Genomic DNA, 56,306 nt, shown 5'->3' on the forward strand with positions numbered 1-56,306 from the left:
CACGTGCCGCACGTCCGAGGCTTCCAGCCAGCCGCACAGCTCCTTGCCAATGCCGCGCCGGGGCGGGTTGACGATCACCAGGTCTGGCGACTGCTCGGCGGCAAGGGCAAACGCGGTGGCGTCGCCGGACTGGAACGCCATGCCTTCCAGTCCTGCCTCCGCGCTGCTGAGCCGGGCGGACACAATTGCTTCGCCGCTGGTTTCAATGCCGGTGACCGTCCGGCCCGGGGCGGCGCTGTGCAGGGCGAACCCGCCCACGCCGCAGTAGAGGTCCCAGACGGAGGCAGGCGCGAGCTCGTTGACCCACTCGCGGCCCTGCCGGTACAGCGCCGCGGCCATCTCGCTGTTGGTCTGGAAGAAGCTTTGCGGGCGCAGGTGCAGGTTGACGTCGTTGACCCGCATGTTCAAGGTGGCCTGCCCGGTTAACAGGATTTCCCGGTCACCTTCCAGGACGGCCTTGTGCTCCGGGTGCAGGTTGACCGAGAGCACCTTCACCTGCGGCAGCGCGGCCAGCAGTTCCGGCAGATGCTTGCGGATGCGGGGCACCACCTGTTCGGAGCGCAGGACCAAGCGGAGCATGATCTCGCCGTCGGGGGATTCGGTGATGATGACGTGCTTGAGTTCGCCGGTGCGGCGTGGCACGTCGTAGGGCGTTAGGCGGATCCGGCGGATGAAGTTCGCCAGCACCGGGAAGCAGGCCAGCAGGCCGGGGGAGCAGACGCCGCACCGGCGCAGGTCCACGCCGTGGCCGTCGGCGTCGAGGATCCCGATGGTGGGGTTCCGTGCCGTTCCGCCGATCACCATCTTGGCCTTGTTGCGGAAGCCCGATTCCCGGCTTGCCACCGGGGGCAGCCATTCGAGCTCCGGATGTCCGGACAGGAGGCCTTGGCAGTGGCGTTGCTTGCCGGCCAGCTGGTCGCCGTAGGGCATGCCCATGTGGGTGCAGGAACGGCAGGTGCCGGCATCGAAGTAGGAGCAGTCCATGACCGGACAAGTTTACCCGGTCGCCTTGGCAGCCTCGAAGTGAACGGGCGACGGCGTCACGTGGCGGAGTGCCGCCGTCGCCTTCTTCAGGGGCTGGGAAGCGGCATCGCCTGTGCCTTGCGGCCAGGAGTTCTTTCGCGGCCCAGGACCGCAGGGAGCACTGCGGCCGGTGAGGCCGCAGGCTGCCGTGCGGCTTTGGAGCGGCTGGTGCCGACGTATCATCTCTGTGTGCTTTCATTCTGGAGCCGGGCCGACTCGTGTCTGCTGTTGGGAATTCATACGGTGAAGGGTGGACATGGACCGGGCTAGTCTTGATCGGATCGATCAGAGCATCCTGGCGGAGCTGACGCGCAATGCCCGGGTCAGTCATGCGGAGCTGGCAGCGAAGGTGATGCTCTCCCGCAACGCCGTCCGGCAACGTATCGACCGGATGGAACGGCAGGGGTATATCCAGGGCTATACCGTGGTGGCCGGCGCTCCGGGTCAAGGCACAGTTTCGGCCTTCCTGATGGTCTACCGGAAGGACAGGGTTCGCGGGGCGGACGTTATTGCCGTGCTGCAATCGATCCCGGAGGTGGTTCTGTGCGATGTGGTCAGTGGCGACTTCGATCTCCTGGTGCGGGTGGAAGCCCGTTCGCTTGAACGGATCCAGGAGATCTGGGAACAAATTGCGGCCACACCCGGTGTAACGGACACGGTAACGGCGATGACCCTGTCCAACTATGTCCGGCGGAGCGCGGGAGTCCTGCCCACTTAGGCAGGGGAACCCGGCACTCCGGCCGGACCGCGGGGACCTGATCCTTATTGGCGCCTGATGCAGACAACCTTTGGCTGGGTCATTTCCTCGTAGGCGAAACGCACGCCTTCGCGGCCCATGCTGCCGTACTTGGATCCACCGAAAGGCATGCCGTCGAAGCGGTAATCCGATGAGTCGTTAACCATGACTCCACCTGCCTCGATGCGGGACGCAGCCTGCAGCGCCGTGTCCAGCGAACGCGTGAAGATCCCGGCATGAAGGCTGAAGTCGACGGCGTTCGCCATCTGCACGGCGTCGTCAAAGGTTGAAAACGGCTGAAGCATCACGACTGGTCCAAAAACCTCCTCCATCCAGAGCCTGCTGGCGGGACTGACCTTCTCCAGGACCGTGGGCTGGAGGACGTTGCCGTCCCTGGTGTTGCCGGCGAGTACATTAGCCCCGGCGGCGACCGCCGCGTCTATTTTTGCTGTGAGCTGGTCCACGGCGGCGGCAGTGATCATCGGGCCCATGTCGGTGGCTTCATCATCGGGGTTGCCGGACACAAGCTGCGCCGTCTCGTGCAGGAAGAGCCGGCGGAACTCCCGGTACAGGGGCTCGGCCACGAGGATGCGCTGCACTCCCACGCAGTTCTGGCCTGCCGCCCAAAAAGCTCCGGAGACGCAGGCCTTCACGGCAGCGTAAATGTCCGCGTCGTCCATGATGATCACGGGGGCATTTCCACCCAGATCCATGGACAGCTTCTTTAGTCCTGCCGTCCTTGCGATGGCTTCCCCGGTGGAAAACCCGCCCGTGAAGGACACCAGCCGGATCCCGCGGTTCGCGACGATCGCCTCCGCAACTTCCCTGTCCCCGTGGACCACCGTAAGCACCCCCGGCGGCAGCCCGGCTTCGGTGAGGACCTCTGCCAGCAGTTCCGCGCACAGCGGTGTCAGGGCGGATGGCTTGAGGATGACGGCGTTTCCTCCTGCGATGGCGGGGCCCACTTTGTGCGCCACCAGGTTCAGGGGATCGTTGTAGGGCGTTATCGCCGCGATGATCCCCAGCGGTTCGCGGGAGTACCATCCGATGCGGTCTTCCGAGCCCTCATAGGAGTCGAAGGGAATTGTCTCGCCGGCGTTGCGGCGCGCCTCTGCCGCGGACAGGCGCAGGGTGTTAACTGCCCGCAGCACCTCCTTGCGTGCCTGGCGGATCGTTTTTCCGCTCTCCGCTGTGATGGTGCGGGCAAATTGCATTCGCCGTTCCTCAATCTTCGAGGCGGCACTGTCCAGGATCTTTCCCCGGGCATGGCGGGACAACGCCCGTGCCTGCTGCGCCCCGGCCCGGGCCGCAGCAACAATGGCGTCGACGGATTCCGGTTGCGCCAGGGCGACCGCGCCCACCACCCGGCCATCGTAGGGGCTCACCACGTCGCGGAAAACGGCCAGTTCAGGATCAAGGGGTGCAAGCATCGATTCACGCATCTGCAGCCACCTGGTTCCGGGCACCGTGCATGGCAATAATGTCCGACAGGAGGGCATACGCCGTCTCCACCCGCCCCGCCCCGGGCCCCGAAACGGTAACCGGTCCGAGGAGATCGGTGTTGAATGCGACGGCGTTGTTGGCACCGGACACTCCCGCGAGGCCGTGGTCCAGGGGGAGCGCCGCGGGTGCCACGGAGGCGCTGATGGTTCCGTCCGGGTTCCGGCGTGCTGATCCCACCAGTTTCCATCGGCGCCCCTCGCTCTTTGCGCTGCTGAGATCACCGGGGGTCAAGGCCGAGATGCCTTGGCGCTGAACGTCCGCCAGCGTTAGGTCCGCGCCGAGGAGTTCGTTTGCAAGGATCAGGACTTTGAGCTGGACGTCGTAGCCGTCGATGTCGGCTGTGGGGTCTGCCTCGGCATATCCCCGCCGCTGGGCTTCCTGGATTGACTCCTCAAGACCGAGGCCTTCTTCCATCCGGCCCAGGACATAGTTGCTGGTGCCGTTGAGGATGCCCTCGAACCCGTTGAGGGCCAGCCCGGGGAACAATTGCCTGGCGAATCGGATGACGGGGGTTCCACTCATCACGGCGCCCTCGAATTCGAAGTGCAGCCCGTTCAGCTGTGCAAGTCCGGTGAGCTCCGCACCATGCAGGGCTACGGGGCCCTTGTTGGTGGTGCAGACGCTCTTCCCCGCTTCGAGGGCCCAGCGTACATGCGAAGCAGCCGGCTCCCCGGTTGCGGGGTTGGTGAAGGTCGCCTCGCAAATGATATCGGCGGAGCACGTCCTGATGACGCGCTCGTTGTCCGGGTCCGCGGAACCTCCGTGAGCTGCGAACGTCTCGTCAGCGGGGTTTATCCGCAAGGCCATGTCCATGTCGATTCCCCCGTTCCGGACCAGGGAACCGAGCCGAAGGTCCGTAATGGCGACCACCCGCAGGCCGAAGCCCAACTCGCGGCTGAGCTCATCACCCCGGGTTGCGATCAGCTCGGCGAGGGTGCGGTTGACGCCGCCGAACCCGATCAGCGCAATGTCGTAGGTGGTCATGGTGCTCCTTTGATGTGGTGGTTTGGTGCTCCCATCGTGGCCCCGGCTGCTGTCCGTAGGGACATGTCCAAACGCACTATCGGGCGGTCACATCGACCATTGGAGGACCACATCGACATGCGGCGTAATGGCCATAGGCGTGCAACATTCGCAATTTCATATGATTTTGATGACTAAAACTTCATTTTCGTGTTACTTTCGTCACTGTCGACGCGCTAACAGCTCCTCTTGGACAGGCAAACGAACCGCGGCCGTCCTTCCCACCATTCCCCCACTGGAGGCATCTCTTGGAATCTTCGACCCCCCTTACCCTCAAGCCGGAGCCGGGTGCACCACCGGCCACGGAGTCGGGCCTGCGCCGCTCCATGGGACCCCGGCACCTTGTCATGATCGCCATGGGCGGCGTGATTGGTTCCGGCCTGTTCCTCAGCTCGGGTTACACCATTTCCCAGGCGGGCCCGCTGGGCGCCGTCCTTGCCTACCTGGTGGGCGCCTTCGTGGTTTATCTGGTGATGGCCTGCCTGGGTGAGCTCGCCATTGCGTATCCCGTGTCCGGGGCATTCCATATCTATGCTGCGCGGTCCATCGGTCCCGCCACCGGATTCGCCACAGCGTGGCTTTACTGGCTGTGCTGGGCCGTCGCCATCGGATCCGAGTTCACAGCCTCGGGCCTGCTGATGCAGCGGTGGTTCCCCGGCGTTGATGTGTGGGTCTGGTGCCTCGTGTTTGCCGCTACGCTGTTCGGCCTCAACGCGGTGTCGTCCAGGTTCTTCGGTGAGTCGGAATTCTGGTTCGCCATCATCAAGGTGGGCGCCATCATTGCGCTCATCGTCCTGGGCGGGGCGGCCCTCCTGGGCTTCCACCCGCTGAGCGGATCCGGCGCCCATCCTTTCCTGTTCGAGAATTTCAACACCGATGGCGGGCTCTTTCCCAACGGATTCACCGGGGTCCTCGTGACCGCGCTCGCGGTCTTTTACGCCTTCTCGGGCTCCGAACTCATTGGCGTAGCCGCGGGCGAGACGAAGGACCCCGCCACGAGCATCCCCAAGGCGATGCGCAGCACGGTAATCCGCCTCCTGGTGTTCTTCGTAGGTGCTATCGCTGTCATTGCGGCAACCATTCCTTACACGGAAGTTGGGCTCGACGAGAGCCCGTTCGTGACTGTGTTCACGGCTACCGGTGTTCCTTTCGCCGCCGACCTGATGAACTTCGTCATCATCACTGCGCTGCTGTCGGCCGGGAACAGTGGCTTGTTCTCATGCGCCAGGATGCTCTACTCCCTCGCCGACGAAGGCCAGGCGCCCCAGGCACTCAAGAAGTTGACGGGGCGCGGCATTCCCATGATCGCGCTCTCGGTGAGCATGCTCGGCGGCCTGGCCTCGCTCATCAGCAGCGTGGTCGCCCCGGAGACTGTTTACCTGGCGCTCGTTTCGGTGGCCGGCTTCGCTGTGGTGGGAGTGTGGATGTCCATCACTGCCTCGCATTTCTTCCATCGGCGGTCTTTTGTCCGGAACGGCGGGGACGTTTCCGCTTTGCCGTACCGTGCCCCGCTCTTCCCGCTGGTTCCGGTCCTGGCGTTTTCCCTCTGCGTCGTTTCCCTCGTAGGCATAGCCTTTGACCCGGCCCAGGTCGCGGCCCTGTACTTTGGCGTGCCTTTCGTTGCGGCCTGCTACGGCTACTTTCACCTCAGGTACGGGCGGAAGTCCCGGGCCGGTCTGGCGAACTAGGGCAAGACGACTTTCCGGGGCCTGGTGCAGACGGCGGAACCGCCTGCGCCGGGCCCCGGCCTTTGGGCGGGTCCCGGTGTTGCTTTTGGGCCGTCAAAGCTTTGCCCGTGTGAGGATAGGCTGGTTGCCGGTCGGAAGGAGCAGTGAGCGTGGAGAACTCCCCGGAGGCGTCATCGCTGGCGCAGGGGCTGCGGATCATGCGTTTGGTGGTGGACCGGGAAAAGGCCGGCAAGCAGCTCTTAGGCGTCTCGCAGCTGGCTGCCGAGCTGGATATGGACCAAAGCCGTGTCTCCCGCCTGACGCAGGAGCTTTGCGAGCTTGGCCTCCTGGAACGCCGAGAGCGGGGTCCGTTCCGGGTGGGAAGCGGCTTCTTTGGCCTGGCCGCCACACTTAACACCGGCTGGATACGGGACGCAGGAGCGGAACTCGAAACACTGGTGGCCGCAACGGGGCTGCGTGCCCGGGTATCCGTCCGTGACGGTTACCGGGTCATCCTGCTGCTGGCGTCCAGCAACGATTCACAGGCCGGCAGCTTCGTCCAGCCCGGCATGGTCACCCCCGTCTGGTGTACGGGATCGGGGCGGGCCCTGATGTGGGACCACAGGCGGCGCGGTTTTGAGGCTTTGCTCTCCGACGTGAATTTCGTCGGGGTCGGGGGCCCTGGCGCTCCGCATTCCAGCGCGGAGGCCTGGGACTTGATGGCCAGGGACAAGCCCCGGGGCTATGTTGTTGCTGCTGAGGAGTTTGAGCACGGCATCACTGAAGTGGCCGTACCCATCCGCGATGCGGAGGGCGGCATCCTGGCTTCGCTCAGTGCGCTGGGCAGCCGGGTCGATGTTGATGTTCGGACCGGGGAAGTGGCGGATATTCTCGCCGGGGCCGCAGCCAGGCTCGGATCAGGTCGTCTCGCGGTGCATCAATAACGGCCGGCCGCGGCGACTATGGACGATTGTGCTGCGAATGCCCTCCGAGCATGGCCTCGAGCCATTCACCTTCTTCGCGGAGCGCTTTCGCGTGGTCGGCCTGCCTGGGCTCGATGCGGCTCTTCAGGCCAACCACTTGCAGCGCGGCCACTACTTCACCCCTGAAGTCCCTGATGGGCACGGCCAGCGAGTAAAGCCCCGGTTCCGCTTCCTCGTCCACGATTGAATAACCGCGTAAGCGTGCCTCCTTGAGGCGCGCCAGGAAGTCCTCAACGTTGGCTGGCGTGTTAGGGCCGTGCTGCTGGAATGGCACGGACGCGAAAGTTTTGCGAACCTCTTCATCGGAGGTTTCCCAAAAAAGCGCCTGCCCGGCGTCGCTGCAGTAGGCAGGGTAGGGCCGGCCCAGCCAGGAGCCCACCATTCTGCTGCTGGCGGGGATGCTTTCACCTACCGTAACGGTGCTGTTGCCGCTGAGAACGCCCAGGAAGCACCCCTCGTCGGTCTGGCCCGAAAGGTGCTCCAAGGCGGCTGCCCCGTCGGAATGCAGCCGACGGCGGGTCAGCAGCTGCGCGTCCGTCAAGACGCTCCAGTCCAGGGCAAAGGTGCGCTGGGGCGTCCGCTGCAGGAACCCCTCCTGCTCCGCTGTCCGCAAGCTCCTGGAGACCTGGCTGCGGTCCTTGCCGAGGTCCGCGGCGATCTCGGCCACGGTGCCGCCGGAGAGGCCGCGGGCGTGGCGCTCCCCGGCAGCCAGGACTGCCATGATTCCCCGCCCCATGCTTGTTGTCCTCAACATGGTCCGAGTCTAGATGACCCTTCGCGGCGGTCAGGAGATGGCGAAGACGCGGGCGGGAAAGCCGCTTCCTTCACGTGGCTTTGCCCAGCTGGCTATTATCACGGCACCGGACTCCGGAAGGCCGGTCAGGTCCGCCAACAGCTCTATCTGCCAGCGGTCCTGGGCGAGGATGTAGGTTTCCAGGCTGAAGTCGCCCTGCGACGTTGCCAGCCCGGGATCCGTGTCCGTTTGCTCGTGCCCTACAGCCGAGATCGAACGTTCCTCGACAAGGAAGGAGAGCACCTCCGGGGACCAGCCGGGAGTGTGGCTTACGCCGTCGGCGTCTTTGTTGGCCATGGCCTCACCATCCGGCCACCGCCGGCTCCACCCGGTCCTCAGTGCGACGAAGGATCCTGCGGGAATCGTTCCGTTCCGGTCCTCCCAGTCCCGCACGTCCTGCATGACAGGGGTGGCATCAGGATCATTCTCGACGCGCCGGGTGATGTCCAGCACCACAAGGGGAAGGATCATGTCCTGGACCGGAATCCGGTCCAGGGTGCGGCCGCCGCGGATGAAGTGCGACGGCGGGTCCACATGCGTTCCCCACTGCCCGACGATCGAATATCGGTGGGCCGTGAATCCGTCGCCTTTTTCAAGATCGAAAAGCGCCTCCCGGCTTTCGTCCGGAAAGGCGGAGAAACGGGGCTGGCCCGGGTGGAAGGTGTGGGTGAGATCCGTGAATGTCCTGCCTGCCAGCGCGGACTGAAGCGCGGGCCAGGCGGCGGTGGTGGTGAGGGTCATGATGCTGCCGCCGTCGAAGGAGTCTTACGTCGCAGGCCGCCGGCAACGCTGAGTGGGCCGGTCACCTCGATGACGGGCAGTTCCCACGGGTGGATGGCCACCAGTTCCTGCATGGCCCGCTCCAGGACGGCGTCGTCCAGGGAAGCATCAAAGTAGGTGGTGAACACGAACGTGGGCGACAGGGTCTGTTCGCCCACCCTGCCGAGGGTGGGCGTTGCCCCTTCGCCGCAGGAGAATCCCTCGAACCCGATTCCGGATTCGAAGACGTGCTTGTAGTTCCCGAAATCACCAAGGTCCGGGAACTTCTTAACGGCGTGCAGGAGTCCCGCCAGCCCAGGATCCTGCTGGACCGCGCCAGCATCTCCGGCGGCTATACGGCCGAAGGTTTCTGCGCTGATCGGCCAATGGACCCGTAGCTTGCGGACGCTGTTCAGGTGCACACTCACGAAATTTCCTCCTGTGGTGGTCGTCGATGCTGTCATGGTGGCACAGAGTGATATTCATTACAAGCATGAAAACTTGTCTATAATGAGTAAAAACGCCAACAATCGACCGGAGTTGCGATGTCCCACCGCCTTTCCCTGTCCACCTCGCTTGGAGAGAATGCCGGCTTGATCTCCGATGGCGCCCTTGCCACCGAACTCGAGGCACGCGGCTGCGATCTGAACGATCCGCTGTGGTCCGCCAAGGTCCTCCTGGAACAGCCCGGACTGATCAGGGACGTGCACCGGGACTACTTCGCCGCCGGTGCGAACATCGCCACCACCGCCAGCTACCAGGCAACGCCCCAGGGCTTTGCCGCCCGTGGGATCGGTGGGCAGGAGGCTCTGGACCTTGTCGACTTGTCAGTCCGGCTGGCGGACGAGGCGCGGCGGGAGCACCTGGCAGACCACCCGGACGCGGGTCCGCTGCTGGTCGCGGGCTCCGTGGGACCGTATGGCGCCTACCTCGCCGACGGTTCCGAATACCGGGGCGATTACCTCCTCAGCCCGGCGGAGTTCCGGGCTTTCCACCGGCCCCGCATCGCTGCCCTGGTGCAGGCCGGCGTCGACGTCCTGGCCTGTGAAACGCTGCCCTCTTCCGCCGAGACGGAGGCGCTGCTGGCACTTACAGCAGAAGCCGGCGTCGACTCCTGGTTCTCCTTTACCCTGCGCGATGAAGCCCATATCAGCGACGGCACACCCCTGGAGGAGGTTGCCAACCTCCTCGATGCGCACCCGCACGTGGCCGCGGTCGGAGTCAACTGCGTTCCCCTGCACCTGGTGACCCCGGCGCTCTCAGTTCTGCGGCAGCACACGGACAAGCCCCTGCTGGCCTACCCGAACTCCGGTGAGACCTACCATCCGGAAACCAAGACCTGGGGCGCACCCGGGACCGGCGGAACGGCGGATGCGGCACCCCTGGACCTCGCCGGTGGATTCCCTGCCTGGCGGAAGATGGGCGCCCGCATCATCGGCGGCTGCTGCCGGACCACCCCCGGCGACATCGCCGCCGTCGCAGCCGCCCGCTAAGGCACTGACCGCACCCTCGGGAACACGGCACTCTCCACAGGTGTTAAACCCTGTGGAGAGACCAATCATGGACAGCAGAACTTACACAGCACTCGTTGTACCGGCCAACAACGCCGAGCCCATCCGCATAGCGCAGGTGGCCGCGGACCTGCCGGCCCTGGAAGCCCTGGTGGACGGGCCGCTTGAATCCGTGATCCGCGGCGACTGGCACGTCTACCTGAACGCCGAAAGCGTTGCCCTGCTGTTGCCCGTGAACTTCCGTGCCGGCCAGCTCATGCACGAATGCGGCCTCGACCTGGACGGGATCCGCGGCACCGCCGTCTTCCTCGGCCGCGGCGAACACGGGGCCGAGGCGGATATCCCGGACCACCTGCCCCGGCTCGCCGAGGAGCTTTTCGGGGCGCCGCTGGCGGCGTGACCTACTCGGCCCGCACCCCATAAGTGCTGAGCACGTTGCCTTTGCTGGTCCGGGACTGCTCCTGCAGCACCAGGCGGGTCAACGGGTCGCCGTCCTCGAACAGGCGGCGGCCGGTGCCTGCGATGACCGGATGGGTCATCAGTTGAAGCGAATCCAGCAGCCCGGCAAACAGCAGCTGCCGCACCACGGAGATGCTGCCGCACACGGCGATTTCGCCGCCGTCGCGCTCCTTCAGGCCGGCCACGAATTCCTCAAGCGGCGCATCCATCAGCTGCGAGTTCTCCCACTCCAGCGGCCCCGTCAGGGTCCGCGACGCCACGTACTTCTCCACGGGGTTGATGAAGGCGGCAAAGTCCTGGTCGGCGGAGGCATTGGGCCAATAGCCAGCCCACTCCTGATAGCTGACACGGCCCAGCACCACGGTGTCCACGGTGTTCATCATCCTGGTCAGCCCCTGGCCGAGTTCCTCATCGAAGCTGTCGAACTGGAACTTGAACGGTTCTGACACCACCCCGTCGACTGAGTGGAACAGGCCGGCAGTGACTTTGCGCATGGATCCTCCATTGTTCGAGCGGTCAGCCTTACGCTATGTGCCGACGGGCGTTGGGCGGAAGGGCCCGGCACCGCATTTTCGAACCCGGAATCCGTACGACGCCGGGCGCCCGGGTTAGTTTGGTCACTCGCCGTGGCGTCTTGCGCAGTTTCGCGCGGGCCGGGCCCCATACTTGTCTTGAACGGCCTTCGCCGTCTCCCGGCCAGGCAGGAGGAAGTGCATGGAAACCCTGAAAAAAATCGTGACCAACCAGTATTTCCCTGCCGGATCCGTGCTGACGGCCGTCCTGCTCTTCTGGGTGGTGGGCTTGCTCGGAGGCCTGTCGCTGCTGAACAACAACCAGCCGCCGCTGACCACGCTGACCTGGCTGCTGTTCGTCTACTCGGCGGCGGTCCTCAGCCCCGTCGCGGGACTGCTGGCCGGCATCGACCTGGTCCGCCGCTGGCGCCGCAACCGTGCCGCCGCTCCGGAAACCCGTTCCGAACCCGATGCTCAAGACTTCGGTGACCCGGCGGCGTCGGACTCCAGCGCTGCAGCCGCACCCGCACCTGCCGGCCCCGCCGAAGCAGGGCCCGCCACATCCTCTCCCGCCGCCACACAAACGTCGCGGCCGCCACTGCCCGCGAAAAAGCCGCGGCAATCGGGCCGGGAAGCAGCCTAAGCATTCCTGCCCTAGCGACCCTTGAGCGCGTTGAGCGCCTCTTCGGCGTGACGCAGGGCCGGTATCAGCCTGTCGCCCGGCTCGGGCAGCGAGAACAGGTAGCCCTGCAACGAATCGCACTCGAGGGCTGTCAGGTAGTCTGCTTGCGCCGCCGTCTCGATGCCTTCCGCGGTGACGGTCAGGCCCAGGCTGTGGGCCATGTTGATCATGGAGCTGAGGATCGGTAACCGCTCGTTGCCGGTCCGCACCATGGACACGAAGGTCTTATCGATCTTGACCGTGTCCACGGGCAGCTCCTGCAGCCGGCCAAGCGAGGAGTAGCCGGTGCCGAAGTCGTCCAGCGCCACCCGGGCGCCGGCGTTCCGCAACGTCCCGAGCTGATCGATCAGGCCGCGGTCCGCGTCAAAAAAGACGCTCTCGGTCACTTCCAGGACCAGTTGATAGGGCGCCACGCCGCTGGCTTCCGCGAGCTTGAGGACCGTCTCGGCGAAGTCTGCCTCCTGCAACTGCACGCCGGAGACATTCACGGCCAGGGACCGCGATGGATCTTCGCTGAGCCAGCGTGCCAGCTGCACCATGCCGCTGGCCATCACCTCGGCCCCGATCTCGTTGATCAGGCCGGTGCGCTCGGCGAGCGGAATGAAGATCGACGGCGGGACCCGCTCGCCGCCGCGGTCCCACCGGGCCAGTGCCTCCAGCTGGACCACCTGCCCCATGCGGTGCGAGACGATCGGCTGGAAATCCACCGTGATCTCGCCGCGTGGAACGGCCAGTTGCAAGCCACTTTCCATGTGCGTCCGCTGCACCAGTGCCTCCATCATGTCCGGGTGGAAGCGCAGGAAGCGGTTCTTGCCGGCAGCCTTGGCCGCGTACATGGCGATATCCGCGTGCCTGAGCAGCTCGGAGGGACCCACGCTGTCCTGCCCCAGGGAGGCAAGCCCCAGGCTAAGGCTTGGGCGCAGAGCCGTGCCGCCGATGGTCACGGGAACATGCAGGCACCGCACGATGCACGCTGCGATCTCCTCGGGATCGGGGCAGGCTGTCAGGAGCACCACGAATTCGTCGCCACCCAACCGTGCCACCACGTCCGCCATGGGGGCGCAGCCGCGGAGCCGGCGTGCCACTTCCACCAGCATGTCATCGCCGGCCTGGTGGCCAAGGATGTCATTGACCTCCTTGAAGTCGTCCAGGTCAAGGAGCAGGACGTCAACCGTCTTCAGCCGTGGCTCCGCAAGGGAGTTCGTGAGGGCCTCGTTGAATACCGCCCGGTTCGCGAGGCCCGTCAGCGGGTCCTGGAAGGCCATGGCCCGCAACTTTTCGGCCTGTTCGGCGAGATCCTTCAATGCTTGGTGGGCCTGCTCCTGTGCCCTCCGCCGGGGCGTTGCGTCCCGGAAGCTCCACACCCGGCCCACGATTTTCTCACCCACCCGCTGGGGGCGGGAGTATCGCTCAAACGTGCGCCCGTCGAGCAGCTCAACGACGTCGTGACTTTCGCCGGACGGGTCCCCCTGGACTTCGTTCAGCCGGGCGGTGAAGGCAGCCGGATTGGATACTTGCCGCATGACCAGCCGCACCGCAGGCTCGTCACTGTCCGCTTCCATGAATTCGGGCGGGATGCCCCACATGGTGAGGAACTGTTCATTGAATCCTGCCACCTTGCCGTCGGTGCCCATCACCAGGATTCCGTCCGCAGTGGATTCAAGGGTGGCGGTGAGCAGGGACATGGCTTCGCGCAGGCCTTCGTTGGCTGCGTGGCGGTGTGCCGTCCCGCGGGCGGAGAGCAGAAGGTGTACACCGGCGGGTCCGGTTTGCCCGGAGGGGATGCCGGGAGGACCGGCCGGCGGTACAGCAGGGAGGAGGGCCACGGCAACCTCCACGGGGAACTCGGTTCCATCGCCGTGCAGGCCGGTGATTTCATGCGGCGGCAGAGGCTGCTGCGGTTGGGCCAGGAGTTGACGGAAGAGGTGCGCCACCTCATCGCGGAATCCTTCGGCGATCAGGGGACGGTGGTCCAGGCCGGGAAACGCCTCCTGCGGCAACCCGAACAGCCGTGCTGCAGCGGCGTTTGCGGACAGGATAATGCCGTCCGTATTCAGGGCCAGCAGTGCATCCGGGCTGGCGTTCATGACCACGCCAAAAATTTGTAATGCCACATCATTGCCACGGCCCGAAAAACCGGTCATAACACCACCCCTCCGCCATCATAAAGGGCAGATCCGCAAATTGGGCGGCCACCCCGTAAAGCAGTTGGGTCGACTCTCTGTTTTGCCCGGGCATTCATCGGACTTTTGGCCGTGCATTCATCGCGGACGTAAAAAGCGCCGTCTTCCTTGGGGGAGTCCGGCGCCTCTTACTGAAGTGGTGGGCGGTGCGGCTACACCCTGCGGCCGCTGCGGTTGGCGATTGCCCCGTAGACCAGCAGCACGATGATCGAGCCGAGGATCGCCAGCAGCCACGTCCTGATATCGAAGAATTCGGCAAGGCCGCCGCCAAAGATCAGTGATCCGATCCAGCCGCCCAAAATGGCCCCCACAACTCCGAGGACCAGGGTTACCACCCAGCCGCCGCCTTGGCGGCCCGGAAGGATGGCCTTGGCGATGGCGCCGGCGATCAGGCCCAAAATGAGAAATCCGAGAATGCCCATGTTGTCACTCCTTGTCAGTAAGTTGTGCCGGGCCCCCATTTCCGGTTCCCTTATTCAATCAGCAGGCTTATTAGTCTGCAAGGCTTTCATTATCACAGGATGGCTGTCAGTTTGGGGCCTGGAATGCGGTATCTGCGCCTGCCCGGGTGCCGGAGGGGTGGGGATAGGATTTGGATGTCCCGCAACCAACCAAGGAGCCCAGGCATGCCCAGCCAGACCGCCAGGCGGCGTGCCGTCTTCCTTGACATCGACGGAACCTATGCAGACCACGGCCTGGCCCCGGATGCACACGTGGCGGCGGTCCGGACCGCCCGCAGGCTGGGCCACCTGGTCTTCGTGTGCACCGGGCGTCCGCTGTCCATGGTGCCCGGCCACATCCTGGATGCCGGCTTCGACGGCACCATCACGGGAGCCGGCGCCAGGGTGGAAGTCAATGGCGTGGTCCTCAGCGACCAGCGCTTTGAGCCGGAACTGGCGGCGCTCATCGTGGAAACCCTCGATGCGCACGGGGCCGCCTACATCCTGGAAGCACCCGAGGCCCTGCACGGCCGCACCGGCGTGGACCAGCGGCTGAGGGAGGTCCTTGGCCCCATCTTCGCCGGCCGCCCCCAACACGAGGGAATCCTCAGCACCGACGTGGATCCGCTGGAGGACATCCTGGGGCCGATGCAATACAGCGACGACCTCCGGAGCACGTCCTACGCCAAGATCTCCGTCTTCGATTCGCCGGTCCCGCTAAAGGGGCTGATCGAAAAGCTCGGCCCGGACGTCGGACTGATCCCGAGTTCACTGTCAGCGCTGGGAGACCGTGCCGGGGAGATCTTCATGGCAGGCATGCATAAGGCGGTGGGCATCCAGGTGGTGGAAGCCCGGCTTGGCCTCCACCGCGCCGACATTGTGGCTATCGGTGACAGTGCCAACGATATTGAAATGCTGGAATACGCCGGGGTGGGCATTGCCGTGGAAGGCGGCCACCCGGGGGTCCTTGCCGTGGCCGACAGGACCACCGCCGGGCCGGCAGGCGCAGGAGTTGCATTGGCGTTCGCCGATCTGGGGCTCCTGGGCTGAACTCAGCGGACTGCAGCCGCGGCCGAGACAGCGACGGCGGAGGTTCCGAGTCCGCGAACCGTCCAGCCTTCCCCCTGCCACGCAGCAGCGTCCAGCACGTTCCGCGCGTCCAGGACCAGCCGTCGTCGGACCAGCTGCCCGGCGGCCACCGGGCAGAGCTGCCGGTACTCATCCCACTCGGTGAGCAGCAGCACCAGCTCGGCGTCCTGGAGTGCCCGCCCGGTGGACACTTCGAACCGGAGCCGGGGGTAGCGGCGCCACGCATGGTTCACCGCCTGGGGGTCGGTAACGGTGACGTGCGCCCCGGCGGCGGCCAGCCGGTCCGCCACGTCCAGGGCGGGGGAGTCGCGGATGTCGTCCGTGTCCGGCTTGAAGGACGCGCCAAGTACGGTGATGGAACGCCCTGCCAACGTGCCGCCGCACATCTTCAATGCGAGGTCAACCGTGCGCTGCCGCTGGCCCAGGTTCACCGAATCGACCAGGCCCATCCAGTCCCGCACCGCGGAGACTCCCAGCGCAGTGGCCTGGGTACGGAAACTGCGGATGTCCTTGGGGAGGCAGCCGCCGCCGAAACCCAGGCCCGCGTGCAGGTACCGGCTGCCGATCCTCGGGTCCAGCCCCATCGCCTCGCTGAGTTCGCTGACATCGGCGCCGGCGGCGTCGCACAATTCGGCGACGGCATTGATGAAGCTGACCTTGGTGGCAAGGTACGCGTTCGCGGCCGACTTGATGAGTTCCGCCGTGGCAAAGTTGCAGACAAGCCGGGGGATCCCGGCGCGGAGCAACGGTTCATAGACAGCGTCCAGTGCCGCCGTCACACCCAGCGGCGCCCCAGTAGCGGGGTTGAAGGCCGCGGCCCGGCCGCCCTCCACGCCGTACACCAGCCGGTCCGGCACCAGTGAGTCCTTGACGGCCGTGCCCTGCCGCAGGAACTCGGGGTTCCAGCCGAGCAGCACGTCAGGCCGCGGCGCCAGCACACCCCGGAGCATGTCCACGGTGCCCACGGGCACCGTGGATTTGCCAACGACGACGGCGCCCGCGGCCAGGTGCGGCAGCAAGGCTTCCGTCGCGGAGACCAGGAAGGTGAGGTCGGCGGCGTCGGACGTCTTGTCCTGCGGCGTCCCCACGCACAGGAAGTGCACCTGCGCTGCCCCGGCCTCGGCGGGGTCGGTGGAGAAGTGCAGCCGGCCGGTGGAGTGGCCGTCCCGGAGGAGCTCATCGAGTCCGGGCTCGTGGAACGGCGCCACGCCACGGGCCAGCTGCGCCACCTTGGCGGGATCGACGTCGATGCCCACCACGGTGTGGCCCATGGACGCCAGTGTTGCCGCATGGACGGCTCCGAGGTAACCGCAACCGATCACGGAGATTTTCACAGTTTCGCTCCTTTGCTGTTGACCGGCTCCGATGACACCGGCACGTCAGCGATGACGTCGGTGTAGTGCTGCACCAGCTCGGTGCAGAGGGCAGGCCAGGTTCTGTCCTGCACCGAGGCGTGGGCCGCGGCGGCGAACGCGCGGCGCTTGGCGTCGTCGCCCATCAGGTCCTGCACGCGGGCACGCAGGGCTGACAGGTCGCCCGGTTCGTACAGCCACCCGGTCCGCGAATTCTCCACCAGGTCCAAGGGGCCGCCCCGGCCCGTGGCCACCACCGGCACACCCGATGCCATGGCCTCCTGGATGGTTTGGCAAAAGGTTTCGAACTCGCCCGGATGGACGAACAAGTCGAACGACGCCACCGCGCGTGCCAGCTCGTCGCCGCCCAGGAATCCCGTGAATGCCGCACCGGGGAGTGCAGCCTCCAGGGCGGCCCGCTGCGGCCCGTCGCCTACGACCACCAACTTTGTGTTGGGGATCCCGGCCAGTGCGGCGAGGTCTTCCACCTGTTTTTCCACCGCGAGCCTGCCAACGTAGCCGATGATCCGCTCGCCCCCCGGCGAAACCGAAGCCCGCCACCCGTCGTCGCGCTTTTCCGGCGAGAACCGCGCGGTATCCACGCCGCGCCGCCACATCCGCACCCGGGGAATGCCGCGCCCGCGCAACTGGTTCAGCGCGAACGTTGACGGCACCAGGGTGCGCGTGGCCAGCAGGTGGATGTTCTCCACGCGGTTCCAGGCCCAGTTCTCCAGGAACGGCACCCCGTACCGGGCGGCGTAACTGGGAACCTCGGTCTGGTAGATGGCCACCGACGGGATGCCGAGCTGATGGGCCGCCTGGGCCGCCCGCCAGCCCAGCACGAACGGCGAGGCAAGGTGCACCACGTCAGGGGCGTACTCGGCAAGGATTCGCTTGACCCGGTACACACCCCCCAGCGCCACCCGCACATTCGTATACCCCGCCAGGGGAACCGCGGGAAGCCGGTGGACCTCCGCGCCTTTGACCTGGCCAGGCGCTTGCCCGTCATGGGCGGACGGCGCAATGACCAGGACGTCATCGCCCCGCTCCTGAAGGTGGTCCAGGACCCGCAGGATTGAATGGGTGACGCCATTCATCAGCGGCAAAAATGATTCGGCAACGATTGCGATCCTCACCCTTCAACCGTGGGTGCCAGCCTTGAAATGGCGGGGGAGGGGGCGTGACCCGCAGGGAAAGGTTGGGTGAACAGCTGCCCCTGGACCAGAAAGATACTAAGTAGCCTTGGCATTCGATGCTAAGCATGCTTACGTTATAGGGGAGCAACGCCAGCCTCAAGCAGCCGGGGCGGGGCCGGGTGCCGGGACGAAACCCGGTGCCCGGGCTGCAGGCTCGCAATCCCAGCACAAAGACAAACCAAGGAGACGTAATGCTCAACAGGGAAAACCTTGAAAGCCTGCTCGCCAAGGGCGGCAACGTCGTGGGCACCGACGGTGCGAAAATTGGTTCAATCGGCCAGTTGTACGCAGATGACGACACGGGTGAGCCCACCTGGGTTACGGTCAAGACCGGCCTCTTCGGCACCTCCGAGACCTTCGTGCCGGTCGAAGGCGCGCGCACCGAGGGCGAGGACCTGGTGGTTCCGTTCACCAAGGAGCACGTGAAGGACGCTCCCCGGGTAGAGGCCGACGGCCACCTCACCCCTGAGGAAGAGGACCGGCTGTATACGCACTACGATCGCGGTGCACGGACCTACACGGAAGCCCGCACCGGCACGGAATCCGACGCCGGTGACGTCGACCTGCAGGGCGATGCCGACCTGAACGCCGGCACCCCCACGGCCGGGATCGGCGCAGGCCGGGACACGTACGACGACAACAGAACCCGCGACGCGGTAGGCCACGATACCTCCGGCCCTACCACCGACGACGCCATGACCCGGTCAGAGGAACGGCTCAACATCGGCACGGAGCGCGAAGCAACCGGGCGCGTCCGGCTTCGGAAGTACGTCACCACCGAGAACGTCACCAAGACCGTTCCGGTGGAACGCGAGGAAGTCCGTGTTGAGCGCGAACCCATCACGGACGCCAACCGCGGTGCGGCCCTCGATGGTCCCTCGATCAGCGAAGAGGAGCACGAGGTGGTCTTGCACGAGGAACGTCCGGTGGTGGAGAAGGAAGCCGTTCCGGTTGAGCGAGTCCGGCTGGACAAGGACGTTGTCCGCGAGGATGTCACGGTGGATGAGGAAGTCCGCAAGGAGAACATCGAAACGGACGCCGACGGCCGCCGCTGACCCGTGCGGCGGTTTACTGCGGTATTCGGGCAGCTTGACTCAGCAGCGGCCCTGAAACGGTGAACGGCGCCGGGAGCCTTGGGGGTTCCCGGCGCCGCACCGTTAAGCGCTGGTGCAACCACGCTGTATGCCATGGGTGCACCAGCCAGTAGGACGAATATCTTCAGAACTTACGGTTCATCTCTCATTCGCGGCTCCTGTTTCCCGGTTTACGGATCCGGGCCCTTGGCTGGCGCGGGTCACGCCCGGCGCCCAGCAGAAATCGCACTGCGTCCGTTCGTCGGACGGGGGCGCTGGTTTCAGATACCAATTTTACGGCCCGGCCCCGGAAAAAGCGCCGGGCGGCGGGGCATTTGATTGTTCACTCAGTCCCTTCGCGGAGCCTGTCGTTCGCGGGCAGGATGCACTCGGCGTGACACGATGGAACACGATGAAACTGCGTGCTGATCAGACCGGAAACCGTGGCCTTCCCATGCCTTTGTGGCTGCAGGGCGCCGTCGAAACGGCGCAGGCGGCCATCATTTCCGCGCTGGTGGTGATAGCGCCCATCATCGCCGTCTGGGCCACGGCGGGGTTCCAAAACGGGCAGTTCGAGGTTTTGGCCCGATTGGCCGGCCAGTCCTGGCTTCTGGTCCACGGCGTGCCACTGGAACTCACGGGAGCGGGGCCGGCCCCGGCAGCGCACGGCGGATCCGACGTCCTCAGCCTGATTCCCCTTGGCCTGACCCTGATTCCTTTCCTGCTGGCCTGGCGTGCCGGCCGGCGCCTGGCCCGGGCCTCGTACACCGATCAACTGTGGCAGGCCCTGCTGGGCTCGTGGATGGTCTACGCAGCCTTCGGTGCGGCTACGGCTTTCGTGTGCCGCAGCACCGACGTCGTCATCAATCTTTGGTACGCCATGCTGGTTCCGCTGATTCCCTACGGACTGGGCATGGTTGTCGGCGCCCGCAGGGAAGCCGGTTCCTGGAGCCGGCTGATCGGCGTCGACGCGGTGGACTGGATTTCGCGCACCAGCCAGCATTCGCGCTGGGCGGGCTCGTACTTCGCGTCTGCGGCGAAGGCCGGATTCGTGGCCGTGGTCTCCGCCCTCACCCTGGCGGCGGTGCTGCTGGCCGTGGACCTCTTCATCCACTGGAACCTCGTCGTTTCCGTCTATGAGGCGCTCGACGCCGGCCCGGTGGGAGGTGCCGCCCTCACCATTGCGCAGCTCGGCTTCCTGCCAAACCTGGTGGTATTTGCCCTCGCCTGGACATCAGGTGCGGGGTTCGCCATGGGCGTGGGTTCCCAGGCAGGGCCGCTGGGCACCGCAGTGGGTCCGATGCCCTCCGTTCCGGTCCTGGCCGCCATCCCGTCTGGCAGCTTGGACTACGCCTTTGTGGCGTTGATCGTTCCGGTGTTGGCCGGCGTCGTGGCTGGCTGGTGGTTCCTTCGGGAGGGGGAGAACCACTTCGACGAATGGCTTGCCATCAAGATCCATGCACGCTGGTTTACAGCAACCGTCTCCACCCTGGTCCTCGGGGTTCTCGCCGGGCTCGCCGCCGGGGTGTTGACGATGTGCCTGGCCTGGGCGGCCCGGGGGTCCGCAGGGCTCGGCCGCCTGACCGATATCGGACCCAACCCGCTCTGGACCGGCCTGTGGGTGGCGGCCGAGGTTGGCGTGGGCGTCCTCATTGGCTACGCCGCAGGGCCCTGGCTGGAACGTGAGGAAAGCCGTACCGCGGAACGGGATGCCGAATTGGTCAGCTAGGCCCCCTGCCGGCCCGCGCTAACCCAACTTTGTGGGCAGGACATCCTGGAACGTCGTCACGCACGCGTGCGTCGCCCGGTCCGTCAGCGCCCGGCCCAAGCACGCCTGGTAGTCGCGCACCTGGTCGAAAAAGACCGCGGCGGTGATGAGCAGCGGCACCATCACGACGGCCACCACCAGGCCGGAGATGGTGCCAATAAGAACCAGTTTGGATTCCTTTAACCGGATGGCCCTGGCCAGCAGGAATATCCCCAGCACCAGGCTGGCTGCCGTGAGGACAGCAGACAGCCACAGGTAGTTGACGTCCAGCTGGTAGACGAACGGCGCGCCGAGGACCGAGACCAGGAACATCCGGAACAGGGTCAGGGTCTTGGTGAGGGAGGCTTTTGCCGCCTCGCTGAGCGGGGGTTTGGCCTGTTGCTGCGCGCCCCGGCCCGGTTGGCTGTTCATGTTTTCCAGCGTACGCGAGCGTGCACCTAAGCTGGACCAATGCGTATCGTCGTCCTCGTCTCCGGCACCGGGTCCAATCTCCAAGCAGTCATCGACGCCGTCAAGGCGGGGGAACTTGACGTGGAGATCGCTGCGGTGGGGGCCGACAGGGAGGGAACCTTCGGCGTCGAACGCTCCGCCGCGGCAGGCATCCCCACGTTCGTGGTGGACTTCAAGTCCCACCGGGACCGCGCAGACTGGAACGCCGCCCTGACCGACGCCGTAGCCGCCTTCAAACCTGACGTGGTGGTGTCCTCCGGCTTCATGCGCATCGTCAGCCCGGAATTCATCGACGCCTTCAACGGCAAGTACCTGAACACCCACCCTGCGCTGCTTCCGGCGTTTCCCGGCGCCCACGGCGTACGCGATGCCATGGCCTACGGCGTGAAGGTGACCGGCTGCACGGTGCACTGGGCCGATGCCGGCGTGGACACCGGGCCCATCATCGCCCAGGAGGCCGTGACCATCGAGGACTCGGACACCGAGGAGACCCTGCACGAGCGCATCAAAGTGGTGGAGCGCCGGCTGCTGGTGTCCACCCTGGCGGCCCTCGCCGCTGCCGGCGCCTGAGTCTCCGAAACCAGGCCGTACCGACGCACTTCTTCCCCCTCGACGCGCAAATTCCCTGACGCGCACCGGATGCAGGGGCGTCAGGGAATTTGAGCGTCGAATTCGAATCTGGGCGCGGCCGCCTTCCTGCTACTGGAGCCGCCGCTGCCGGGTTTCAGGGGAAAAGAAGGCCATCCACAGCACGGACACCAGCACCAGGGCACCGGCCAGCGCAAAGGACGTGGCAAGGCCCAGCTCCGGCCAGAGATAGTTGGCGAAAATCAGCGGCCCAAAGCCGGCGCCCAGCCGCGAGAACGTGGATGCCCAGCCAAATCCGCTCCCTCGCAGCTCGGTGGGGTACAGCTCTGAAACGTACGCGTACAGCACGGGGATGGCCACCTGGACCACGAACCCGAACACCAGCAGCCAGAACACCGCCGCCGTGGGAATATCAACCACGAACGCCACGATCACCAGGGTCAGGGCGGACAGCGGCCCGGTGATGGCGAGGATCCACTTGCGTCCCACCCGTTCCACGAGCGCCGCTGCCACCACCACGCCAAGGAAACCGACGGCGGCCATGGACGCCGTGGTGACGAACGCCTTGTACTCCGCGAACCCGGCACCGATCAGGATCCTCGGCATCCAGGTCAGGGACAGGTAGTAGACCAGGAGAATGCTGAAGAACAGGGCCCAGGCGGCTGTGGTGATCTTCCAGTTGAACTGCCAGACGGACCGCAACTGCGTCCAGGCGCTGCCGGCCGAAAGCCTCGGCGCATCCTTGGCATCGGGCAGGCTGTAGGCCCGGGTTTCGGCGCCTGTGGCCACCACCAGCCCGTCAATGATCCTGGCAGCTTCCTCCCGCCTGCCCTTGCGGATCAGGAACAACGGGGACTCGGGGACGCTCCGCCGCACCCAGAAGACCAGCAGTGCCGGCAGAACCATCACCAGCATGGTCAGGCGCCAGTCACCGTTCAGGGCCACCAGCCCGGCGGAGACGAACCCTGCCAGGGCGGCGCCGACGGGCCACCAGCCGTCCATGGCGGTCAGGACCTTGCCGCGCTGCTTCCTTGGGGTGAACTCACCCACCAGGGCATAATCCACCGGAATGCAGCCGCCCAGGCCGAAGCCTGCCAGGAACCGGAAGATGCAGAACCACATGAAGTCGGGGGAGAAGGCGCCCAGCACCGTGAAGATGGAAAACAGGAGCAACGTTGCCGTGAACGCCTTCTTGCGGCCTACCGTATCCGCGATGGTGCCCCAGGCGAACGCGCCCAGTGCCATTCCGATCAGATTGGCAGTACCCACCCAAGCGGCCTCGCCCGGTGTCAGTGCCCAGTGCGTGGAGAGAAGCGGGATGAGGATGCCGTTCAGGGTCACATCCCAGGCGTCAAACATGAAGCCAAGGCCCCCGATCAGGAAGATCCTGCCCTGGACTTTCCATCGCCAGGGCAGTTCCTGGACCACCTGTTCGCCGCTGGGCACAGTGGTGTAAGTATTCATCGCCGCCTCCTGCTGAAGACTCTATCCGGGCCTGCAGACGTTCACACTCCGGCGCACACAGGGGGTAACCGCTGCCTTCGCGATAAACTGGCCCTATCCCCACCAACCGCGGCGTTGTTCCGCGAGATAAGACGGAGACATTTGTGAGCTTCACGCAGCATGAACGCGTATCCATTGACCGTGTACCCATCCGCCGGGCCCTCATCTCGGTTTACGACAAAACCGGTCTGGAGGAGCTCGCCACAGGCCTGCACGCGGCAGGCGTGAAGCTCGTCTCCACCGGTTCCACGGCCAAGAAGATCGCCGCCGCGGGCATCCCCGTCCAGGAGGTGGAAGAAGTCACCGGCTCCCCGGAAATGCTGGACGGCCGCGTCAAGACGCTCCACCCGCGTGTCCACGGCGGCATCCTGGCCGACCGTCGGGTCCCGGCCCATATGGAAACGCTCGCCAGCATGGACATCGAAGCCTTCGACCTCGTGGTGGTGAACCTCTACCCGTTCGTGGAGACGGTGAAGTCCGGCGCCGCACAGGACGACGTCGTCGAGCAGATCGATATCGGAGGCCCGGCGATGGTTCGCTCGGCCGCGAAGAACCACGCCGCCGTCGCCATTGTTGTGGACCCGTCCTTCTACGGCCAGGTGGTGGCGGCCGCTGCCGCCGGCGGCTTCGACCTGAAGACGCGCCGACGCCTCGCCGCCAAGGCGTTCGCGCACACTGCGGCGTACGACAATGCCGTGGCCATTTGGACCGCCAGCCAGTTCCTGGATGAGGACGGCGACGGTGTCATCGACTGGCCCGCCTATGCCGGCCTGTCCCTGGAGCGCTCGGAGGTCCTGCGCTACGGCGAGAACCCGCACCAGCAGGCGGCACTCTATGTGGACAAGGCCGCTCCGGTTGGCATCGCCCAGGCGGACCAGCTGCACGGCAAGGCCATGAGCTACAACAACTTCGTCGACGCCGACGCCGCGCTGCGCGCCGCCTACGACTTCAGCGAACCCGCCGTCGCAATCATCAAGCACGCCAACCCGTGCGGTGTTGCCGTTGGCTCCGCGGACGCCGCAGACCCCATCGCCGACGCGCACGCCAAGGCCCACGCCTGCGACCCCGTCTCCGCATTCGGCGGCGTCATCGCTGCCAACCGCCCCGTCACCGCCGGCATGGCCAACACCGTCAAGGACATCTTCACTGAGGTTGTCATTGCCCCCGGCTTCGAACCCGAGGCCGTGGAAATCCTTTCCAAGAAGAAGAACATCCGTCTGCTTGCCCTCCCCGAAGGCTACGGCCGGTACCCCACGGAATTCCGCCAGGTTTCCGGCGGCATGCTGGTACAGGTCAGCGACAAGGTGGACGCCGACGGCGACAACCCCGCCAACTGGACCCTCGCGGCCGGTGAGGCCGCCGACGAAAAGACCCTCGCGGACCTCGCCTTCGCCTGGACCGCGTGCCGTGCAGCGAAGTCAAACGCCATCCTGATTGCCGACAACGGCGCCGCCGTGGGCATCGGCATGGGCCAGGTCAACAGGCTCGATTCGTGCCGCCTCGCCGTGGAGCGGGCCAACACCCTGGGCGTGAAGGTTGAGTCCGACGTCGAAGGTGCCGGCGGCGCCTCGAATGCGGACGCGAGCGGCGCACCGGAGCGGGCCCGCGGCGCCGTGGCGGCCTCGGATGCCTTCTTCCCATTCGCCGACGGCCTGCAGATCCTGGTCGACGCCGGTGTCCGCGCCGTGGTCCAGCCGGGCGGATCCGTCCGCGACGAGGAAGTCGTCGCGGCAGCCAATGCGGCCGGCATTACCATGTACTTCACCGGAGCCCGGCACTTCTTCCACTGAACGACCAGACAGACGACGGCGCCCGTCCCCTTCACAGGGATGGGCGCCGTCGTCGTTGTGCTGGCCTACTCCTCGTCACCAGGGCCGGGCTCCGGCTTGGGAAGCCGAATTTCCCTGGGCTTGGCTTCCGCCATCCGCTCCTCTGTCCAGTACCCAAGGACTTCCTCAGGCGACTGGTTCAGGTCGACATGGCTCACGGAACCCTCGTCAGGCTCGGGTTCAGGAGGCTGCTGCATCGGTGTACGTGGCCTCAATATCCGTGCCCCAGTACGGGCCGTACATCACAGCCGAGCCGTTGTAGCCGTAGCTGTTGATCGAGTTCTGCAGACCGTCCGAACCGATGCCGATGAACCATGGGCCGCCCGAGGAACCGCCCGTCATGTCGCAGGGAATGCCCTGGGTGCCGAACTTCGGGTTGTTGGGATCATTTTTCGCGGTGCCGGTGCAGCTCCACAGGGACGTGCCGTTGAACGGTGAGGCCTGCGGGTAGCCGTAGGCCGTGTAGGTCAGGCCGCGGGCCTGGTTGAAGGCAGTGCCCGAGCCGCCAACGACGTCCGTAAGCGCCTGGCCGTTACTGTCCTTGTTCACCACGACGAAGCCGGTGTCATAGGTCATGTCCCCGTTGGCAACCCATTGGGTGGGGGCATACAGGGCCTTGGCAGTCCACTTGCCGTATGGTGCGGCGCCGTTGTCGTAGGCGGGCACGAAGACGAAGTTGGTGGCGTACGCGCCACTCTCATTCACGCAGTGTCCGGCCGTTGCCACGGTGCTGCCGTTTGCGGAGGAGACGGCGTTGCCCGAGCACACGTAGTTGGTTGTGCCCATGGTGAAGAAGACCTTGCCGATGTGCGAGACGGGGTTCTCACTCTTGGCGATGGTGGGCTTGCCCTTGGTTCCCTTGGTGGTGGAGGGGTTGCCCTTCTCTACGACAGGGAGGCTCGAGCGGTTACCGCGCTCGAGCGCCTTGCCTGCCAGGGTGTCACCCGGAATGGCGCTTTGCATCCGCTCGGGGGTCCAGTAGTCAGCTGCGCCGCCGGCGTCGACACTGATGCTGGCAACCGAGGGATTGGCCTTCCCGTCGGACGGGGCGGGGGTGGCCGAAGCCCCGCCGGCAGAGGTGAGGGCCAGCACGGCGGCCGCGGAAAAGGTCAGGAGGCCGGATGCCAGGGACCTGGTACGTGTCATTGTTGTCCTGTCTGAACGGGGTTGGGCCCGGGATCGGTAGTGACTTAGCGAACTTATCGCCGCGGGCCGCGTTTGTACACACTCGTGACCAATCATCCGGCGGGCGCGCCCGGTACCAGCCCACCGGCGCCGACGGCGGCCGGGGCACCCTGGTGCGTGCCGTCGTCGGGCGTTCTCCATCGCTGTAATGCTGCTCTCACCGGGGTAATCCGGCAGGCCCGTTAAGGTTCAAACCGGCGTCCTCGGGTAAGTTGTACTTGGTGAAATAGACAAAGATTTCACAACCAAGCCGACCTTCAGGGAGACGCCCGCGCATGTCCAAGATTATCTACACCCACACCGACGAAGCGCCGATGCTGGCTACCTATTCGTTCCTGCCCATCATCGAGGCTTTCGCCTCGACTGCAAGTGTGGAGGTGGAGACCCGCGACATCTCGCTCGCCGGCCGCATCATTGCAGTGTTCGGTGACTACCTCACCCCGGAGCAGCAGATCGGTGACGCCCTTGCTGAACTCGGTGAGCTGGCGAAGACGCCGGAAGCCAACATCATCAAGCTGCCCAACATCAGCGCTTCCATCCCGCAGCTGAAGGCGGCCATCGCAGAGCTGCAGGGCCAGGGCTACGCACTGCCGGACTACCCGGACAACCCCACCTCGGATGAAGAGACCGCCGTCCGCTCGCGCTACGACAAGATCAAGGGCTCGGCAGTGAACCCGGTCCTGCGTGAAGGCAACTCTGACCGCCGTGCGCCGCTGTCGGTGAAGAACTACGCCCGGCAGAACCCGCACTCCATGGGCGCCTGGACTGCGGACTCCAAAACCAACGTGGCCACCATGGGCCAGGACGACTTCCGTTCCAACGAGAAGTCCGTTGTGATCGAGTCCGAGGGCACCATCGCCGTCCAGCTGGTCCGTGAGGACGGCTCGGTGAAAGTCCTGAAGAAGGCCTTCCCGGTGCTGGCCGGCGAGGTCATTGATGGCACCGTGATGCGTGCCGCCGCACTGGACGAGTTCCTGAAGGCCCAGGTTGCCCGTGCCAAGGAAGAGGGCGTGCTGTTCTCCGCACACCTGAAGGCCACCATGATGAAGGTTTCGGACCCGATCATCTTCGGCCACGTGGTGAAGGCATACTTCTCCGAGCTCTTCGAGACCTACGGCAAGCAGCTCAGTGCCGCCGGCATCAGCCCCAACAATGGCCTGGCCGCCATCCTGAGCAGCCTCGAGGACCTGCCGGCGGACGTCCGCGAGGGCGTCCAGAACCTGATCAAGAAGGGCCTGGAAGACGGCCCCGCGCTGGCCATGGTGGACTCCGACAAGGGCATCACCAGCCTGAACGTGCCCTCCGACATCATCGTCGACGCCTCCATGCCGGCCATGATCCGCACCTCCGGCCACATGTGGGGCCCGGACGGCAAGGAAGCTGACACCCTGGCGGTCCTGCCGGACAGCTCCTACGCAGGCATCTACCAGGTGGTCATCGATGACTGCCGTGCCAACGGAGCCTACGACCCCACCACCATGGGCACCGTCCCGAACGTGGGTCTGATGGCCCAGGCCGCCGAAGAGTACGGCAGCCACGACAAGACGTTCGAAATCCAGGAAGCCGGCAAGGTGCAGATCGCTGACGGCAACGGGAACGTCCTGATCGAACACGACGTCGTCCCCGGTGACATCTGGCGCGCATGCCAGACCAAGGACGCGCCCATCCGCGACTGGGTCAAGCTGGCCGTCACGCGCGCCCGCGCCTCGCAGATGCCTGCCGTGTTCTGGCTGGATGAAGAGCGGGCCCACGACGCCAACCTGATCGCCAAGGTCAACGAGTACCTGAAGGACCACGACACCGAGGGCCTGGACCTCCAGATCATGTCCCCGGTCAAGGCCACCGCCTTCACCCTGGAACGGATCCGCAAGGGCGAAGACACCATCTCCGTCACCGGCAACGTGCTCCGCGACTACCTCACGGACCTGTTCCCCATCCTGGAACTGGGCACCAGCGCCAAGATGCTCTCGGTTGTCCCGCTGATGAACGGCGGCGGACTCTTCGAGACCGGCGCCGGCGGATCCGCCCCGAAGCACGTCCAGCAGCTGCTGAAGGAAAACCACCTGCGCTGGGACAGCCTGGGCGAGTTCCTGGCACTTGCCGTCAGCTTCGAGCACCTGGCCACCACCACCGGCAACGCCCGCGCACAGGTATTGGCCGACACACTGGACCGCGCCACCGGCACGTTCCTGCTGGAGAACAAGTCGCCCAGCCGCCGTGCCGGCGAGCTGGATAACCGCGGCAGCCACTACTTCCTGGCCCGTTACTGGGCTGAGGAACTGGCCAAGCAGACGTCCGACGGCGACCTTGCCGCCGCGTTCAGCTCCGTCGCCAGTGAGCTGTCGTCCAAGGAAGAAACGATCGTTGGTGAGCTGGCTGAGGTTCAGGGTTCACCCGTGGACATCGGAGGCTACTACCGCCCGGAGGACGCCAAGGCTTCGGCTGTGATGCGTCCGTCCGCGACCCTTAACAAGTTCATCGCCAGCCTGGCCTAGCCTGGCCGCTGCTGCGGCAGCCACTAAGAGGCGGTGCTCCGGATGATTCCGGAGCACCCCCACTTTGAGGGGGAGGGGCTCTGGGCTGCTTGCCGGGCTGCTGTCCGCGCGTCCTCGGCGGCTTTCGCTGCAGCTTGCTGGGCAGCAACGGCGTCGTCGTTGAGATCTGCCCTGACGGCGGTGGCGACAGTGGTGATGCTGCGGCTCCGTTCCTCCGAAACCTGGCCCTTCGCTGCTGCCGCTGAGAGGTCGGACTCAAGCCCGTCCAGCGCCTTCAGGGCCGCGGCAGGATCGTTCTGCGAGGCCGCCTGGGTAACTTCCAGTACCCGCGCCTGGAACTGGGTGGCCGCTTCCCGCTGCAGGCCCGTTCCGGGGGCGGCACACGCACCCAGGAGGGCGGCGGCCAGCAACGCGGCGGAGCCGGCCACGGCCAGCCGCGCCACGGTGGTCGGGCGCACCGTCACGGGGCCACGCTCTTCTGGAGTTCCTTCAGATGGTCGCCCAGGGTGCCCGTGACGGTGGGATAAGGCACGACGTCGGTGGGCCGGGCGGACACGCTGACCAGCACCGCTGCGGCGGCTGCGGCAACCACCAGGATGCCGAGGACCACGGCCAGCCAGAACCGGTTGCGCCAGAAGAACCTGCGCAACCGGGAGGCCTTTTTCTCGGCAGGGCGCCGCGCGACCGCCGGGGCCGCAGCGTCGCGATCGGCTGCTCCGGCGGGTGCAGACGCTTCGCGCAGCTCTTCCACCGATTCTTCGGCGGTGATGGACGGCGGGTGGAAGGGCATCGCGGGCAGCACCCGGGTGGTCTCCGCGGCCAGCTCGCCGGGGGTGGAGGCGGGCGAGACAAGGGCTTGACGCAGCGAGGTCTCGATGTCGGCGGCGGTTGGCCGTTCGAGTGGCTCGATGGAAGTCATGGAGCGGATGAGCTCAGCCCATTCGGCAGGGACGTCGTCGGGAATTTCCGGGGCGCGATGCAGCCGGGCGACAGCGGATTCCACCGCGCTGCCTGGATACTCCACGGTGCCCTTGATGCACTCAAGCAGAACCAGCCCCAGCGAGTAGATGTCGGTTGCCGACGACAGGGGCTTGCCGAGGGCCTGCTCGGGGCTGAGGTAGGCGGCGGTGCCTACCATGGTCCCGGTGGCGGTGAGCCTGGTGGAGTCCACGATCCTCGCGATGCCGAAGTCGGTGAGTTTGGGGCGCAGGGGCTCGCCGGGGCGGATCTGGACCAGGAGGATGTTGCCGGGTTTGATGTCGCGGTGGATGATGCCCAGGCCATGCACGTAGGCCAGGGCGTCGGCGATGCCTGCGCCGATGACGGACAGTTCCTCCAATGGCACGCGGCTGTGCCGGATGCGGCTGCGGAGGTCCTGGCCCTCGACGAGCTCCATGGTCAGGAAGGGCCTGGGTTCGTCCGGAACCCGGTCATCGATTCCAGCGTCGAACAGCGTCACCAGCCCCGGATGGTTGAGCGTGGCAAGCAGCTGGATCTCGGCTTCCTGGCGCTTGAGCTCATCCGCGTCGGGGGCCTGCGGGGCGAAGAGTTTCAAAGCGACGTCGCGGCCGAGGTTTTCGTCGTGGGCGCAGTACACCGATGACATTCCGCCGCGGCCTATTACCTCACTCAAACGGTAACGTCCGCCGACCACTTCATTCTTGATGGAGCTAGGCGATTCCGCCACCATGACCGTTCCTCCCGGTGCGCTGCGGCACTGTCGTACCCCAAATTATACGAGCGGCGCAGTAAAACCACAGTTTGACCTTGGCTTTGGCAGTGCGGCACGCCAACGGCCCGGCGGCTGGTTAAAGCATTTCCGCCGGACCATTGGCTACAAGGACATGTGTGCTGATGACATGTTTTGTGTTGCGCTCACGTTGTTCGGGGTGGGTGTCCTCCTCTCGCCGGCCCGCACGACGCGGCCCCTTCAGGCGCCTGCGTGCGGGCGGTACTTATCCTGCACAGAGGGCTTTAGGAGACCTTGCGCTTGCGGAGAGCCAGGAGTCCTGCCACCAGGAGCAGCAGGGCCAGGGGCACCAGGGATCCATCCCAGCCGGTCTTGGCGAGGCTGGTGTTGGCTGTCCCGGTGTTGGCGCGGGCGGAACTTGCCGTGGCAGGGTTGCTGAGCGGGGTTGTGACGGCGGCGATTGCTCCGCTGACGGCCCTGGAGCCTGCGGAAGCTGACGGGACGTCGCCCGTGCCCGCGTTGTTGGTCCCGGGGTCAAGGGTGCCGGCATCGCCGGCAGTGCCATCGCTGCCGTTGCCGGCAGGATCGCCTGCGCCGGGGGTGCCGGTTCCCGGATCAACGGTTCCGGCATCGCCGGCCGTGCCGTCGGCCGGGCCTGTGGTGCCCGTGCCGTCGTCAACGCCAAGTCCGATGCCGAGATCAATGCCGAGGTCGGCAGCGGCATCCAGGCCACCGCTGCCTGCAGTACCGGTGCTCACACCGGTGCCCAGGTCCACGCCGGCAACGACTCCACTTGCCGTGTCACCGCTGGTGGCGGTGCCGAGGCCGAGGTCTACGGCTGCGTCGACGGCGAGGCCGGTGGTGTCGTCTGTGGTGCCTGTTCCGTTGGTGCCGAGGCCGAGGGTGACGTCCGCTGCGGCTGCCAGGTCGGTGACTGCGGGGTCGGTGGCGGTGCCGAGGGTTACGGCTGCGTCAACGGTGGTCCCGGTTCCTGTGTCGGTGGTGTTGGTGCCGAGGTTGACGTCTGCCGCGGCGGCCAGGTCGGTGGTGCCGGTGGTTGCGGGGTCGGTGGCGGTGCCGAGGTTTACGGCTGCGTCGACGGCGAGACCGGTGGTGCCGTCCGTGGTCCCTGTTCCGCTAGAGCCGAGGCCGAGGCCGAGGTTGACGTCYGCYGCGGCGGCCAGGTCGGTGGTGCCGGTTCCTGTGTCGGTGGTGTTGGTGCCGAGGCCGAGGTTGACGTCTGCCGCGGCGGCCAGGTCGGTGGTGCCGGTTCCTGTGTCGGTGGCGTTGGTGCCGAGGCCTACGTTGGCGTTGACGGCGAGGTCCGCCGTCGGGCTGCCGGTGGCGTTGGTGCCGAGGCCGAGATTGACGTCCACTGCGGCGGCGACGCCCGTTGAGCTCGACGGCGTTGGGTCACCCAGCAGGCCCAACGACGTCGAATCAGTGGGCGCCGCCGAGATGAGGGCGGACGCGGAAAGGTCAGTTCCGCTGGTAGTGTCCGCTGCGTTTGCGGCAGTGCAGCCGAAGGCCAGAAGGCCGCCGGCAAAGAGGGTGCCAAGCAGCCCCCTGCGAAGGTTGGTACTCATGGTGATTACTCCTGAAAAGTTGAGGTTCGGGCGCGCGATCCGCTGCCCGTCATGCCACTTGGTGCCCGAAAAGGGCAGGCGGCCTCAACTAATCAGGTGAAGAACCGGGGTCGAACGAAACCGGGGCAGGGATGTGCCCGGAAGCCTCACCGGCGAGTACTGCGCCGGGGTGTTCAAAACCAAAGTCGAACGGGCTAAGCCACGCGGCGGCCCCGGACGGACCTCCGGATGACCCGCCGCTGCCCGTACCGGATGCAGGGACCGAAGGAACCTGGTCGGGCAGCTGCGCCGGGTCAATGGGAAGGGATTGGCCGGAATCAGGATCAGCGGAGGCAGGCACTACGGAAGGATGCCCGGACATGCTTGCGAGGGCTGCCTGACCTGCGGTTTGCAACCGAGCGACGTCCCCGACCCCAAGCTCGTCCAGCAGCGCCCCGGAATCCGGTCCCGGCTCCGACGCTGTTTCCAGGGCGGCCGCGGGCGTTTCCAATGACGCAGGCGGGGCCACCCCAGGATCCGGGATGACCAGGGCAGGAAGATCTCCTGGTAAGGCGTCGACGGGCAAAGCTGGAAGGGTCACGGGGGTGGCACCAGTCAGGAGATCAGAAACGGGCTGGAGCACGGGCTCGAGCACGGGAACGGCCTCGGCTGCGGGGGCCACAACCACCTGCACCGCCCTGGCCGTCGCGGCATCGGCAACGTCGGCAAGCGGAGCAGACACTGTGGAAACAGTTCCCGGCGGAACCACCTGCGCCAGCACGGGAACGCCGGCGATGGCGTTGTCCGCCAGTCCGGAAATCCGGGCGGCCACAGGTTGCGCCAGCCCTGGTGCAGCAGTAACTCCCGCCGCGGAGCCGGCGGGAGGCGGTGAAACCGTATCCGAAAGGCTATTGGCCAGGGATAGAACCGTGCCGGTGGCACCGCCTGGGAGGGACGAGGAGTCCGGTCCGGCGTCGGCGGATGCTGCCGTGGACGAAAGTGTCAGCCACATGACTGCTGCTGCCCCGGCGAGGAGGGCCGGGCGCATGGCACGCCATGGCGAACTCATTCGAGCCATACGTACCACCCCCCAGTGACCGGTGCAATCGATGCTGTCTACAGGGTAGGACCGGACATTCCGGGAAGTCTAGGGGTTGGCGCAAACAATCGTGGAAATCGGCCCGAGCGCTAGTGGCTGTCGTTGGGGTACGTTACGCCCAATTGCGCGCGGACGCCGTCGAACAGCCGCATCGTGTTCAGCGAATCCTCGAGAGGCATCACCGGACTTTCGGTGAGACCCTGTTGGACGCACCTCATCACTTCGCGCAGTTCGTAGGTGTAGCCCTTTCCCACGACGTCGAACGTTTCCGTCCGGCGGTTTTCCCACCCATTGGCGATGATGAGTTCGCGCGGACTGTTGATGGATCCGACGCTCTGCAGGAACCCCAGGCTTCCGGCAACAGTGGCGGTCCGGGGCCCATGCGCCAACAGCGATGAGGTGAGCTGGACCTGGGCCGCGTGGCTGTAGCCGAGAGTCATCGCGTTTTGGGCGTCCACGCCGTCGTCGTTGACGAACCCCGTGGCGCTCACAGTCTGGGGAAAGCCAAGGGTGCCAAGCGCCCAGAGGAGTGGATAAACGGACAAATCCAGCAGCGCACCGCCGCCGTCTTCGCGCGCCCAGAGCCTGGCGGTGGGTGAGTACGGCGCAGGAAAGCCGAGGTCGGCGCTGATCCAGTGGATGTCGCCCAGTTCACCTGAAGCGGCAATTTCGAAAGCCCGCTGCATTGAGGGCAGGAACCGGCTCCAGACTGCTTCCATCAGGAACAGCTTCCGGCTCCGGGCAACATCGATGAGCTCGGCCGCTTCGCGGGCGTTGATGGTGAAGGCTTTTTCGCAGAGCACATGCTTGCCGGCGTTGAGGGCGGCGAGGACAATCTCGTGGTGCTGGGCGTGCGGCGTGGCGACGTAGACCACGTCCACGGCGTCATCGGCGAGGAGCCGCTGATAGCCGGGAACACCGTCGTCGTCCGCGTAGGCTTTCTCAAAATCGTAGGCGACGGCGAACGCGTCCGCGGAGTCCTGCGCCCGGGAACTGACCGCGTACAGCCGGGCGTCCTGAAGCAACGCAAGATCCTGTGAGACGGCCCGGGCGATGCTGCCCGTTGCGATGATTCCCCAGCGAAGCGGATCCCCCGTAGCGGACCGGGGGTCCTGGTCGGGCTGGCTGGTCAGCCATGGCGTGGCGATGGGAGCAGTCATATCGCGATCCTGTCACAGCGCTGCCGGGGGTGGGGATTGCGTAGCCAAGAGTGGACACGGGAACGGAAAAAAGGGGCTCAAGGCCAGGGCGTTTTGCCCGCACCTTGAGCCCCGGATGCCTTAGGCGGTGGCGGCGACGGCGGCCCGGCCCCTGACGGGTTCCTCCGTCAGCTTGCCCTGCTGCAGGCGGAAGCGGCGATCGGTCTTGTTGGCGAGGGCCCGGTCATGCGTCACAACGAGGATGGTGGTGTTGTGGTCCCGGCTCAGCGAGCTGAGGAGCTCGATGATGTGGTCGCCGGTTTGCTCGTCCAGGTTCCCGGTGGGCTCGTCGGCGAGGATGAGCTTGGGTTCGTTGGCCAGTGCCCGGGCAATGGCTACGCGCTGCTGCTCGCCGCCGGAAAGCCTGTTGATGCGCCGCTCATGCTTGGACGGGTCCAGCTGGACCTGTTCCAGCAACTCCTTTGCGCGCTGCAGCCGGGCTGCCTTGCGCATTCCGGCAAACTCCATGGGCAGCATGACGTTATCCACGGCTGACAGGTTGGGGATCAGGTTGAACTGCTGGAATACGAAACCAATATCGCGCCGGCGGTACTCGGTCAGTTTGGCGTCCGGCATCCTGGCGAGGCTCACACCATTGACCACCACGTCTCCGCTGGTGGGTTTGTCCAGGGCACCCAGGAGGGACAGCAGGGTGCTCTTGCCGCTGCCGCTCTTGCCTACGATCGAGGCGAGGCTGCCTTGCTCCAGGACGAAGCTGACGTCGTTGACCGGCTTGATGGTGCGGTCACCTGAGTTGAAGGTGCGGACCAGGTTCTTGACTTCAATCATGGCTATTCTCCTCGCAGGACTTCGATGGGACGGATACGCGCCGTGAGCAGCGCGGGAACCAGGGCGCCGACGATGGCGACGCCGAACACTGCAGCAATGCCACCGGCGATGACTTCAGGTGATGCGCTCGCCGTCACGGAGTTCAACAGCTGGGAGGCGCCGCCAAAGGGGCCGCCCTGGCCGCCGGGGAAGCCCCCTGCCCCGCCCGGGAACCCGCGGCCGGTGGTTGTGGCGGCAGTGGTGGTGCTGTTGCTGCTGATCAGGGCCGAAGCAATACCGCCGCTGGCGAATGATGCGATGGCGGCTCCCACTGCGCTGCCCATGGCGGCGAGCACCAGTGCTTCCAGGACGAACTGGAGGCCGATGGTGCGGTTGGGCGCGCCGATGGCTTTCAGCACGCCGATCTCGCGGCGCCGCTCCCGGACCAGCATCACCATGATGAGCAGGATTATCAGGCCTGCCGTGGCTAGGGCGGCGATGAATGCGATGAAGGAGATGTTCTTGACGCTGTCCAGGGAGCTGACGGCAGTCTGCAGATTCTGGCCCTGTGTGACGTCTGCCTTGTCGGTGCCGAGCGCCGTTTGCAGTGCCGTCTTGGTGGAGGCCACATTGTTCATCGAGTTGACCGTCACGATAATGCTGGACAGCTCATTGGGCGTCCCGGCCAGGGTCTGGGCGGTGGGCAGCGTCACGTACACGGCGTTATTGCCGAACGCGGTGCCTGCGTCGAAGAGTCCGGCGACCGTGTAGGTCTGGTCATTGATGGTGAAGGTGGAACCGATTGCGAGGTTGTTCTTCTCAGCCAGGGTTGTGCCGAGCAGCGCGCTGGTTGATGCTGCTGAGTAGTCGCCAAGTCCGGAGCCCTGCGTGATGTTCAGCGCCTTGCCCGTGCTGTCCACCTCGGCGCCGATCCCGGTGGCGGTGATCGGCAGGGATCTGACAGCCTGCATACTTCCGGTGGATCCTGTGGTCCCGTTGGCCTGCTGGTTGCGGTTGCCCAGCGTGCCGGCGTCCACCGCCGCAGTCAGGCTGGTGGTCAGGGTGGCCGCGGACTGGCCGCCGGGGCCGCCCTGCCCGCCGCCGGGACCGGGCTGGCCCGTCTGGGCCGCCGCTGCCTGCGCTGCGGCATTGCGGAGGCGGAGGGATGAGGTCCCGACGACGGCACTGACGTTGGGCACGGCAGCGGCAGTGGCTGCCTGGTCGGCGGTGAGCGGCTCCCCGCCGCCTTCAAAACCTTGCCCGCCGGCAGGGTTCACGGTCAGGACGGTGCCGACGGAGGCGTTGAGCTCCTGGACTTTAGCCCCGACTGCCTGGTTTGCCACCAGCATGGCCAGGGCCAATCCAATGGCGACGGCCAGGACCGCGACAACGGCTGCGGTGCGGACCTTGTTTCTGAAGGCATTGCCTACGCTTCGGGCGAGGACGCTCACGTTACTCCTAGGACTCAGGTGCCGGCGCGGAGGGCCGGCTTCGAATCAACCTTCCCCGGGCATGCTGTGCAGGAATCCGGCCAAAACTGTGTTTGTGCTGTGAAGTGCTATTGACAGCTTTGTCACGTAAGTACTAAATATTAAGAGTCTCCTCAGAAAGCGTTTTCTGAATTGAGTCGTAACCCATCCGATGCACCACGTACCAAGGCATGTGGTCTATTTGGCATGCCGGAAACCAGGCCAATGACGTCCCTGAAAATGCTTCGACCCTTCCCCTCAGCGCAGCGGCGTCTGCCGCGTGTCGCTGCGTTCTCCACTTCCGTCCTCTGCGCGCTGGCCGTCGGAATTGCTGTGGCAGCTCCCGCCCCGGCCACCCCGGCGCCAACTGGCGGCGGCATAATCCGTGCTGATGATGCGGCACCCACTGGCTGGGCCGCCGTCGGAAGCGGTACCAATGGCGGCGCCGGCGCACCTGCCGCAAACACCTATGAGGTGAGCACACTTGCCGGGCTGAAGGCTGCGCTGGCCAACCATGGTGAGCCCACGGCGCCGAAGGTGGTTTACGTCAGCGGCACCATCGACGGCAACCAGGCACCGGACGGCCGCATCCTCGGGGAACAGGATTACGCGTCTGGATACGACATCACCAAGTACATGTCCTGCTTCGGGCCGGAGGGCAAGATGTGGAGCGACCAGGCCTTCGATTACTGCAAAAAGCAGCGCCAACTGCGCCAGACGGGCAGCAACAACATGAAGCGGCAGATCGAGGTCAGCATCCCCAGCAACACCACCCTCGTTGGGGTGGATGGCGGCGCTGGCTTCGTGGGTGCCAACATCGTGATCCTTAGCGCCTCGAACGTGGTCATTCGAAACCTCAGCATTGAAGCGCCCGTGGATTTCTTCACCACATGGTCTCCCGACGACGGCGACGGAGCCTGGAACGCGCGCTTCGATGCTGTCTCGTCAGTGACGTCCAACCACGTTTGGATAGATCACGTCCACCTGTCCGACGGCAGGTTCCCCGACAGCGAGGCGCCGATGGGCTTCCGGAACAAGCCGGCCAACCGGCACGATGGACTGCTGGACCTTAAGGACGGCACCGATTTCGTCACCGTTTCGAACAGCAGCCTGTCCGACCACGACAAGACCATGCTCCTGGGATCGGGTGATGAGCACGTGGACAAGGACGGCGGGAAGCTTCGTGTCACATATATCGGTAACCTCTTCGAGGACATCCAGCAGCGCGGACCGCGCGTACGCTTCGGCGAGGTCCATGTGGTGAACAACTACTTCGTTGGCAGCACGGATCATCCCGAGTATCCCATGATCAGCGAAGGGCAGGGCGGCCACAGCTACTTCCTCGGCGCCGGCTACGAATCACGGATCTATTCCGAACGCAATGCCTTCGAATACACCGGACCCGGCGCTGACCAGAGCGTTATGGTCAGCAGCTACAACGGCAACCGCTTCAGCGATACGGGGTCGTGGTTCAACGGGTCCGAAGCGGATCTTAACGCGGTGGCCCGTGCCTCCTTCGACCAACACCGTGCGGAAGCTCTTGCCGAAGCGGAAGAGACGGGGACTCCCGCCGCGGACTGGACGGGCTGGGACTTCACCACGGATGTGGGCTGGAACCCCGCCGACGCCTACGGCTACAAGGCATTCACCACGCCAGAGGCCGTGAAGAACCACGCCACGCAGTTCACCGGCCCGGGAGTGCTCCGGGTCCAGCGCTAGCCAGACGCGGGAAAGCCCGGCCCCACGAAGGGACCGGGCTTTCCTGTTGCCGGATTATCCCGGCTCTTATAAAGGGTGCTACTTGGTGATCGGGCCGAGTACAGGGTCGTCCGTGTAGGCCGTCTTCACGTTGGCGGCGGTCACGATGACCGGCTCCAGCAGGTAGGCGGGAACAACCTTGTTGCCGTTGTTGTAGGACTTGTCGTCGTTGACCTCAGGCTTCTTGCCGGCCTGAAGGTCCTTGACCATGGTGATGGCGTGCTCGACGAGCTTGCGGGTGTCCTTGTTGATGGTGGAGTACTGCTCGCCGGCAAGGATGGACTTGACCGACTCAACCTCGGAGTCCTGGCCGGTGACGACGGGGATCGGCTTGCCGGCGGCCTTGACGGAGGTCAGGATGGCGCGGGCCAGGGTGTCGTTGGGGGACAGGACGCCGTCAACATTGGCGCTGCTGTAGCTGCCGCTGAGCAGGGTGTCCATGCGGCGCTGGGCGTTTTCAGCCTTCCAGCCCTGGGTTACGGCCTGCTCGAAGCTGGTCTGTCCGGAGACAACCTTGAGGGTGCCGTCGTCGATCTTGGGCTTCAGGATGCTCATGGCGCCGTCGAAGAACACCTTGGCGTTGGCATCGTCCGGGGAACCGGCGAACAGTTCGACGTTGTAGGGGCCGGTCGGCTTCTTGGCCTTGAGTCCGTCCAGCAGGGCCTGGCCCTGGAGAACGCCGACCTTGAAGTTGTCGTAGGCCACGTAGTAGTCCACGTTGGCGGTGTTCAGCAGGAGGCGGTCATAGGCGATGATGGTGGCGCCGGCGTCCTTGGCCTGCTTGAGCTGCGTACCCAGCTGGGAGCCGTCGATGGCGCCCACGATAATGACCTTGGCACCCTTGGTGACCATGGCGCTGATCTGGTTCTGCTGCTCCGAGACGCCGCCGTTGGCGAACTGGACGTCAGCCTTGAACCCCGCGCCGTTGAGGCCGTCGTTGAACAGCTTCTCGGCCAGGACCCAGTTTTCACTGGTCTTCTGCGGAAGCGCGACGCCGATGGAGGAGCTCTGGTCGAACCCTGCGGCGCCGCTGCTGGAACCACCGGATGGCTCCGAGCGTCCACAGCCCGTCAGCGCCAGTGCTGCGATGGCAGCAACTGCTGCGGCCTTTCCTGCATTACCAAACATTCGCATTGTTGGTTCTCTTTCTTTGTGTGATGGAACAGTATTCAGGCTGCAAACTTCAGGCTTCCCTGGCGATCGCTTCCTTGGTGGAGGTTGTTTCGTCAGGCTGGATGGGGCTGCTGGGACCCGAGGTGTTGCGGTTCATGTTCCGGGTCAGCATGCCGATGATGGACCGCTTGCCCTGCGACTTGTTGTAGACGTCGAACGCTACGGCGATCAGGAGCACCAGGCCCTTGATGATCTGGGTGAGGTCGGCGCCGACGCCGAGGAGCTGCAGCCCGTTGTTGAGCACCGCCATGACCAGGCCACCGATGATGGAGCCGACGACCGTACCCACGCCGCCGGTTACAGCAGCGCCGCCGATGAAGACTGCGGCAATGGCATCCAGTTCCCAACCAACGCCGTCAAAGGGGCCGGATGCGGTTGAGCGGCCCACGAAGATCATGCCCGCCAGGCCGGCCAGGATGGACATGTTCATCATGACCAGGAAGTTGACCTTCTTGGACTGGACACCGGAGAGCTCGGCCGCATGGCGGTTGCCGCCAACAGCGTAGACGTGGCGGCCAACGACGGTGCGGGAAGAGATGAAGCCGTAGATCAGTACCAGGACGGCCAGGATGAGGCCGGGGATGGGGAACGAAGTGCCGGGCCGGCCCGTGGCGAACAGGTAGGTGGCGTAAAGGATGGCGGCGCAGATCAGCACCAGCTTCAGCACGGTCACCCACATTTCCGGGACGCCGGCGCCCAGTGCCTTGGCCCGTGCCCGGGCGCGAAGTTCACCCACCACGACGAAGACCGCAACGGCTATGCCCATCAGGAGTGTCAGGTTGTTGAACCCGGTGTCCGGTCCCACCTCGGGAAGATATCCGGAGCCCAGGTACTGGAAGTCTTCCGGGACGGGAATGGTGTTGGACTTGCCCACGAACTGGTTGAAGCCGCGGAACAGGAGCATGCCGGCCAAGGTGACGATGAAGGCAGGGATGCCCACATACGCCGTCCAAAGGCCCTGCCACGCTCCGATCAGGGCTCCGAGTACCAGGCCCAGAAGCACGCCGGCATACCAGGGAATTCCCCAATCCCGGATCGCCAGGGCGACGCTGACTCCGACGAACGCCGCGACCGAACCGACAGAGAGGTCGATGTGCCCGGCGATGATCACCAGGACCATGCCGATCGCCAGGATCAGGATGTAGGAGTTGCCGTTGAAGAGGTTAATGACGTTGCCGGGAGTGAGGGTGCGGCCGTCAGTGAAGATTTGGAAGAAAATGATCAGCGCAACCAGGGCGAAGATCATGCCGAATTGGCGGGTGTTGCCGCCAAACAGCTTTTTGAAGGCGTTCATGGTGTCAGTCCTTGTGTCCGGAAGGTTCTGGGGATCGCCAGAAGGTCAGGCGGCTTTTCGGGTAGCGGAGGTCATCAGTTTCATCAGGCTTTCCTGGCTGGCCTCGTCTTTGTTCAGGACGCCGGTAATGGCGCCTTCGAAGATGGTGTAGATGCGGTCGGACAGGCCCAGGAGCTCGGGAAGCTCCGAGGAAATAACGATGACGCCCTTGCCCTGGTTGGCGAGCTGCTGGATGATGCCGTAGATCTCATACTTGGCGCCGACGTCGATACCGCGGGTGGGCTCGTCGAGGATCAGCAGGTCGGGGTCGGTGAACATCCACTTGGCGAGGACCACTTTCTGCTGGTTGCCGCCGGAGAGCTTGGCAACGCCTTCCTCGACGGACGGCGTCTTGGTCCGCAGCGACTTGCGGTACTGCTCCGCAACCGTGAACTCCTGGTTGGCGTCCACCACGAAGTTGTGGCTGATTTTGCGGAGGTTTGCCGCCACGGTGGTGGTCTTGATGTCATCCAGGAGGTTCAGGCCCAATGACTTGCGGTCCTCGGTGACGTAGCCCAGCCCGGCGTCGATGGCATGCCGGACGTTCTTGAGGACCACTTCCTTGCCGTCTTTGTAGATGTGGCCGTCGATGAAGCGGCCGTAGGACCGGCCGAAGACCGAGCGGGCCAGTTCCGTTCGCCCGGCGCCCATAAGCCCGGCGAAGCCGACGATTTCCCCGCGGCGGACGAAGAAGTTCGAGCCCTTGCACACCAGGCGGTCCTGGATGGCCGGGTGGCCAACGGTCCAGTCCTTGACCTCGAAGAACACCTCGCCGATCTTGGGCGTGTGGTCCGGGAAGCGGGATTCCAGGGTTCGGCCCACCATGCCCTTGATGATCCGGTCCTCGTCCACGCCGTCCTTCTTGACGTCCAGCGTCTCGATGGACTTGCCGTCGCGGATGATGGTGATCGAATCGGCGACCTGCTCAATTTCGTTGAGCTTGTGCGAAATGATGATCGAGGTGATGCCCTTTGCCTTCAGGCCCAGCATCAGGTCCAGCAAGTGCTGGGAGTCAGACTCGTTGAGTGCGGCAGTGGGCTCGTCCAGGATCAAAATCTTCACGGACTTGTTCAGCGCCTTGGCAATTTCCACCAGTTGCTGCTTGCCGACGCCGATTTCCTTGATGGGAGTGTCCGGGTCATCCCGCAGGCCCACCCGTGCCAGCAGGTCCAGGGACCGCAGCCGGGCCTCGGCCCAGTCGATGATGCCCCGCTTGGTGGGTTCGTTGCCCAAGAAGATGTTCTCCATAATGGACAGCTCGGGGATCAGCGCCAGTTCCTGGTGGATGATGACGATTCCGGCGTGCTCGCTGGCCCTGATGTCCCGGAACTGCTGGACCTGGCCTTGGTAGACGATGTCGCCGTCGTAGGTTCCGTAGGGGTACACGCCGGACAGGACCTTCATGAGGGTGGACTTGCCGGCGCCGTTTTCGCCGCAGATGGCGTGGATTTCGCCGGCCTTAACCCGGAGGCTTACGTTCGACAAGGCTTTAACGCCAGGGAATTCCTTGGTGATGGACCGCATCTCGAGGATGATCGGATCCGTATGCGTGGTCTGGGACGTCATGAGCCCTAACCCTCCAATGCAATGACTTCTTTGTCCGGCCGGCAAAGCGCAGGGCCGTCTGAACCAAAAGTAAACTGGATCACAGCTGTTGTCGTCAAGTCTTTAACGCAATTGCCGGATAACGAAATGGTCTACGACCTGCGGATACCTGCATGCTGGAACACCAAAGCGGCCGCTCCCAGGGCTTCGGCGCGGTCGCCCAGCGACGACATGGCCAGGGTGGTGGTTTCGCCGATCACCGGCACCGCGTGCCGGATCAGCCCCCTGCGGATAGGGTCCAGCAGGATGTCGCCGAGGCCTGCCAGCGGGCCGCCCACCACGATGACTTCGGGGTTGATCAGGTTGGCCACGTTGCCGAGGGCGCGACCCACGGCCAGGCCCGCGTCGTCCACCACGCGGAGGGTTGCGGAGTCCCGGTTCAAGGCTTTCCTGACGATGTCGGCTGGGGTTAACGGCCGGTCCTCGCCGCGGCTCAGGAGTTCGATCATAGTGGTGGTGGACGCGATGGTTTCCAGGCATCCGCGGTTCCCGCAACTGCACACGAGCCCTTGCTCGTGGATGGTGGCATGGCCGATTTCGCCGGTGATTCCCACGTTGCCGTAGTACGGCGCTCCGTTGAGGATCAAGCCGGCACCGATGCCGGAACCGATCTTCAAGAACAGCAGGTTGCTGACCCCCGAGTGCTGCCCCCACGTGACTTCGGACCACGCACCCAGATTCGCGTCGTTGTCAACAAATACCGGGATTCCCAGGGTTTCCTCGAGGTGCTGGAGGATGTTGATGCCCACCCATTCGGGAAGGATTGCCCCCTGCGCGACTGTACCGGTCCGACGGTCTATGGGGCCTGGAATTCCGACGCCGGCGCCCACCATGTAGCTGCGTTCCACCCCGCTTTCCCGGAGCAGTTTGTCCAACAGTTCCACCGCCGCCTGGATGCCGTCGCCTGCCTGGTGGCCGAGCGGGAGCAGTACGGATTCTTCGGCAATGACGTGGTAGCTGAGGGAGGCAAGGACCACCCGCAGGTGCCGGCGGCCGAAGTCAATGCCGACCGCAACGGCGCCGTTGCTGTTGAGCCGCACGTTCAGTGCCCGGCGGCCGGAACTGGTAATAGGTTCTGTGGAGGCCAGGCCGGAGTCCAGCATGATTTTGACGATGTTCGAGACGGTGGCCGTGGACAGCCCTGTCTGCCGGGCGAGCTCCGCCTGCGTGGACGGACCCCCCATAAGTGCCTCAATGATCCGCTGCTGGTTCAGCTGCCGCAGGGCTGACTGCGAGCCGGGGTTCTTGGGCTTGCTCCTCGTTGAGCGCGTGGTTGCGGACATGCTAAGAAGATTGCCCTATCGCTGCTCTTGCAGTCAAGAAGTTAACGCATACGACCAGAGTAGGTGTACGGAAAGGGCGGCGGGGCGGGGCCGCTTGAGACATCCGTGCATTCCGTCCCGATGCAGGGGTGGGCGGGTCCAAACGACCCAGCGCCTTATCCCCGTGGCTGGCTACGCTGGAGGGAGTGAACAGCCCGGCCGGTCCACTCCGCATGGATAGGCATACAGAAGGTGGTAATGATGCTGCTGTCCGTCCTGCAGGCGAATGCTGCGGTCCTGGACGTTGATGCCAATCTCCGGACCATTGATGAGGCCGCCGGCCAGGCCGCCCGCGCCGGCGCAGGCCTGCTCCTGACTCCGGAGCTGTTCCCCGTGGGCTACGCTCCGCTGCGGCTGCGAAACGAGTTCGACCCGGCAACCCTTCCCGCCATCCGCGAAAGGCTCGCCGGAATCGCCCGCCGCAACGGGATCGCGCTCGTCTACAGCCTTCCGGCCGAAGCCGCCGAACCAGCCGAAGCAGCGGAAGCCGACGGGACCGCCGGGATCGCCGTCGTCAACGGGGGCGGCTCATCCCGGGACATGGGCCGCGCGGGCTCTGGCGACTGGAACATATCCGCGTCCCTGGTCGATGCCACCGGCGCGGAACTCCTCCGGTACGCCAAGGTGCATCTCTTCGGCGACGAGGAACGCAAGGCGTTCGTTGCGGCCAACGAGCCGCCCGCCGTCGTCGACTTCCTCGGCGTCCGGACCTCGCTGCTGATCTGCTACGACATCGAATTCCCCGAAGCCGCCAGGGCGGCTGCCGCCCGCGGCGCGGAGCTGCTGCTGGTGCCCACCGCCTTGTCGGCGGGTTTTGATGCTGTGCCCCAGGTGCTTGTCCGTGCCCGCGCGCTGGAAAGCCAGCTGACCGTGGCATACGCCAATCACTGTGGCACCGAAGATTCTTACACGTTCGGCGGGGGAAGCGTGGTGGCGGGCCCGGATGGCCGCCTGCTGGCCGAAGCGGGAAACGCTCCGGAACTGCTTTTCGCCACGGTGGATCCGGATGCTGTCCGCGCCGCCAGGGACGATGTGCCGTACCTCAGGGAGCGCCGGCCGGAGCTGTACCGCGAGTGGGAGGTTGGCCTTGCGCCCGAACCTGACCGGCCCGCGGAGAACCTGCCCTAACCGTTGCCCGCCGTCCCGTCGGTCACCCCGTCCACGTACTGCAGCGCGATCCACAGCTCTGCCCGCACCTGCGCCTGGTTCAGGTCCATTCCGAGCAGGTCGGCAAGGACCCCGATCTGCCGCCGCACACTGTTCCGGTGAAGCCCCAGGAGCTTGGCGGAGCCGTCCCAGCTGCCGTTCTCGGTGAGCCAGCCGCGCAGGACTGCCAGCAGGGGATCGCGCCGGTCCGGTTCCAGCGCCAGCACTGGATGCAGGAGCCGTTCCGCCAGCATGGTCCCGGCTTCGCGGCCCAGCAGCCCGGCCACTGACCACTGAACCTCGTCGGCGCGGACGCTTTGTCCACTTCTCTGCACTTGGCTCCGCAGGGAGCTGGCACCCTGATATGCGGCGGCCAGTCCGGTGAGTTCGGTGGGTTCGCCGATCACCAGGCGCCAGCCGAGTTTCTCGACCTCGTCGAGCAGGGAATCGTCCACCCTCAGCCTGGTTATTGCGGCGAATCCGTAGTCGGTGATTTCCACCAGCTTGGTGTCGAACAGCCGCCGCCACTGCAGGAGTTCCCTGACCGGGCTGTCGCCCGCAGGCCACTCCGGCGCGTCCATCTTGATGCCCTGCACTACCCGCATGGCCGCGGACCGGGTGGAGGTAAGGCTCTGCGCCATCAGGTCCCGGAGCGCGTTCAGGTGCCTGCTGCCCCCGGTAGTGAGGCTTTCGGGGTGCAGCAGGACAGCCGTGGCCAGCTGGCTGGGGGCCAAGGAGCCGCTGGTGCGCTGCCGTACCAACAGTTCGAGGAGGCCGACGGCGGACTGGACCACGTTGTTCTGCGCCGGCGTCAACGGGGCGTCCGAACCGAGGACCAGGGCGCCCAGGTTGGCATCCTTGGTGCTGCGCAGCGGATGGCCGACCACCAGGGCCGAGCCGGGCTGGCCGAACCCGTCCATCTCCACCCGGGGGCCGCTGCCGGACAGCAGGCGCTTAAGCATGGGTTCCAGCAGGGAAAGTTCGACGGCGGGGCTGCCGCCACCGCTGGTGCCGCGGGCCCGGATCCGGCCGTCCGCTCCCACCATCACCGCCCAGACGGGCACGCGCTGGACCAGTGCCGCCAGCAGTTCATGTTCCGGCCTGGGGGAGAGGACTGCGCGCATTAACTGCCGGTTGGTCTCTGCCAGTTGCCGGAAGACCCTCGCATTGTCGGACTCAAGAAGCTGCGAGAACTGAAGGCCAATGGCCGCGAAGGGGAGTGATTCCGGCACTTCGAACAAGGTGAGGTTATGCCGGCGGCACGCATCGATGACTACATCCGGAACGGCGTCGAAGTACGGCCTGATTCCGAAGCCCAGGGCGGCCACCTTGGCGTCCACCAGCCGCCGGACGTACGCGTCCACGCTGGCGGCCGCTCCGCCGTCGCCCAGGAACGGAAGGCCCGCCGTCAGCAGGAACTCACCCTCCGGGAGGTAGGGCGTCGGATCCTCCAGCTCACTGGGCTCAACCCACCGCAGCAGCCGTCCGCCGCTGCTGCCGTCGTGGAGCGTCGTCAACAGCGGCGGCAGCTGGTCAAGGAACTGTTGCAGGGTGACGAAGCTCAGCCGACTGGTGGCCGCGGGCTCAGCAGGCATGGCTCTTCGAGGCGGCGCAGAAGCCTGGCCGGGCCGCCGCAACCGTGGTCGGATATTGTGCATAAAGTCTCATGCCTGGCTACTATAGGTCATTTTGCACCGTCCTGAGAGTTGGCTCACATGCCAACCTTGGTGAGGGGAAACCGACAACTACTCTGAAGGGACGTCAACGGTGACTGTGCCTGTGACCACCGAGAAACCCATTGCGCCAGCAGCATCCCGGCCGCGGCTCGCGGACCAGCTCCTGCGCCGCAAACCGATCGGCCAGATGGTCAGTGAAGCCGGAAGCGGTGAGGGCGGCACCGCGCTGGTCCGCAGCTTCGGCGTCCTCCACCTCACCATGATCAGTGTTGGCGCCACGCTCGGGACCGGCATCCTGGTGATCCTTGGAGAGTCAGTCCCGCTGGCCGGGCCGGCCATCTGGATCTCGTTCGTCATTGCCGGCGTAGCCGCTCTGCTCTCCGCGGTGTCCTATGCTGAAATGGCCGGCCTGGTTCCGGTGGCAGGCTCCAGCTACTCCTATTCCTACGCCACCATGGGCGAGGGCATGGCATGGATCTGCGGATGGTGCCTGGTCCTTGAGTACGCCGTCTCCGTGGCCGCAGTGGCTGTCGGTGCCGGCCAGTACGTCAATGAAGCACTGGCGGCGTTTGGGCAGGTGCTCCCGGATGCTATCTCCCAGCCTCCCGGCGACGGCGGACTGGTGAACATTCCGGCGGTGGCCATCGTGGTACTGGCCATGGTCCTGCTGGTCCGCGGTGCCCGGGAAAGCGCCTGGATCAACACGGCCGTCGTCATCATCAAAATAGGCATCCTGCTCTTCTTCTGCGCCGTCGCCTTTACCGCCTTCAACGCGGGTAACTTCGAACCGCTCCTGCCCATGGGAGCCGCCGGTGTTTCCGCAGCGGCCTCGCGGGTGTTCTTCTCCTACATCGGTTTTGACGCCGCCTCCACCGCCGGCGAGGAGGCCAGGAACCCCAAGCGCGACCTTCCCCGGGCCATCCTGCTCTCCATGGTGATCGTCACCAGTGTCTACGTCCTCGTGGCGGTCGCCGCCATCGGCGCCCGGCCCTGGGGCTGGTTCGACGGTACCGAGGCCGCCCTCGTCCAGATCCTGGAGGAGACCACCCACCAGCCATGGATTGCCCTGGTCTTCTCCATTGGCGCCGTCCTTGCCATTGCCAGCATCGTCCTCACGGTGCTGTACGGCCAGACGCGCATCCTGCTCTCGATGTCCCGGGACGGCCTGGTGCCCAAGGTCTTTGGGCGTGTCTCCGCCCGGACCGGCACCCCGGCCGCCGGAACCCTCATTGTGGGTACCGCCGTCGCCCTGACCGCAGGACTCGTGCCGCTCGGCGCGCTGGCGGATGCCACCAGCATCGGAACGCTGTTCGCTTTCGCCCTGGTCAACATCGCCGTCATCTACCTGCGACGCAACCGCCCCGACCTGGAGCGCAGCTTCCGGGTGCCGCTGTACCCGCTCACGCCCGTGCTGGGAACGCTCATGTGCGCCTACCTGATGGCGAACCTCGGCGCCGATACATGGGTTGTCTTCGGCGCATGGATGCTGGTGGGAATCGCCATCTACTTCGGCTATGGACGCCGGAACTCCAAGGTAGCGGCCCTGAGCGAGCTCGACTACCGTGAACTGACCGCCAAGGCCCCGAGCCAGGAACCTGTGAAAGCAGAACACTCATGACCATCGCCACCGAATTGCCGGCTTTTGATCCCTCCAGCACCTCCAGCCGGCAGGAGGCAGCACCAGGACCGGGGGCCGGCGGCCAGGCACCCATCACCATGCTGAACCCCGACTTCCCGTTCAGCTACGACCACTACCTGGCCCACCCGGACGGCATGGGATCGGTCCCGCCGGAGTTGCACGGCACCGAAGTGGCAGTGATCGGAGCCGGGCTCTCCGGCCTGGTGACGGCCTACGAGCTGATGAAGCTTGGCCTTCGCCCGGTGGTCTACGAAGCAGACCAGATCGGCGGCCGGCTCCGCACCGCCGCCTTCCCGGCGGCGCCCGGAGTGGTGGCAGACCTCGGCGGCATGCGTTTCCCGGTCTCGGGAAAGGCCTTCTACCACTACGTGGACCTGCTCGGCCTGGAAACCTGTGACTTCCCCAACCCCCTCGCCGAGGCCACCTCCAGTACCGTGATCGAGCTGGCAGGCAGGAAGCACTACGCGGAAAAGCCGGGCGACCTTCCGCCCTTCTTCCGTGAGGTTGCGGACGCCTGGAAAGCGGCTGTCAACGACGGCGCGAAGTTCGCGGAGATGCAGGACGCCATCCGCTCACGCGACACTGCCAGGATCAAGGAACTGTGGAACGAACTGCTGCCCCTGATGGATGAGCAGACCTTCTACGGGTTCATCGCCGCGAGCGACTCATTCAAGAAGGCAGGGTTCGCGCACCGGGAAGCCTTTGGCCAGGTGGGATTCGGCACCGGAGGCTGGGACACGGACTTTCCCAACTCCATCCTGGAGATCCTCCGTGTGGTGTACACCGACGCGGACGACCAGCACCGGTTCATCCGCGGGGGAGCGCAGCGACTGCCCGAGGCACTCTGGCAGCACGCGCCGTCGGACCTGGTGCACTGGCCCGCCGGCACCTCCCTTGCCTCGCTCCACTCCGGCTCGCCCCGCGGCGCCGTGGGGAAGATCAGCCGGGACCCGGACGGGAACCTGCGGATCCGTGAACGCTGGGGCCGCGAGGCCAGCTACCCGGCAGTGGTGAGCACGTGCCAGTCATGGCTGCTGTCCACCCGCATCCACACCGAGGAAGCGTTGTTCCCCGCCGAACTGTGGACCGCGATGGAGCGCTCGCACTATATGCAGTCGTCCAAGACGTTCGTCATGGTGGACCGGCCGTTCTGGAAGGACACCGACCCGGAAACCGGCCGCGAGGTCCTGTCCATGACCCTGACGGACCGGCTGAACCGCGCCACCTACCTGCTGGACAACGGCCCGGACCAGCCCGCCGTCATCCTGTTGTCCTATACATGGAACGACGACGCCCTGAAGTGGCTTGCCCTGGACGCGGACGAGCGCGTGGAACTGATGCTGCACTCGCTGGAGCAGATCTACCCGGGCGTGGACATTGCCGGTCACATCGTGGGGCAGCCCATTACCGTGTCCTGGGAGGCGGACCCCAACTTCATGGGTGCCTTCAAAGCCAACCTGCCCGGGCACTACCGCTACCAGCAGCGGCTGTTCACGCACTTCAAGCAGGACGCGCTGCCGGAATCCCAGCGCGGGATCTTCCTGGCCGGCGATGACGTCTCCTTCACTGCCGGCTGGGCGGAAGGCGCCGTCACCACCGGCTTGAACGCGGTATGGGGCGTGGTGAACCACCTGGGCGGCTCGTCAGCTCCGGGCAACCCCGGCCCGGGCGACCTGCTCGACGAAATGGGGCCAATCAGCCTGGACTGACCCAGCGGGGACTGCGTCAGGCATGCAGCTCGCGGTGTTTCGCCGCGAGCTCAACGTACCGGGCAGCGTTGGCGCGCACGCCGTCGAACTCCTCCTCCGTCAGTTCCCGGCGCACCTTGGCCGGGACCCCCGCAACCAAGGAGCGTGGCGGAACCACTGTCCCCTCCAGGACGACGGCGCCGGCCGCCACCAGCGAGCCGGTACCGATCACGGCACCGTTGAGGACCGTTGCGCCCATCCCGATGAGGCAGTCGTCCTCCACGGTGCAGCCATGCACGACGGCGGCGTGCCCCACGCTGACCCGGTCGCCCACCGTGCAGGGGAAGCCGGGGTCGGCGTGCAGCACCACGTTGTCCTGCAGGTTGCTGCCGGCACCCACGGTGATGGCGGCCGTGTCGGCGCGGACGGATACCCCGTAGAACGCGCTGGAGTCTGCGGCCAGGGTTGCATTGCCGATGATCGACGCCGACGGGGCGATGAACGCTGATTCATGGACGGCAGGGGAGTTGCCGCCGAAAGGGTATAGAGGAGCCATGGCTTCACCCTAAGCCACCCCTGTATACGTCCGCTCCTGCGCCCATTGCGACTGGGGTGCGGAGGACCAGGAACTGGTAGTGCTGCGTCCAGGCGCCACGCCCCGGGCCGGACTCGTCCCCGCTGCCTTCCGGCCAGGTCCGGAAATGCTCCACCTCGCCGTGCACACCAAAAATTGTCCGTACGGCGGCATCGCTGCGGCGGCTGAAGAACCGCCGCGGTTCCTCAAGGTCTTCCGGGTTCAGCAGTTCTTCATCCTCGCCGGACCAGAGGCCGACGGCGATTGGCGCTCCCGGTGCGCAGACGCGTACCAGCTCGCTGACGACGTCGTGGATGCCGGCGTTGGGCACATGCAGGAGGGTGCTCATGGACCAGGCGGCGGAGAACGAACTGTCCTTGAAGGGCAGGCTCCGTCCGCTGGCAACGGTGGCGTCCAGCCCTTTGGCCCGCGCCCGGCGGACGCTTTCGCCTGACAGGTCGACGCCACAGTAGTGCAGTCCCGCGCCGACGAACTCGAGGCCTTCGTCGCCGGTGCCGCAACCAAGTTCGACCACCGAATGCCGCTGCTCGTCCTTGAGCAGCCGGATGAACCACGCGCGGCATTCGACCCGGTGGCGCGTCCTGCACCTGGAGTTCGGCGCACCGGCGTATCGGTCGTAGAACGCGGCCAGGGTGGCCTCGTGATCCCCGGAACCCGGATTGACCCGCATGGCGCCAGCCTATGGCCGGGGCGTTGCCCGGCCTAGGGCGGAACGTCCCTTAGTTGAAGACCACCGTGCGGTTGCCGTCCAGCAGCACGCGGTGCTCGGCATGCCACTGCACGGCCTGGACCAGGGTGCGCCCCTCCACGTCGCGGCCCATCTGGACGAACTGCTCCGCCGTGCGGGCGTGGTCCACCCGGATGACTTCCTGCTCGATGATCGGTCCCTCGTCCAAGGCTGCCGTCACGTAGTGGGCCGTGGCGCCGATCAACTTCACACCGCGCGCATGGGCCTGGTGGTACGGCTTGGCGCCCTTGAAGGACGGCAGGAACGAGTGGTGGATGTTGATGGCCTTGCCCGTCAGCTCGGTGCAGAGCTCGTCGGAGAGGATCTGCATGTAACGGGCCAGGACCGTCAGTTCGATGTCGTGTTCGGCGATGATGCCGCGCAGCTTGTCTTCCGCCTGGGCCTTGGTGTCCTTGGTCACGGGAATGTAGTGGAACGGGATGCCGTAGAACTCGGCGAGCCCGGCGAGGTCCTGGTGGTTGGACACGATGGCGGGGATCTCGACAGGCAGGGTCCCGGAACGCTGCTGGAAAAGAAGGTCGTTGAGGCAGTGCGCGGAGGTACTGGCAAGCACCAGGGTGCGCACCTTGTCGCCGACAGTATTGAGGCTCCACTGCATGGAGAACGCTTCCGCCACCGGCTCAAGGGCCGCAAGCAGTTCGGGCTTTGGGGCGGGCGTGGTGACCTCCACGCGCATGAAGAAGTTGCCCGTTGTGGGGCTGCCGTACTGCTGCGAATCCGTAATGTTGCACCCTGCCACCAGGAGGGCGCCAGCCACTGCGTGGACGATTCCGGGGCGGTCCGGGCAGGACAGGGTTACGACGTACGCTTGGTTCAGCTGCTCTTCATTCACGCGTAATAGCCTACCCGCGCGGCGGGCGGTGGTTTTGGTAGGCTGGGATGGTCGCAACTGGCGTTGGGTGGCTAACCACCAGGGAGCGGCAATCACGAAGACCACGGATCGTACGCCTGGGCCGAGGGTCATGTTTTGCCGGTTGTGGGGCTGCTCCTGCGTCAGTGCAGCAGCACCATGCCTTGTGCTTCCACGCACTGTCATCAACACGGTGCGGGGGCACGACAGCCGGTAGCCTGACCTAAGCAGTGCCCATATCCCTAGCCAGGAGTTCTTCGTGACTACTACAGCCACCTCAACCACAGCCGTCAGCAACCAGCCGCTGGCTGAGCTCGACCCCGAAATCGCCGCAGTCCTGGACCAGGAGCTTGGCCGCCAGCGCGGCACCCTGGAAATGATTGCTTCCGAGAACTTCGCGCCGCGCGCCGTGATGGAAGCCCAGGGCTCCGTCCTGACCAACAAGTACGCCGAGGGCTACCCCGGCCGCCGCTACTACGGCGGCTGCGAGTACGTTGACGTCGCAGAACAACTGGCCATCGACAGGGTCAAGGCCCTGTTCGGCGCCGAGTACGCCAACGTCCAGCCGCACTCCGGCGCGCAGGCCAACGCTGCCGCGCTCTCCGCCATGATCACCCCGGGCGACAAGATCCTGGGCCTGTCCCTGGCACACGGCGGCCACCTGACCCACGGCATGAAGCTTAACTTCTCCGGCAAGCTGTACCAGGTTGCCGCGTACCAGGTCGAGGAAGACAACTTCCGCATCGACATGGACAAGCTGCGCGAGCAGGCCATCGCCGAAAAGCCGCAGGTCATCATCGCCGGCTGGTCCGCCTACCCGCGCCACCTTGACTTCGCCGCCTTCCGCTCCATCGCCGATGAAGTGGGCGCGCTGCTCTGGACCGACATGGCTCACTTCGCCGGCCTGGTTGCCGCCGGACTGCACCCCAGCCCGGTGCCGTACTCCGACGTCGTCACCTCCACCGTGCACAAGACCCTCGCCGGTCCCCGCTCGGGTGTGATCCTGGCGAAGGAACAGTGGGCCAAGAAGCTGAACTCGAACGTCTTCCCGGGCCAGCAGGGCGGCCCGCTCATGCACGTCATCGCTGCCAAGGCCGTGGCCTTCAAGATCGCCGGCACGCAGGAATTCAAGGAGCGCCAGGAGCGTGTCCTCGAGGGCGCCAAGATCATCGCCGACCGCCTGAACCAGGCTGATGTCGCCGAGGCAGGCGTCTCCGTCCTCACCGGCGGCACCGACGTCCACCTGGTGCTCGTTGACCTGCGCAACTCCCAGCTGGACGGCCAGCAGGCCGAGGACCTCCTGCACTCCGTGGGCATCACCGTCAACCGCAACGCCGTGCCGTTCGACCCCCGCCCGCCGATGGTCACGTCCGGGCTGCGCATCGGCACCCCGGCACTGGCCACCCGCGGATTCGGCGCTGCCGAGTTCACCGAGGTCGCCGAGATCATCGCCACCGCCCTCAAGGCAGGCAACAGCGCCGACGTCGAGGCCCTGCAGTCCCGCGTTGACAAGCTGGCAGCCGATTTCCCGCTCTACCCCCAGCACGAGCAGTGGTGACCAATGACTGAAACCACCACCGCGCAGATCCTTGACGGCAAGGCCACCGCCGCTGCCATCAAGGCCGAACTGACTGACCGCGTGGCCGCACTCAAGGCCAAGGGCGTCATTCCGGGCATCGCCACGGTGCTCGTCGGGGCGGATCCGGCCTCGCAGCTGTACGTTTCCATGAAGCACAAGCAGTCTGCGCAGATCGGGATGAACTCCATCCAGCGCGAGCTTCCCACGGACGCCACCCAGGAGCAGGTGGAGGCCCTCATTGACGAGCTCAATGCGGACCCCGCCTGCCACGGCTACATTGTGCAGCTGCCGCTGCCCAAGCACCTGGACACGGACGCCATCCTGGAACGGATCGACCCTGCCAAGGACGCCGACGGCCTGCACCCCACCAACCTTGGCCGGCTGGTGCTGAACGTCAACCACAAGATCACCACGCCGCTGCCGTGCACGCCCCGGGGCGTCATCGAGCTCCTCGAGCGCAACGGGTACAGCCTGGCCGGCAAGCACGTTGTGGTGGTGGGCCGCGGCGTCACGATCGGCCGGTCCATCGGCCTGCTGCTGACCCGCCGGGACGTCAACGCCACAGTGACCCTGACCCACACCGGCACCACCAACCTCTCGGAACTGCTCCGGCAGGCGGACGTCATTGTGGGTGCTGCCGGCGTCAAGCACATCGTCAAAGCTGCGGACGTCAAGCCTGGCGCGGCGCTGCTGGACGTCGGGGTTACCCGTGAGACCGATCCGGAGACGGGCAAGAGCCGCGTCTACGGCGACATCGATCCGGCCGCCGCCGAGGTGGCGGGCTGGATCTCGCCGAACCCTGGCGGCGTCGGCCCCATGACCGTGGCGCTGCTGATGACCAACGTGGTAGAGGCGGCGGAACGCGCAGCGGGCATCCTGCCGTAGTCCCGCGACGAAGCGCACGACGGCGGCACGGCACCTTTCGCACGGAAGGCGCCGTGCCGCCGTCGGGCTTTAAAGTCCGCGACGATGCCGCAAAACGCAGCCCGCCTACTCCCTGGGCAGTACGGGGCGTACGCCGCCCATCTGACGACTTTCACCGCCCGCGGGCATAGGCTCGGTCCATGCAGCGCCGTTTCCGGGGACCGCCCACCGCCGTCATCGTGGTGGTGGTCGCCGTGATCCAGGTGGCCGGGTCGGCATTCGCTTCCTTGCGGCAACCCGGCCACGCGCCACTGGATCCCCTGGCGCTGGCGTTGCTGCTGCTTGGCCCCGCCGCCCTCGCTTTTCGCCGGCGCGCGCCGCTGGTGATGCTGCCCGTTGCCGCCGGGGCAACCGGAGCCTACCTTGCCCTGGGGTACGCGTGGGGTCCTGTGGTCCTCTCTTTCGCCCTGGCGCTGGTCCTAACGGCGGCGGCCGGAAAGCGCATGATGGCCTGGTCGGGGGCGGCGGCCGGAATACTGGTGTTGTTTCTTGCCGCCGCGCGCAGCGGCGATGAGGCGGCGTTCGTCCGGGCGTTTGCCGGGTCCTCATGGCTGGCCGTCCTGGTCCTGATCGGAGAAGGGGTGCGGTTCCGCGGCGAACGCGTGGCCGAACGGCACCGCCAGCAGGCCGCCGCCGAGCAGGCTGCCCGCGACGAATACCGGCTCGCCTTGGCGAGGGACATCCATGACGTGGTGGCCCACTCGCTGTCCCTGATCAACGTGCGGGCCTCGGTGGCGTTGCACTTGGGCGAGAAGGACCCGGCGCAGTTCCGCCCTGCCCTGGAGACCATCAAAGCAGCAAGTAAGGAATCACTGGCTGAAGTGCGCCAGCTGCTGGGCGTGCTCCGGGAAGATGTTCCGCTGAGCCCCACCACCCGGCCCAGCCTCGGCCGGGTCCCGGAAATCGTTGACAATGCGCGGCGGGCGGGGCTGAATGTCAGCCTGCAGGCCGACCCCGGAATGGAAAACGTCCCGGGAACAGTGCAGGAAGCGGCGTACCGGATTGTGCAGGAGGCACTGACCAATGTTGTCAGGCATTCCGGTGCAGGGACGGCCCAGGTCTCAGTCCACGCGTCAGGAGGGGAACTGCTGGTGATTATTGACGACGACGGCGCCGGTGCCGGCGCAGCGCCGGAAGGTAACGGCATCACCGGCATGCGGGAGCGGGTGGTGGCTTTGGGCGGGGGACTTAAGCTGGGGCCGGCGCCGTCCGGTACAGGCTGGCGGGTCCGCGCGGCCCTCCCGCTGGCGCCAAGTGCAGGGCCGACTCCAACATGATCAGCATCCTGCTGGCTGATGACCAGAACCTGATCCGTGCGGGCTTCCGGGCGCTGCTGGACGCCGAAGCCGACATGAAGGTCGTAGCCGAATGCGGCACGGGGCGCGAAGCGGTGCGGCTGGCCCGCCAGTATCATCCGGACGTCGTCCTGATGGATATCCGCATGCCGGACGGCGATGGCCTGGAAGCAACGCGGCAGATCCTCACCGATTCTGCGCTGCCAGGTACCCGGGTGGTCATGCTCACCACCTTCGAGCTGGACGAATACATCGCCGAGGCCGTCCGGGCAGGTGCCGCCGGTTTTCTGGTCAAGGACACTGAACCGGCCGAGCTGCTGCGCGCAGTCCGCATAGTGCACGACGGGGACGCGCTGCTTTCGCCCTCGGTGACCCGGCGCATC

General features: G+C 65.7%; 50 protein-coding genes and 1 riboswitch (2 of these 51 cut by a window edge). Of the genes, 20 read left to right on the forward strand and 30 right to left on the reverse strand.

The window, feature by feature from the left end; translation table 11 throughout:
- Positions 1-984, reverse strand: the 5' portion of a protein-coding gene (gene rlmC, locus AB4Y79_RS10785) for a 23S rRNA (uracil(747)-C(5))-methyltransferase RlmC (protein WP_441861323.1). The gene continues 144 nt to the left of window position 1, outside the view; only the first 984 of its 1,128 coding nucleotides appear in the window; it begins with the start codon at positions 982-984; the stop codon falls past the left edge of the window.
- A 295-nt stretch (positions 985-1,279) separates the two neighbouring features.
- On the opposite strand from rlmC, the gene AB4Y79_RS10790 reads away from it, so the two are divergent.
- Entirely contained in the window at positions 1,280-1,741 is a 462-nt protein-coding gene (locus AB4Y79_RS10790) for an Lrp/AsnC family transcriptional regulator (protein WP_308931729.1), read from the forward strand.
- A gap of 44 nt (positions 1,742-1,785) precedes the next feature.
- Here the strand turns inward: AB4Y79_RS10790 and AB4Y79_RS10795 are convergent, their stop codons facing one another.
- Positions 1,786-3,201: an aldehyde dehydrogenase family protein gene (locus AB4Y79_RS10795; protein ID WP_441861325.1), complete on the reverse strand. Its 1,416-nt coding sequence runs from the start codon at positions 3,199-3,201 to the stop codon at positions 1,786-1,788.
- On the reverse strand, positions 3,194-4,246 hold the full coding sequence (locus AB4Y79_RS10800; protein WP_441861327.1) for a homoserine dehydrogenase: 1,053 nt from the start codon (positions 4,244-4,246) through the stop codon (positions 3,194-3,196). Before AB4Y79_RS10800 ends, AB4Y79_RS10795 begins: the two co-directional genes overlap by 8 nt.
- 287 nt (positions 4,247-4,533) lie before the next feature.
- On the opposite strand from AB4Y79_RS10800, the gene AB4Y79_RS10805 reads away from it, so the two are divergent.
- A complete protein-coding gene (locus AB4Y79_RS10805) occupies positions 4,534-5,973 on the forward strand; it encodes an amino acid permease (protein WP_441861329.1) in 1,440 nt (479 codons plus the stop codon).
- A 149-nt stretch (positions 5,974-6,122) separates the two neighbouring features.
- The gene (locus AB4Y79_RS10810; RefSeq protein WP_441861795.1) at positions 6,123-6,896 is read left to right on the forward strand and encodes an IclR family transcriptional regulator; all 774 of its coding nucleotides are present in this window, start codon (positions 6,123-6,125) and stop codon (positions 6,894-6,896) included.
- 16 nt (positions 6,897-6,912) lie between these two features.
- Here AB4Y79_RS10810 and AB4Y79_RS10815 read toward each other — a convergent pair whose 3' ends face one another.
- The 3 genes from AB4Y79_RS10815 to AB4Y79_RS10825 are packed head-to-tail and all read right to left on the reverse strand — an operon-like array spanning position 6,913 to position 8,915.
- Positions 6,913-7,689, reverse strand: coding sequence for an IclR family transcriptional regulator (locus tag AB4Y79_RS10815; RefSeq protein ID WP_441861331.1), 777 nt, complete (start codon positions 7,687-7,689; stop codon positions 6,913-6,915).
- Between the two features lie 30 nt (positions 7,690-7,719).
- The gene (locus AB4Y79_RS10820; RefSeq protein WP_441861333.1) at positions 7,720-8,469 is read right to left on the reverse strand and encodes a cyclase family protein; all 750 of its coding nucleotides are present in this window, start codon (positions 8,467-8,469) and stop codon (positions 7,720-7,722) included.
- Entirely contained in the window at positions 8,466-8,915 is a 450-nt protein-coding gene (locus tag AB4Y79_RS10825; protein ID WP_441861335.1) for a hypothetical protein, read from the reverse strand. The genes AB4Y79_RS10820 and AB4Y79_RS10825 overlap by 4 nt, the downstream gene beginning before the upstream one ends.
- Positions 8,916-9,032: 117 nt before the next feature.
- On the opposite strand from AB4Y79_RS10825, the gene mmuM reads away from it, so the two are divergent.
- The gene (gene mmuM, locus AB4Y79_RS10830) at positions 9,033-9,980 is read left to right on the forward strand and encodes a homocysteine S-methyltransferase (RefSeq protein WP_441861337.1); all 948 of its coding nucleotides are present in this window, start codon (positions 9,033-9,035) and stop codon (positions 9,978-9,980) included.
- A 67-nt stretch (positions 9,981-10,047) separates the two neighbouring features.
- The gene (locus tag AB4Y79_RS10835; RefSeq protein WP_441861339.1) at positions 10,048-10,398 is read left to right on the forward strand and encodes a DUF3846 domain-containing protein; all 351 of its coding nucleotides are present in this window, start codon (positions 10,048-10,050) and stop codon (positions 10,396-10,398) included.
- A 1-nt stretch (position 10,399) separates the two neighbouring features.
- Here the strand turns inward: AB4Y79_RS10835 and AB4Y79_RS10840 are convergent, their stop codons facing one another.
- Positions 10,400-10,951: a dihydrofolate reductase family protein gene (locus tag AB4Y79_RS10840; RefSeq protein WP_441861341.1), complete on the reverse strand. Its 552-nt coding sequence runs from the start codon at positions 10,949-10,951 to the stop codon at positions 10,400-10,402.
- A gap of 220 nt (positions 10,952-11,171) precedes the next feature.
- Here AB4Y79_RS10840 and AB4Y79_RS10845 point away from each other — a divergent pair, with 220 nt between their 5' ends.
- Positions 11,172-11,612: a hypothetical protein gene (locus AB4Y79_RS10845; RefSeq protein ID WP_441861343.1), complete on the forward strand. Its 441-nt coding sequence runs from the start codon at positions 11,172-11,174 to the stop codon at positions 11,610-11,612.
- Positions 11,613-11,623: 11 nt separating this feature from the next.
- Here the strand turns inward: AB4Y79_RS10845 and AB4Y79_RS10850 are convergent, their stop codons facing one another.
- The gene (locus tag AB4Y79_RS10850; RefSeq protein WP_441861345.1) at positions 11,624-13,738 is read right to left on the reverse strand and encodes a putative bifunctional diguanylate cyclase/phosphodiesterase; all 2,115 of its coding nucleotides are present in this window, start codon (positions 13,736-13,738) and stop codon (positions 11,624-11,626) included.
- Between the two features lie 248 nt (positions 13,739-13,986).
- Positions 13,987-14,256, reverse strand: coding sequence for a GlsB/YeaQ/YmgE family stress response membrane protein (locus AB4Y79_RS10855; protein ID WP_308931717.1), 270 nt, complete (start codon positions 14,254-14,256; stop codon positions 13,987-13,989).
- Between the two features lie 204 nt (positions 14,257-14,460).
- On the opposite strand from AB4Y79_RS10855, the gene AB4Y79_RS10860 reads away from it, so the two are divergent.
- Positions 14,461-15,324 (forward strand): HAD hydrolase family protein, encoded by an 864-nt coding sequence (locus tag AB4Y79_RS10860; protein WP_441861348.1) that lies wholly within the window; start codon positions 14,461-14,463, stop codon positions 15,322-15,324.
- Between the two features lie 2 nt (positions 15,325-15,326).
- On the opposite strand, the gene AB4Y79_RS10865 is transcribed toward AB4Y79_RS10860, so the two are convergent.
- Positions 15,327-16,697, reverse strand: a complete 1,371-nt coding sequence (locus tag AB4Y79_RS10865; protein ID WP_441861350.1) for a UDP-glucose dehydrogenase family protein — start codon at positions 16,695-16,697, stop codon at positions 15,327-15,329.
- On the reverse strand, positions 16,694-17,851 hold the full coding sequence (locus AB4Y79_RS10870) for a glycosyltransferase family 4 protein (RefSeq protein WP_441861352.1): 1,158 nt from the start codon (positions 17,849-17,851) through the stop codon (positions 16,694-16,696). Before AB4Y79_RS10870 ends, AB4Y79_RS10865 begins: the two co-directional genes overlap by 4 nt.
- 251 nt (positions 17,852-18,102) lie before the next feature.
- Here AB4Y79_RS10870 and AB4Y79_RS10875 point away from each other — a divergent pair, with 251 nt between their 5' ends.
- Both AB4Y79_RS10875 and AB4Y79_RS10880 read left to right on the forward strand, forming a co-directional pair.
- A complete protein-coding gene (locus AB4Y79_RS10875; protein ID WP_441861354.1) occupies positions 18,103-18,966 on the forward strand; it encodes a DUF2382 domain-containing protein in 864 nt (287 codons plus the stop codon).
- Positions 18,967-19,396: 430 nt separating this feature from the next.
- On the forward strand, positions 19,397-20,713 hold the full coding sequence (locus tag AB4Y79_RS10880) for a cell division protein PerM (protein WP_441861356.1): 1,317 nt from the start codon (positions 19,397-19,399) through the stop codon (positions 20,711-20,713).
- An 18-nt stretch (positions 20,714-20,731) separates the two neighbouring features.
- Here the strand turns inward: AB4Y79_RS10880 and AB4Y79_RS10885 are convergent, their stop codons facing one another.
- Positions 20,732-21,163, reverse strand: a complete 432-nt coding sequence (locus AB4Y79_RS10885) for a hypothetical protein (RefSeq protein WP_441861358.1) — start codon at positions 21,161-21,163, stop codon at positions 20,732-20,734.
- A 39-nt stretch (positions 21,164-21,202) separates the two neighbouring features.
- On the opposite strand from AB4Y79_RS10885, the gene purN reads away from it, so the two are divergent.
- Positions 21,203-21,772 (forward strand): phosphoribosylglycinamide formyltransferase, encoded by a 570-nt coding sequence (gene purN, locus AB4Y79_RS10890; RefSeq protein ID WP_441861360.1) that lies wholly within the window; start codon positions 21,203-21,205, stop codon positions 21,770-21,772.
- Positions 21,773-21,901: 129 nt separating this feature from the next.
- Here the strand turns inward: purN and AB4Y79_RS10895 are convergent, their stop codons facing one another.
- Positions 21,902-23,254, reverse strand: a complete 1,353-nt coding sequence (locus AB4Y79_RS10895; RefSeq protein WP_441861362.1) for an MFS transporter — start codon at positions 23,252-23,254, stop codon at positions 21,902-21,904.
- Positions 23,255-23,397: 143 nt separating this feature from the next.
- Between AB4Y79_RS10895 and purH the strand changes: the two genes are divergently transcribed.
- Positions 23,398-25,083, forward strand: a complete 1,686-nt coding sequence (gene purH, locus AB4Y79_RS10900) for a bifunctional phosphoribosylaminoimidazolecarboxamide formyltransferase/IMP cyclohydrolase (RefSeq protein WP_441861364.1) — start codon at positions 23,398-23,400, stop codon at positions 25,081-25,083.
- 65 nt (positions 25,084-25,148) lie between these two features.
- On the opposite strand, the gene AB4Y79_RS10905 is transcribed toward purH, so the two are convergent.
- Both AB4Y79_RS10905 and AB4Y79_RS10910 read right to left on the reverse strand, forming a co-directional pair.
- Entirely contained in the window at positions 25,149-25,280 is a 132-nt protein-coding gene (locus AB4Y79_RS10905; protein WP_441861367.1) for a hypothetical protein, read from the reverse strand.
- 22 nt (positions 25,281-25,302) lie between these two features.
- The gene (locus tag AB4Y79_RS10910) at positions 25,303-26,268 is read right to left on the reverse strand and encodes a trypsin-like serine peptidase (protein WP_441861370.1); all 966 of its coding nucleotides are present in this window, start codon (positions 26,266-26,268) and stop codon (positions 25,303-25,305) included.
- 314 nt (positions 26,269-26,582) lie between these two features.
- On the opposite strand from AB4Y79_RS10910, the gene AB4Y79_RS10915 reads away from it, so the two are divergent.
- Positions 26,583-28,802: an NADP-dependent isocitrate dehydrogenase gene (locus tag AB4Y79_RS10915; RefSeq protein ID WP_441861373.1), complete on the forward strand. Its 2,220-nt coding sequence runs from the start codon at positions 26,583-26,585 to the stop codon at positions 28,800-28,802.
- A gap of 23 nt (positions 28,803-28,825) precedes the next feature.
- Here the strand turns inward: AB4Y79_RS10915 and AB4Y79_RS10920 are convergent, their stop codons facing one another.
- The 7 genes from AB4Y79_RS10920 to AB4Y79_RS10950 all read right to left on the reverse strand — a co-directional run bounded on the left by AB4Y79_RS10920 (position 28,826) and on the right by AB4Y79_RS10950 (position 36,574).
- A complete protein-coding gene (locus tag AB4Y79_RS10920; protein ID WP_441861376.1) occupies positions 28,826-29,266 on the reverse strand; it encodes a hypothetical protein in 441 nt (146 codons plus the stop codon).
- Positions 29,263-30,492, reverse strand: a complete 1,230-nt coding sequence (locus tag AB4Y79_RS10925; RefSeq protein WP_441861379.1) for a serine/threonine-protein kinase — start codon at positions 30,490-30,492, stop codon at positions 29,263-29,265. Before AB4Y79_RS10925 ends, AB4Y79_RS10920 begins: the two co-directional genes overlap by 4 nt.
- Positions 30,493-30,776: 284 nt before the next feature.
- Positions 30,777-32,078, reverse strand: coding sequence for a hypothetical protein (locus AB4Y79_RS10930; RefSeq protein WP_441861382.1), 1,302 nt, complete (start codon positions 32,076-32,078; stop codon positions 30,777-30,779).
- Between the two features lie 88 nt (positions 32,079-32,166).
- Positions 32,167-33,126: a hypothetical protein gene (locus tag AB4Y79_RS10935; RefSeq protein WP_441861385.1), complete on the reverse strand. Its 960-nt coding sequence runs from the start codon at positions 33,124-33,126 to the stop codon at positions 32,167-32,169.
- Positions 33,127-33,245: 119 nt separating this feature from the next.
- Entirely contained in the window at positions 33,246-34,316 is a 1,071-nt protein-coding gene (locus tag AB4Y79_RS10940; protein WP_441861388.1) for a Gfo/Idh/MocA family protein, read from the reverse strand.
- 120 nt (positions 34,317-34,436) lie between these two features.
- On the reverse strand, positions 34,437-35,144 hold the full coding sequence (locus AB4Y79_RS10945) for an ABC transporter ATP-binding protein (RefSeq protein WP_441861391.1): 708 nt from the start codon (positions 35,142-35,144) through the stop codon (positions 34,437-34,439).
- A 2-nt stretch (positions 35,145-35,146) separates the two neighbouring features.
- Entirely contained in the window at positions 35,147-36,574 is a 1,428-nt protein-coding gene (locus AB4Y79_RS10950) for an ABC transporter permease (protein WP_441861394.1), read from the reverse strand.
- Between the two features lie 243 nt (positions 36,575-36,817).
- Here AB4Y79_RS10950 and AB4Y79_RS10955 point away from each other — a divergent pair, with 243 nt between their 5' ends.
- Entirely contained in the window at positions 36,818-38,311 is a 1,494-nt protein-coding gene (locus AB4Y79_RS10955; RefSeq protein ID WP_441861397.1) for a pectate lyase family protein, read from the forward strand.
- A 78-nt stretch (positions 38,312-38,389) separates the two neighbouring features.
- Here the strand turns inward: AB4Y79_RS10955 and AB4Y79_RS10960 are convergent, their stop codons facing one another.
- The 4 genes from AB4Y79_RS10960 to AB4Y79_RS10975 all read right to left on the reverse strand — a co-directional run bounded on the left by AB4Y79_RS10960 (position 38,390) and on the right by AB4Y79_RS10975 (position 43,744).
- The gene (locus tag AB4Y79_RS10960) at positions 38,390-39,484 is read right to left on the reverse strand and encodes a substrate-binding domain-containing protein (RefSeq protein WP_441861400.1); all 1,095 of its coding nucleotides are present in this window, start codon (positions 39,482-39,484) and stop codon (positions 38,390-38,392) included.
- A 49-nt stretch (positions 39,485-39,533) separates the two neighbouring features.
- Entirely contained in the window at positions 39,534-40,817 is a 1,284-nt protein-coding gene (gene mmsB, locus AB4Y79_RS10965) for a multiple monosaccharide ABC transporter permease (protein WP_441861403.1), read from the reverse strand.
- A gap of 45 nt (positions 40,818-40,862) precedes the next feature.
- Positions 40,863-42,422 carry a multiple monosaccharide ABC transporter ATP-binding protein gene (gene mmsA, locus AB4Y79_RS10970; protein ID WP_441861406.1) on the reverse strand — a complete coding sequence of 520 codons (1,560 nt, stop codon included), beginning with the start codon at positions 42,420-42,422 and terminating at the stop codon, positions 40,863-40,865.
- 131 nt (positions 42,423-42,553) lie between these two features.
- Positions 42,554-43,744: an ROK family transcriptional regulator gene (locus tag AB4Y79_RS10975; RefSeq protein ID WP_441861409.1), complete on the reverse strand. Its 1,191-nt coding sequence runs from the start codon at positions 43,742-43,744 to the stop codon at positions 42,554-42,556.
- 237 nt (positions 43,745-43,981) lie between these two features.
- On the opposite strand from AB4Y79_RS10975, the gene AB4Y79_RS10980 reads away from it, so the two are divergent.
- Positions 43,982-44,911, forward strand: a complete 930-nt coding sequence (locus tag AB4Y79_RS10980; protein WP_441861412.1) for a nitrilase-related carbon-nitrogen hydrolase — start codon at positions 43,982-43,984, stop codon at positions 44,909-44,911.
- On the opposite strand, the gene AB4Y79_RS10985 is transcribed toward AB4Y79_RS10980, so the two are convergent.
- Complete coding sequence (locus AB4Y79_RS10985) at positions 44,908-46,524, reverse strand: PucR family transcriptional regulator ligand-binding domain-containing protein (protein ID WP_441861415.1); 1,617 nt, start codon at positions 46,522-46,524, stop codon at positions 44,908-44,910. The two genes, AB4Y79_RS10980 and AB4Y79_RS10985, sit on opposite strands and share 4 nt — an antisense overlap.
- 172 nt (positions 46,525-46,696) lie before the next feature.
- Here AB4Y79_RS10985 and AB4Y79_RS10990 point away from each other — a divergent pair, with 172 nt between their 5' ends.
- Both AB4Y79_RS10990 and AB4Y79_RS10995 read left to right on the forward strand, forming a co-directional pair.
- Positions 46,697-48,223, forward strand: coding sequence for an amino acid permease (locus AB4Y79_RS10990; protein ID WP_441861418.1), 1,527 nt, complete (start codon positions 46,697-46,699; stop codon positions 48,221-48,223).
- Positions 48,220-49,953, forward strand: coding sequence for an FAD-dependent oxidoreductase (locus AB4Y79_RS10995; RefSeq protein WP_441861421.1), 1,734 nt, complete (start codon positions 48,220-48,222; stop codon positions 49,951-49,953). Before AB4Y79_RS10990 ends, AB4Y79_RS10995 begins: the two co-directional genes overlap by 4 nt.
- A 16-nt stretch (positions 49,954-49,969) precedes the next feature.
- Here AB4Y79_RS10995 and AB4Y79_RS11000 read toward each other — a convergent pair whose 3' ends face one another.
- Genes AB4Y79_RS11000 through purU form a run of 3 tightly spaced genes read right to left on the reverse strand, consistent with a single transcriptional unit; the run spans position 49,970 to position 52,107 of the window.
- Positions 49,970-50,488 carry a gamma carbonic anhydrase family protein gene (locus AB4Y79_RS11000; RefSeq protein WP_441861424.1) on the reverse strand — a complete coding sequence of 173 codons (519 nt, stop codon included), beginning with the start codon at positions 50,486-50,488 and terminating at the stop codon, positions 49,970-49,972.
- 4 nt (positions 50,489-50,492) lie between these two features.
- Positions 50,493-51,197, reverse strand: a complete 705-nt coding sequence (locus AB4Y79_RS11005; RefSeq protein WP_441861427.1) for a class I SAM-dependent methyltransferase — start codon at positions 51,195-51,197, stop codon at positions 50,493-50,495.
- 49 nt (positions 51,198-51,246) lie between these two features.
- On the reverse strand, positions 51,247-52,107 hold the full coding sequence (purU, locus tag AB4Y79_RS11010) for a formyltetrahydrofolate deformylase (protein ID WP_441861430.1): 861 nt from the start codon (positions 52,105-52,107) through the stop codon (positions 51,247-51,249).
- Between the two features lie 43 nt (positions 52,108-52,150).
- Positions 52,151-52,236, forward strand: a riboswitch (ZMP/ZTP riboswitch).
- 148 nt (positions 52,237-52,384) lie between these two features.
- On the opposite strand from purU, the gene glyA reads away from it, so the two are divergent.
- From glyA to AB4Y79_RS11030, 4 genes are all read left to right on the forward strand, one after another.
- Complete coding sequence (glyA, locus tag AB4Y79_RS11015; RefSeq protein ID WP_441861433.1) at positions 52,385-53,683, forward strand: serine hydroxymethyltransferase; 1,299 nt, start codon at positions 52,385-52,387, stop codon at positions 53,681-53,683.
- A 3-nt stretch (positions 53,684-53,686) separates the two neighbouring features.
- Entirely contained in the window at positions 53,687-54,589 is a 903-nt protein-coding gene (locus AB4Y79_RS11020) for a bifunctional methylenetetrahydrofolate dehydrogenase/methenyltetrahydrofolate cyclohydrolase (protein WP_441861436.1), read from the forward strand.
- Positions 54,590-54,768: 179 nt separating this feature from the next.
- A complete protein-coding gene (locus tag AB4Y79_RS11025; protein WP_441861439.1) occupies positions 54,769-55,905 on the forward strand; it encodes a sensor histidine kinase in 1,137 nt (378 codons plus the stop codon).
- Positions 55,902-56,306, forward strand: partial view of a response regulator gene (locus AB4Y79_RS11030; protein ID WP_441861442.1) — the 5' portion only. 261 nt of this gene lie beyond the right edge of the window; 405 of the gene's 666 nt are visible here — the first part of the coding sequence; the start codon lies at positions 55,902-55,904; its stop codon lies beyond the right edge, outside the window. The genes AB4Y79_RS11025 and AB4Y79_RS11030 overlap by 4 nt, the downstream gene beginning before the upstream one ends.

This window comes from Pseudarthrobacter sp. YAF2, assembly GCF_052113345.1.
In the GTDB taxonomy this organism is placed as follows: Bacteria; Actinomycetota; Actinomycetes; order Actinomycetales; family Micrococcaceae; genus Arthrobacter.

Excerpts from the sequence above, each read along its gene's own strand:
- AB4Y79_RS10975 (WP_441861409.1), bottom strand. The coding sequence starts at position 43,744 with ATGTCCGCAACCACGCGCTCAACGAGGAGCAAGCCCAAGAACCCCGGC.
- mmsB (WP_441861403.1), bottom strand. The coding sequence starts at position 40,817 with ATGAACGCCTTCAAAAAGCTGTTTGGCGGCAACACCCGCCAATTCGGC.
- AB4Y79_RS10850 (WP_441861345.1), bottom strand. The coding sequence starts at position 13,738 with ATGAACGCCAGCCCGGATGCACTGCTGGCCCTGAATACGGACGGCATT.
- AB4Y79_RS10885 (WP_441861358.1), bottom strand. The coding sequence starts at position 21,163 with ATGAACAGCCAACCGGGCCGGGGCGCGCAGCAACAGGCCAAACCCCCG.
- AB4Y79_RS10875 (WP_441861354.1), top strand. The coding sequence starts at position 18,103 with ATGCTCAACAGGGAAAACCTTGAAAGCCTGCTCGCCAAGGGCGGCAAC.
- purN (WP_441861360.1), top strand. The coding sequence starts at position 21,203 with ATGCGTATCGTCGTCCTCGTCTCCGGCACCGGGTCCAATCTCCAAGCA.
- AB4Y79_RS10840 (WP_441861341.1), bottom strand. The coding sequence starts at position 10,951 with ATGCGCAAAGTCACTGCCGGCCTGTTCCACTCAGTCGACGGGGTGGTG.
- AB4Y79_RS10835 (WP_441861339.1), top strand. The coding sequence starts at position 10,048 with ATGGACAGCAGAACTTACACAGCACTCGTTGTACCGGCCAACAACGCC.
- AB4Y79_RS10915 (WP_441861373.1), top strand. The coding sequence starts at position 26,583 with ATGTCCAAGATTATCTACACCCACACCGACGAAGCGCCGATGCTGGCT.
- AB4Y79_RS10980 (WP_441861412.1), top strand. The coding sequence starts at position 43,982 with ATGATGCTGCTGTCCGTCCTGCAGGCGAATGCTGCGGTCCTGGACGTT.
- AB4Y79_RS10845 (WP_441861343.1), top strand. The coding sequence starts at position 11,172 with ATGGAAACCCTGAAAAAAATCGTGACCAACCAGTATTTCCCTGCCGGA.
- AB4Y79_RS10855 (WP_308931717.1), bottom strand. The coding sequence starts at position 14,256 with ATGGGCATTCTCGGATTTCTCATTTTGGGCCTGATCGCCGGCGCCATC.
- AB4Y79_RS10895 (WP_441861362.1), bottom strand. The coding sequence starts at position 23,254 with ATGAATACTTACACCACTGTGCCCAGCGGCGAACAGGTGGTCCAGGAA.
- AB4Y79_RS11000 (WP_441861424.1), bottom strand. The coding sequence starts at position 50,488 with ATGGCTCCTCTATACCCTTTCGGCGGCAACTCCCCTGCCGTCCATGAA.
- AB4Y79_RS10955 (WP_441861397.1), top strand. The coding sequence starts at position 36,818 with ATGACGTCCCTGAAAATGCTTCGACCCTTCCCCTCAGCGCAGCGGCGT.
- AB4Y79_RS11005 (WP_441861427.1), bottom strand. The coding sequence starts at position 51,197 with ATGCGGGTCAATCCGGGTTCCGGGGATCACGAGGCCACCCTGGCCGCG.
- AB4Y79_RS10995 (WP_441861421.1), top strand. The coding sequence starts at position 48,220 with ATGACCATCGCCACCGAATTGCCGGCTTTTGATCCCTCCAGCACCTCC.
- AB4Y79_RS10910 (WP_441861370.1), bottom strand. The coding sequence starts at position 26,268 with ATGACACGTACCAGGTCCCTGGCATCCGGCCTCCTGACCTTTTCCGCG.
- AB4Y79_RS10935 (WP_441861385.1), bottom strand. The coding sequence starts at position 33,126 with ATGAGTTCGCCATGGCGTGCCATGCGCCCGGCCCTCCTCGCCGGGGCA.
- AB4Y79_RS10860 (WP_441861348.1), top strand. The coding sequence starts at position 14,461 with ATGCCCAGCCAGACCGCCAGGCGGCGTGCCGTCTTCCTTGACATCGAC.
- AB4Y79_RS10985 (WP_441861415.1), bottom strand. The coding sequence starts at position 46,524 with ATGCCTGCTGAGCCCGCGGCCACCAGTCGGCTGAGCTTCGTCACCCTG.
- AB4Y79_RS11020 (WP_441861436.1), top strand. The coding sequence starts at position 53,687 with ATGACTGAAACCACCACCGCGCAGATCCTTGACGGCAAGGCCACCGCC.
- AB4Y79_RS10790 (WP_308931729.1), top strand. The coding sequence starts at position 1,280 with ATGGACCGGGCTAGTCTTGATCGGATCGATCAGAGCATCCTGGCGGAG.
- AB4Y79_RS10940 (WP_441861388.1), bottom strand. The coding sequence starts at position 34,316 with ATGACTGCTCCCATCGCCACGCCATGGCTGACCAGCCAGCCCGACCAG.
- AB4Y79_RS10800 (WP_441861327.1), bottom strand. The coding sequence starts at position 4,246 with ATGACCACCTACGACATTGCGCTGATCGGGTTCGGCGGCGTCAACCGC.
- AB4Y79_RS10880 (WP_441861356.1), top strand. The coding sequence starts at position 19,397 with ATGAAACTGCGTGCTGATCAGACCGGAAACCGTGGCCTTCCCATGCCT.
- mmsA (WP_441861406.1), bottom strand. The coding sequence starts at position 42,422 with ATGACGTCCCAGACCACGCATACGGATCCGATCATCCTCGAGATGCGG.
- AB4Y79_RS10960 (WP_441861400.1), bottom strand. The coding sequence starts at position 39,484 with ATGCGAATGTTTGGTAATGCAGGAAAGGCCGCAGCAGTTGCTGCCATC.
- AB4Y79_RS10815 (WP_441861331.1), bottom strand. The coding sequence starts at position 7,689 with ATGTTGAGGACAACAAGCATGGGGCGGGGAATCATGGCAGTCCTGGCT.
- AB4Y79_RS10925 (WP_441861379.1), bottom strand. The coding sequence starts at position 30,492 with ATGGTGGCGGAATCGCCTAGCTCCATCAAGAATGAAGTGGTCGGCGGA.
- AB4Y79_RS10795 (WP_441861325.1), bottom strand. The coding sequence starts at position 3,201 with ATGCGTGAATCGATGCTTGCACCCCTTGATCCTGAACTGGCCGTTTTC.
- AB4Y79_RS10945 (WP_441861391.1), bottom strand. The coding sequence starts at position 35,144 with ATGATTGAAGTCAAGAACCTGGTCCGCACCTTCAACTCAGGTGACCGC.
- mmuM (WP_441861337.1), top strand. The coding sequence starts at position 9,033 with ATGTCCCACCGCCTTTCCCTGTCCACCTCGCTTGGAGAGAATGCCGGC.
- AB4Y79_RS11025 (WP_441861439.1), top strand. The coding sequence starts at position 54,769 with ATGCAGCGCCGTTTCCGGGGACCGCCCACCGCCGTCATCGTGGTGGTG.
- AB4Y79_RS10820 (WP_441861333.1), bottom strand. The coding sequence starts at position 8,469 with ATGACCCTCACCACCACCGCCGCCTGGCCCGCGCTTCAGTCCGCGCTG.